This window comes from Streptomyces sp. NPDC001941 (assembly GCF_040296945.1).
Classification (GTDB): domain Bacteria; phylum Actinomycetota; class Actinomycetes; order Streptomycetales; family Streptomycetaceae; genus Streptomyces.
In genome coordinates this window covers 170,141-211,792 of sequence record NZ_JBEOYE010000006.1, presented here as the reverse complement: position 1 = coordinate 211,792, position 41,652 = coordinate 170,141, and the positions used below count along the sequence as shown (strand labels likewise).

The following is a 41,652-nucleotide window of genomic DNA, read 5'->3' as shown; positions in this document are numbered from 1 at the left end:
CCGGTGCCGGTGGGTGTGGCGGGTGAGTTGTATATCGGTGGGGCTCAGTTGGCTCGTGGGTATGTGGGTCGGGCTGGGTTGACGGCTGAGCGGTTTGTTGCTGATCCGTTTGGTGGTGTGGGTGGTCGGTTGTATCGCTCGGGTGATGTGGTGCGGTGGACTGCTGGTGGTGAGTTGGTGTTCGTGGGGCGCGCGGACGAGCAGGTGAAGATCCGCGGCTTCCGCATCGAACTCGGCGAAGTCCGCTCCGCCGTCGCGGCGGTGGAGGGCGTGGGCCAGGCCGCGGTGGTGGTCCGCGAGGACGTGCCGGGCGAGCCGCGCCTCGTGGCGTACGTCGTCCCCGACGCACCGGTCCCTCAACTCACGTCCCAGGTCCTGGAATTCGTCGCGCGTCGACTGCCGTCGTACATGGTTCCGTCGGCCGTCGTGGTCCTGGACGCCCTGCCCCTGACGGTCAACGGCAAGCTCGACCAGAAGGCACTTCCCGCCCCCGTGCAGGCCAACGGCGCCGGGCGCGCACCCGCCGGGCTCCAGGAGGAGCTCCTGTGCGGCGCGTTCGCCCAGGTCCTCGGCCTCGACGAGGTCGGCGTCGACGACGACTTCTTCGCCCTCGGCGGGCACTCCCTGCTCGCCGTCCGCCTGATCAGCCGCATCCGTACGGTCCTGGGCGCCGAGGTTCCCCTGCGGACCCTCTTCGAGTCCCCGACGGTCTCCGCCCTGGCCCGCCGCCTCACCGGAGCGGGCGCGGCCCGCCCCGCGCTGACGGCCGGCGAGCGCCCCGAGCGGGTGCCGCTGTCCTCCGCCCAGCGCCGCCTGTGGTTCATCGGCCAGCTGGAGGGCCCGAGCGCCACCTACAACGTGCCGGTCTCCCTGCGCCTGTCCGGAGCGGTGGACCGGGATGCGCTCGGCGCGGCCCTGCGGGACGTGATCGGGCGGCACGAGGTGCTGCGGACCGTCTTCGAGGTCGCCGACGGGGAGCCGTACCAGCGCATCCTCGACCTGGAGGACCTGGCCTGGGAGCTGTCCGTGGCCGAGGTCGCGCCGGCGGACCTGGCCGCAGCGGTCCAGGAGGCCGAGCGGTACGCCTTCGACCTCTCGGTCGAGGCCCCCATCCGCACCTGGCTGTTCGACGCGGGCCCCGAGGACCAGGTCCTCGTGGTCGTCGTCCACCACATCGCGGGCGACGGCTGGTCCATGGCGCCGCTGGCCCGTGACGTCTCGGTCGCCTACGCGGCCCGCCGCGAGGGCCGGACGCCCGAGTGGGAGCCGCTGCCGGTGCAGTACGCGGACTACGCGCTCTGGCAGCGCGACCTGCTCGGCGACGAGCACGACCCGAGCAGCCTGGTGTCCCGTCAGATCGCTTACTGGCGGGAGGCGTTGGCCGACTCCCCGGTCGAGCTGGAGCTGCCCTTCGACCGCCCGCGCCCGACCGTGGCGTCCCACCTCGGCCACAGCGTCCCGCTGAACGTCCCGGCCGCCGTCCACGCACGGCTCGTCGAGACCGCCCGGACCGAGGGCGTCACCACCTTCATGGTCCTCCAGGCCGCACTGGCCACCCTGCTCTCCAAGCTCGGTGCCGGTACGGACATCCCGATCGGCTCCGCGAACGCGGGCCGCACGGACGAGGCCCTGGACGACCTGGTCGGCTTCTTCATCAACACCCTGGTGGTCCGCGCGGACCTCTCCGGCGACCCCACGTTCCGCGAAGTCCTGGACCGGGTGCGGGAGAAGAGCCTGGCCGCCATGGCCCACCAGGACGTGCCGTTCGAGAAGCTGGTGGAGGAGCTGGCCCCGGCCCGCTCGATGGCCCGCCACCCGCTCTTCCAGACCGTGCTCACCCTCCAGAACACGATCGACGCCACCCTCGACCTGACCGGCGTGCGCGCCGGAGGGGTTTCGGGAGGCGGAGTTGGGGGTGCGGAGGTTGCTCCGAGTGCTGAGGGTGCTCCGGGTGCTGAGGGCATGGAGACCGCAGAGGGTGCTGGGGCTTCGGGCCGTACGGCCGTGAAGTTCGACCTGGACGTGATGGTGGCCGAGGCGTACGACGCCGACGGCGCCCCCGCCGGTCTCGGTGGCTCCGTCACCGTGGCCGCCGACCTCTTCGAACCCGGATGGGCCGCACGGATCGCGACCGCTTGGACCACGCTCCTCGACCAGCTCGCGCAGGACCCGGGCCGCCGACTGAGCTCGCTCGACGTCCTGGACGCGCAGGAGCGGGAGCGTGTCCTCGTCGAGTGGAACGACACTGCTTCGGATGCCGAACCCGCCCTGGTGCATGAGCTGTTCGAGGCCCAGGCGCGGCGGATCGCAGATGCCTCGGCTCTGGTGGCTGATGGTTCGTCGGTCTCGTACGGGGAGTTGGAGGCGCGGGCGAACCGGATTGCGCATTATCTGATCGGTCAGGGGATCGGTGCGGAGTCGGTGGTGGGTCTGTGCCTGCCGCGTGGCGCGGAGATGATTGCCGGGATCCTGGGTGTGTGGAAGGCGGGTGCGGGTTATCTGCCGATCGATCCGGGGCAGCCGACGGATCGTATTGCGTTCATGCTGCGGGACAGTGGTGCGGCGCTGGCGCTGACGACTGAGGAGATCCTGGACGAGCTGCCGGCGGGGCGGTCGCGTCTGGTGGCGCTGGATGACACGTTCGTGGAGATGCAGCTCGCGGCGGCGTCGGTGGAGGCGCCCGGTCGCGGGGTCGATCCGGCCTCGCTCGCGTACGTGATCTATACGTCGGGGTCGACGGGTCAGCCCAAGGGCGTGGCGGTGACCCATGGCGGGCTGGCGAACTATGTGGCTTCGGTTCCGGAGCGCGTGGGCTTCGGTGGCGTAGGCGCGCGGTATGCGCTGCTTCAGGCGCAGGCGACGGACCTGGGCAACACGGTGGTGTTCGCGAGCCTGGTCAGTGGCGGTGAGCTGCACATCCTGGATGAGGGTGCGGTGACGGATCCGGTCGCGGTGGCCGCGTACCTGGCGGAGTATCAGATCGATCACTTCAAGGCGGTTCCCTCGCACCTGGCGGCGCTCGCGTCGGCCGGTGGCGTGGCGGGTGTGCTGCCGACGCAGTCGCTCGTCCTGGGTGGTGAGGCTGCTTCTCCGGCATTCATAGGGGAGTTGGTGGCTGTTGCTGGTGAGCGGGGTGTGCACAACCATTACGGTCCGACGGAGACGACGATCGGTGTCGCCACGACTCGCCTGACGGCATCCAGCACGTCCGATGGCGTGGTGCCGGTCGGTACCCCGGTGGCGAATACGCGGTTCTACGTGCTGGACGGCTGCCTGCGCCCCGTGGCTCCCGGTGTGGCCGGTGAGCTGTACGTGTCCGGTGCGCAGCTGGCGCGGGGGTATGTCAAGCGTCCCGGGCTGACGGGCGAGCGGTTCGTCGCGAACCCCTTCGCTGTCGGGGAGCGGATGTACCGCACCGGCGACCGGGCGAAGTGGACGGCGGACGGTCAGGTGGTCTTCCTGGGTCGTGCTGACGACCAGGTGAAGATCCGCGGTTACCGCATCGAGCCCGGCGAGGTCCAAGGCATCCTCACCGCCCACCGGGAAGTGGCGCAGGCCGCGGTCATCGCACGCGAGGACGCCCAGGGCGACCGCAGGCTCGTCGCCTACGTCGTCCCGACCGACCCGGATGACGTCGAACCGAACCTCACTGCCGACATAAGGCAGTTCGTGGCGCAGAGGTTGCCGGAGCACATGGTGCCGTCGGCGGTGGTGGTGCTTGACGCGCTGCCGCTGGCGGGGAACGGCAAGCTGGACCGGCGGGCGTTGCCGGCTCCGGACTACGCGTCGTCGCTCGCGGCGGGTGGTCGTCGGGCGGCGACGCTGCGGGAGGAGATCCTGTGCCTGGCCTTTGCCGAGGTGCTGGGTCTGTCCGAGGTCGGTGTGGACGACGACTTCTTCGAGCTGGGCGGCCACTCGCTGCTCGCGGTGCGGCTGGTGAGCCGGATCCGTGCGGTGCTCGGCGTCGAGGTCGAGATCCGCGAGCTGTTCGAGGCCCCGACCGTCGCGGCCCTCGCCGAGCGGCTCGACGGGGCGGGAGCGGCGCGCAAGGCCCTGACGGCCTCGGTCCGCCCGGAACGGGTCCCGCTGTCCTTCGCCCAGCGCCGCCTGTGGTTCATCGGCCAGCTGGAGGGCCCGAACGCGGCCTACAACGTCCCTGTGGCGCTGCGGCTCGCGGGAGACGTGGACCGGGACGCCCTGGAGGCGGCCCTGCGGGACGTGATCGGCCGGCACGAGGTGCTCCGTACCGTCTTCGAGATCGCCGACGGGGAGCCGTACCAGCGGATCCTCGCTCCGCAGGAGCTGGACTGGAGCCTGCCGCTGATCGAGGTGGCCGCGCACGAACTGGACCGCGCGGTGGCCGAGGCCGGAGGGTACGCCTTCGACCTCGCGGCCGAACCGCCCTTCCGCGCTTCCCTGTTCACGACCGGTGCGGAGGAGCAGGTGCTGGTCGTGGTCATGCACCACATCGCGAGCGACGGCTGGTCGAAGCGTCCGCTGGCGCGTGACCTGTCCGAGGCGTACGCGGCGCGCTGCGCCGGGCGGGCCCCCGCGTGGGAGCCGTTGCCGGTGCAGTACGCGGACTACGCGCTCTGGCAGCGGGACCTCCTCGGCGACGAGAACGACCCCGACAGCCTGATGAACCGTCAAGTGGCCTACTGGCGCGCCAATCTGGCCGGTGCGCCGGAGGAGCTTCAGCTTCCCGCCGACCACGTGCGACCCGCTGTTGCCTCGCACCAGGGGCACGACGTGCCGCTGACGGTGCCGGCCGGGGCGCACCACCGCCTGGTCGAGGTGGCCCGGGCCGAGGGCGTCACGACGTTCATGGTCCTCCAGGCCGCCCTGGCGATGGTCCTCTCCAAGCTCGGCGCCGGTACGGACGTCCCGATCGGCTCCGCCAACGCGGGCCGCACGGACGAAGCCCTGGACGACCTGGTCGGCTTCTTCGTCAACTCGCTCGTCCTGCGTACGGACCTCTCGGGCGACCCGACGTTCCGCGAAGTCCTGGCCCGGGTCCGCGAGACGAGTCTGTCGGCCTTCGCCCACCAGGACGTGCCCTTCGAGCGACTGGTGGAGGAACTGGCGCCGACCCGCTCCATGGCCCGCCACCCGCTCTTCCAGGTGATGCTCCAGGTGCAGAACAACGCCGAGGCCGTCCTCGATCTGGAGGGCCTGGACACCGGAGGCGCCGCGAGCGAGGCGCGTGGTGTCAGCGGTGAGGGCAGTGAGGGCGGTGTGAGCGCCACGAGCGGCGCGAGTGCTGCGACCGTTGCGAAGTTCGACCTGGACGCGGCGGTGTCCGAGGTCTTCGACGAGGACGGTGCTCCGGCGGGCCTGCGCGGCTCGGTGGTGGCCGCCGCCGACCTCTTCGAGGCCGCGACGGCCGAGCGCCTGGTGGCCCGCTGGGTGCGGGCCGTCGAACGCCTCACGGCTGACCCCGAGGTGCGCCTGAGCACCTTGGACGTCCTGGACGCGGACGAGCGTCACCGGGTGCTGGTGGAGTGGAACGACACGGCCGTGGAGACGGTGGCCGGCTCTCTGCCGGAGTTGTTCGAGGCTCAGGTGGCGCGGTCGCCGCAGGCGCTGGCGGTGGTGTCGGGTGGTGTGGAGCTCTCGTACGGTGAACTCGACGCCCGTGCGAACCAGTTGGCGCGTCATCTGCAGGGTGTGGGTGTGGGTCCGGATGCGCTGGTGGGTGTGTGTCTGGAGCGTGGGGTCGAGAGCGTTGTCGCGCTGTTGGCGGTGGTGAAGGCCGGGGGTGCGTACCTTCCCGTTGATCCGTCGTATCCGGCGGACCGTGTGGCGTACATGCTGGATGATGCGCGTCCGGTCGCGGTGATCGCTTCGACGGACACCGTCGGTGTCGTGTCGGTTTCGGACACCAGGCTCGTCGTGATCGACGACGAGCGGACCGTGGCGGCGATTGCCGAGCATGACGGTGGCGCGCTCGGGGTGGCGATCGAGCTGGAGCACCCGGCGTACGTGATCTACACGTCGGGTTCGACGGGTCGTCCGAAGGGTGTGGTGGTCGAGCACCGTTCGGTGGCCGCTCTGCTGGGCTGGGCTGCGGCCGAGTTCAGTGGTGAGGACTTCCGCCGGGTCCTGGTCTCGACGTCGTTCAACTTCGACGTGTCGGTGTTTGAGCTGTTCGGTCCGCTGGTGTGCGGCGGCAGTGTGGAAGTGGTCGGCGATCTGCTGGCTCTGGCTGATTCGGCGTCCGGGATCGGTGATGTGAGTCTGGTCAGTGGTGTGCCGTCGGCGTTCGCGCAGATGGTGGCCGCAGGCGACATCCAGGCCCGTCCTCGCACCGTCGTGCTGGCCGGTGAGGCTCTGACGGCGGATGCGGTGGCGGGGATTCGTACGGCGATCCCGGGTGCCCGGGTCGCGAACATCTACGGCCCGACCGAGGCCACGGTCTACGCGACGGCCTGGTACGCAGGCAGCGAGGTTGAGGGTCTGGTGCCGATTGGCCGACCCATTGCCAATGCTCGTGCGTACGTCCTCGACGGGGGCCTGTCACCGGTGCCGGCCGGTGTCCCCGGTGAGCTGTACCTGGCGGGTGCGGGCCTGGCCCGTGGCTACCTGAACCGTCCCGAGCTGACGGGTGAGCGCTTCGTCGCCGACCCCTTCTCCTCCTCCGGTGGGCGTCTGTACCGCACGGGAGATGTGGTCCGCTGGAACCAGGATGGTGAGATCGAGTACCTGGGCCGTGCGGATGAGCAGGTCAAGGTCCGTGGCTTCCGGATCGAACTCGGTGAAGTGCAGGCGGCGTTTGCCGCGCACCCCGAGGTCGCCCAGGCCGTCGTCGTGGCACGCGAGGACGTGCCGGGAGACAAGCGCCTGGTTGCGTACGTCGTCCCGGGCGCCGGAGACGGGAGCGCCGGCCTGGCGGCCCGTGTCGTGGACTTCGCCGCTGAGCGTCTTCCGTCGTACATGGTTCCGTCGGCGGTCGTCGTCCTGGACGTGCTGCCGCTGAATGCGAACGGCAAGCTCGATCGCAAGGCGCTCCCTGCGCCCGAGTACGTGACCGGCTCCGGTCGTGGTCCGTCGGATCTGCGGGAGGAGCTGCTGTGTGGGGTGTTCGCGGAGGTTCTGGGGCTTCCTGAGGTGGGGGTGGAGGACGATTTCTTCGCTCTGGGTGGTCACTCTCTGCTGGCGGTGCGGCTGATCAGCCGTGTGCGGACGGTGCTGGGTGTGGAGGTGGCGCTGCGTGCGCTGTTCGATGCGCCGACCGTTGCGGGTCTTGCGGCCGCACTGGGTGGTGCCGGCCAAGCGCGCCTCGCGCTGACCGCCGGGCAGCGCCCCGAGCGCATCTCGCTGTCCTTCGCCCAGCAACGCCTCTGGTTCATCGGTCAGTTGGAAGGCCCGAGCGCCACGTACAACATCCCCTTCGCCCTGCGCATGGGCAGGGACGTCGACAGCGAGGCGCTCGCCCTGGCCTTCCGCGACGTGATCGGCCGGCACGAGGTGCTGCGGACGGTGTTCCCCACCGCCGCGAACGGCGAGCCGTACCAGAAGGTGATCCCCGTCGCCGAGCTCGACTGGGAGCTGGCGCGTGTCGAGGTCACCCCGGAGGGACTGGAGGCCGCGGTGGCCGCCGCCGAGGGTCACGCCTTCGATCTGGTGCGTGAAGTGCCACTCAAGGCGACGCTGCTCGAAAGCAGTGATGGCGAGGAGCGGGTCTTGGTGGTGGCGCTCCACCACATCGCGGGCGACGGCTGGTCGACGGCCCCGCTGGCGCGTGACCTCTCGGAGGCGTACGCGGCACGACGCGCGGGCCACGAGCCGGACTGGGCGCCGCTGTCGGTGCAGTACGCGGACTATGCGCTGTGGCAGCGTGAGCTGCTGGGTGATGAGGCTGATCCAGAGAGTGTGATGTCTCGTCAGATGGCTTACTGGCGTGAGGCATTGCAGGGGGTGCCGGAGGAGCTTGCGCTTCCGTTCGACCGGTCGCGTCCGGTGGTGGCCTCGCATGTGGGTCATCGGGTTGCGGTGGAGATTCCGGCTGCCGCGCACGCCCGACTGGTCGAGGTGGCCCGTGGCGAAGGCGTGACGCCGTTCATGGTCCTCCAGGCGGCGCTGGCGATGCTCCTGTCTCGTCTGGGTGCTGGTGTGGACGTTCCGATTGGTACGGCGAACGCGGGTCGTACGGATGAGGCGCTGGATGATCTGGTCGGGTTCTTCATCAATACGTTGGTGATCCGTACGGATCTGGCGGGTGACCCGACGTTCCGTGAGGTGCTGGGCCGGGTGCGTGAGGCGAGTCTGTCGGCTCTGGCGCATCAGGAGGTGCCGTTCGAGCGGTTGGTGGAGGAGCTGGCGCCGAGTCGTTCGATGTCCCGGCACCCGCTGTTCCAGGTGCAGTTGGACCTGCAGAACAACGCCAAGGCGATCCTCGACCTCCCCGGTGCCCAGGCAGGCGGCGTCGCGTCGGACACGGCGGTGGCCAAGTTCGACGTCGAGGTCCGGCTGACCGAGACGTACGACGAGAACGGCCTCCCGGCCGGAGTGCGTGGCCAGGTGGTCGCCGCGTCCGACCTCTTCGACCACGAATCGGTGACCGGACTGGGCGAACGCTTCGTCCGAACCCTGGACCTCCTGGTCGAGGACCCGCAGGTCCGGCTCAGTGCGATGGACGTGCTGGTTGCGGGGGAGCGGTCCCGGGTGGTCAGCGAGTGGAACGCCACGGACGCGGACCTGGGTTCGCTGCTGGTGCCGCAGCTCTTCGCCGAACAGGTGATGGCGACGCCGGACGCGCCGGCGGTGCTGGGCGACGACGGTGACACCGTGTCGTACGCGGAGCTGGATGCTCGGGCGAATCGTCTGGCGTCCTACCTGGTGGGTCAGGGGATTGGTGCGGAGTCGCTGGTGGGTCTGTGCCTGCCGCGTGGTGTTGATGCCGTGGTGAGCATGCTCGCGGTGTGGAAGGCGGGGGCGGGTTACCTGCCGATCGATCCGGAGTATCCGGCCGAGCGCATCAACTTCATGCTGGGTGATTCGGGTGCGGCGCTGACGCTGACGACCGAGGAGATCCTGGACGACCTCCCGGCCGGGCGTAATCGGTACGTGGCCGTGGACAGTGCTCTCGTTCGGATGCAGCTCGCGGCCGCCTCAGTCGAGGCCCCGGAGCTTCACACCGACCGGAGCTCGCTCGCGTACGTGATCTACACGTCGGGGTCGACGGGTCGTCCGAAGGGTGTGGCGATCACCCATGAGGGCCTTGCGAACTATGTGTCGTGGGCTGTGGGCGCGTACGGAGATGGTGGTGGCAGTGCGCCGCTGCACTCCTCGCTCGCCTTCGACCTGACCGTGACCAGTGTCCTGGTGCCGCTGGCGTCCGGGGCGACGGTCATCGCCAGCGAGGCCGGCGGGGCCGAGGGCCTGGCGGAGCTGATCCGGGAGCCGGGTGGCTTCGGTCTGGTGAAGGCGGTTCCCGCGCACCTGCCGCTGCTGAGCGAGATGCTCTCGGACGCGCAGGTGGCGCAGTCGGCTCGTACGTGGGTCGTGGGTGGTGAGGCACTGCCCCCCGCGGTGGTCCGCGACTGGCTGGCACTGGCTCCCGGCTCGGTGGTCGTCAATGAGTACGGTCCCACCGAGACCGTGGTGGGCTGCTGTGTCTTCGAGATCGTGGCTGGTCAGGAGCTGGGTGAGTCGGTGCCGATCGGTCGTCCGATCGCGAACACCCGCCTGTACGTCCTTGACGAGCGGCTTCAGCCGGTCGCTCCGGGTGTCGCCGGTGAGCTGTACATCGCGGGCATCCAGCTCGCCCGCGGTTACGTCAAGCGTCCCGGCCTGACGGCCGAGCGCTTCACCGCGAACCCCTTCGAGCCGGGTCAGCGCATGTACCGCACGGGCGATGTCGCCCGCTGGAGCCGTGACGGCGTCCTCGAATACCTCGGTCGCTCCGACGAGCAGGTCAAGGTCCGTGGCTTCCGGATCGAGCCGGGTGAGGTACAGGCGGTCGTGGCCGCGCACCGCGAGGTGGCCCAGGCCGCCGTCATCGCCCGCGAGGACGTGCCCGGCGACACCCGACTCGTCGCCTACGTCGTCCCGAGCGATCCAGACGAACCGGACGAGGGACTGCCGGACGGCGTCAGGCAGTTGGCGGCACAGCGGCTGCCCGAGCACATGGTCCCCGCGGCCGTCGTCGTCCTCGACGCGCTGCCGCTGACCGCGAACGGCAAGCTGGACCGCAAGGCGCTCCCCGCCCCCGAATACGCCGGGGGAACGGGCTCCGGGAGGGGCCCCGAGAGCCGGGAGGAAGAAGTGCTGTGCGAGGCGTTCGCACAGGTCCTCGGGGTGGAGTCGGTCGGCGTCGACGACGACTTCTTCGCCCTCGGCGGCCACTCGCTCCTGGCCGTCCGTGTGGTCAACCGCATCCGGACGGTGCTCGGAGCGGAGCTGGAGATCGCGGCGCTGTTCGACGCGCCGACGGTGGCGGGCCTGGCCCGCCGGCTCGGAAACGTGAAGACCACCCGCCCGGCGCTGAAGCCGATGCGCAACCAGGAGGAGTCCTGATGATCCCGTTGTCCTTCGCGCAGCGGCGGCTGTGGTTCATCAGCCGCCTGGAAGGCCCGAGTTCGACGTACAACGTGCCGGTCGTGCTGCCCCTGCCCGGGGACGTGGACCGCGACGCGCTCACCGCCGCCCTGCGGGACGTGGTCGGGCGGCACGAGGTGCTGCGGACCGTGTTCGAGGTCGTGGACGGCGAGCCGTACCAGCGGATCCTGCCGGTCGACGAGCTGGAGTGGGAGCCGACGGTCGTCGAGGTCGCCCCAGGCGACCTGGCCGGGGCGGTCGAGGAGGCCGGACGGTACGCCTTCGACCTGGCCGCCGAGATCCCCGTACGCGCCACGCTGGTCGAGGCCGGTGACGGCGAGCGGGTGCTCGTCGTGGTCATGCACCACATCGCGAGCGACGGCTGGTCGGAGGGCCCGCTCGCCCGTGACCTGACGCTGGCGTACGAGGCGCGTGCCGCCGGGCGGGCCCCGCGGTGGGAGCCGCTTCCCGTGCAGTACGCGGACTACGCGCTCTGGCAGCGGCAGCTCCTCGGCGACGAGAACGACGCCGACAGTCTGATGAGTCGTCAAATCGCTTACTGGCGAGAGGCCCTGGCTGACGTTCCCGAGGAGCTCGACCTGCCGACGGACCGCCCGCGGCCGGCGGTCGCCTCCCACGAGGGCCACATCGTCCCGCTGTCCGTCTCCGCCCGGACCCACGCGCGCCTCGCGGCGCTGGCACGGAGCGAGGGCGTCACCACCTTCATGCTGGTGCAGGCCGCCCTCGCGACGCTGCTGCACCGTCTCGGCGCGGGGACCGACATCCCGGTCGGGACGGCCGTGGCGGGGCGCACGGACGAGGCCCTTGACGAGCTGGTCGGGTTCTTCGTCAACACGCTGGTCATGCGCACCGACCTCTCGGGCGACCCGTCCTTCCGCGACGTTCTCGCCCAGGTCCGCGCCCACGGACTCGCGGCGCTCAAGCACCAGGACGTGCCGTTCGAGAAGCTGGTGGAGGAGCTGGCCCCGGCCCGTTCCCTGGCCCGCCACCCGCTGATCCAGGTCATGCTGACCGTGCAGAACAACCGGCGCACCGTCGTCGACCCCGCCGACCTGCGTGCGGACGCCGGGGCGGTCGGCACCCGCGCCGCCAAGTTCGACCTGGACGTCTCGGTGCGCGAGCTGTTCGACGCGCAGGGCAACCCGCTGGGGCTGCGCGGCTCGGTGACGGCCGCCGCGGACCTGTTCGACGTGACGTCCGTGGAGCGGATCGCGGCACGCCTGGCGCTGGTCCTCGACCAGGTCACGGCCGACCCCGGCCGCCCGGTCGGCTCCGTGCGCGTCGATGACGACGACGAGCGCCGCCGCGTCCTCGTCGACTGGAACGACACCGCGTCCGATGCGGAACTCGGTCTGGTACACGAGCAGTTCGAGCAGCGCGTCGCCCTCGCCCCGGACGCGGTGGCACTCGTCGCCGATGGTGGGTCGCTGTCGTACGGGGAGCTGGACGCCCGTGCCAACCGCATCGCGCACTACCTCATCGGCCAGGGCATCGGGGCCGAGGCGGTGGTGGGTCTGTGCCTGCCGCGTGGCGCGGAGATGATCGCCGGGATCCTGGGCGCGTGGAAGGCGGGCGCCGCCTATCTGCCGGTGGACCCGGAGCAGCCGACCGACCGGATCGCGTACATCCTGCGCGACAGCCGTGCGGCCCTGGCGCTGACGACTGAGGAGATCCTGGACGAGCTTCCGGCGGGGCGGTCGCGTCTGGTGGCGCTGGATGACACGTTCGTGGAGATGCAGCTCGCGGCGGCTTCAACGGAGGCGCCCGGTCGCGGGGTGGATCCGGCTTCGCTCGCGTATGTGATCTATACGTCGGGGTCGACGGGTCAGCCCAAGGGTGTGGCGGTGACCCATGGCGGGCTGGCGAACTACGTGGGTTCGGTTCCGGAGCACGTCGGCTTGGGTGGTGTGGGTTCGCGGTATGCGCTGCTGCAGGCGCAGGCGACGGACCTGGGCAACACGGTCGTGTTCGCGAGCCTGGTCAGTGGCGGCGAGCTGCACATCCTGGATGAGGGTGCGGTGACGGATCCGGTCGCGGTGGCCGCGTACCTGGCCGAGTACCAGATCGATCACTTCAAGGCGGTTCCCTCGCACCTGGCGGCGCTCGCGTCGGCGGGAGGTATCGCGGGTGTCCTGCCGGGGCGGTCGTTGGTCCTGGGTGGTGAGGCGGCTCCGGTGGCGTTCGTGCGGGAGCTGATCGCGGCTGCTGATGAGCGTGGTGTGGAGGTTCACAACCACTACGGGCCGACGGAGACGACCATCGGTGTCGCCACGACCCGGCTGACGGCCGAGCGCACCGCTCGCGGTGTCGTGCCGATCGGCACCCCGATCGCCAACACCCGCTTCCACCTCCTCGACGCCCGCCTCCAGCCGGTCCCGCCGGGTGTGGCCGCAGACCTCTACGTGGCCGGCGCGGGTGTGGCCCGGGGCTATGTGGGGCGCCCCGGACTCACCAGCGAGCGGTTCGTCGCCAGCCCGTTCGTCGCCGGGGAGCGGATGTACCGCACCGGTGACCGGGCGAAGTGGACGGCGGACGGCCAGGTGGTCTTCCTTGGCCGCGCCGACGACCAGGTCAAGGTGCGGGGCTTCCGCATCGAGCTGGGCGAGGTGCAGGGAGCCGTGGCCGCGCACCCGCTGGTGGGGCAGGCCGCGGTCGTCGCCCGGGAGGACGTGCCCGGCGACACCCGTCTGGTGGCGTACGTCGTGCCCGCCGATCCGGACGAGGACGCCACGGAGCTGCCGCGCCAGGTCCTGCGCTTCAGCGAGCAGCGGCTGCCCGGGCACATGGTCCCGTCGGCGGTGGTGGTCCTGGACGTGCTGCCGCTGACCGGCAACGGCAAGCTCGACCGCAAGGCCCTCCCCGCCCCCGCGTACGTCACCGGCTCGGGACGCGGTCCGTCCAATGCCCGGGAAGAGATCCTGTGCGGGGCGTTCGCCGAGGTGCTGGGCCTGGAGAGCGTCGGCGTGGACGACGACTTCTTCCGGCTCGGCGGCCACTCGCTCCTGGCCATCCGCCTGGTCGAGAACCTGCGCGGACACGGGGTCACCGTCTCGGTGCGGGCCCTGTTCCAGACGCCCACCCCGGCCGGGCTCGCCCTGGCTGCGGGCGACGTGCAGGTTTCCGTACCGGACAACCTGATTCCCGACGGGGCCACGTCGCTCACGCCAGCGATGCTGCCGCTCGTGGACCTGACGGCCGAGGAGCTGGACGGGATCGTCGCCACGGTCGACGGCGGCGCGGCCAACGTCGCCGATATCTACCCGCTGGCCCCGCTCCAGGAGGGGCTGCTCTTCCACCACCTGCTCGCCGACGGCGGGGACGACGCGTACGTCCTTCCCACGGTCGTCGAGTTCGACAGCCGCGCCCGCCTCGATGCCTTCACCAGCGCCCTCCAGAACGTCCTGGACCGCCACGACATCTTCCGTACCTCCTTCGTGTGGGACGGGCTGCGCGAACCGGTCCAGGTGGTGTGGCGCCACGCCACACTTCCCGTCACCGAGATCAGCCTCCCCGCCGACACCACCGACCCCGTCGCCGACCTCGTCGCCGCCGGGGGCACGGCGATGGACCTGGGCACGGCCCCCCTGCTCCGCGTACACGCGGCCCAGGACGGGGAGAGGTGGCTCGCCCTGGTGTGCATCCACCACATGGTGCGCGACCACACAGCCCTGGAAGTGCTGCTCGCCGAGGTGCGCGCGTTCCTCGACGGCCGGGGCGACCGCCTGCCCGCGCCGCTCCCGTTCCGCACCTTCGTCGCCCAGGCACTCGGCGGAGTGGACCGGGCCGCGCACGAGCGCTACTTCGCGGAACTGCTCGGCGACGTCACCGAACCCACCGCGGCCTTCGGCATCGCCGACGTACGCGGCGACGGCGCGGGTACGGTCCGCCGCGTCACGCCCTTCGACGCCGACGTCACGGCCCGGTTGCGGGAGGTCTCGCGCCGCCTGGGCGCCAGCCCGGCGACCCTGCTCCACCTGGCGTGGGCCCGGGTGCTCGCGGCGGTGAGCGGTCGCGAGGACGTGGTCTTCGGCACGATCCTGTTCGGCCGCATGAACGCCGGCGAAGGCGCCGACCGCGTTCCCGGCCCCTTCCTCAACACCCTGCCCGTCCGCGTCCGCACCGAGCGCTTCGGCGTCCTCGCCTCGGTCAAGGCCCTGCGCGCCCAGCTCGCGGAACTCCTGGAGCACGAGCACGCGCCGCTCACGATCGCCCAGCGCGCCAGCGGGATGACGGGTGACGCGCCCCTGTTCACAGCCCTCTTCAACTACCGCCACAACACGGGTGGTTCGGATCGGCCGGCGGATCGGACCCCGGGCGCGAACGACGAGCTTGCGGGCATCCGCACCGTGTTCTCGCACGAGCGCACCAACTACCCGCTGCTCGTCTCGATCGACGACGACGGCCAGGGCCTGTGGGTCGCGGTGGACGCGGTGGACCCGATCGATCCGGGTGTGGTCGGGGAGTTCGTGCGTACGGCTGCCGGGAATCTGGTGGCGGCGCTGGAGACGGCGCTTGAGGATGAGGAGGATGTGCCGCTGAGTGCGGTGCAGGTGCTTGACGAGGCGGGTCTGCGTCAGGTGCTGGTGGAGTGGAACGACACGGCCGTGGAGACGGCGACCGGCTCTCTGCCGGAGCTGTTCGAGGCTCAGGTGGCGCGGTCGCCGCAGGCGCTGGCGGTGGTGTCGGGTGGTGTCGAGGTTTCGTACGCGGAGCTGGATGCGCGGGCGAATCGTCTGGCGCGTCATCTGCAGGGTGTGGGTGTGGGTCCGGATGCGCTGGTGGGTGTGTGTCTGGAGCGTGGGGTCGAGAGCGTTGTCGCGCTGTTGGCGGTGGTGAAGGCCGGGGGTGCGTACCTTCCCGTTGATCCGTCGTATCCGGCGGACCGTGTGGCGTACATGCTGGATGATGCGCGTCCGGTCGCGGTGATCGCTTCGACGGACACCGTCGGTGTCGTGTCGGTATCGGACACCAGGCTCGTCGTGATCGACGACGAGCGGACCGTGGCGGCGATTGCCGAGCATGACGGTGGCGCGCTCGGGGTGGCGATCGAGCTGGAGCACCCGGCGTACGTGATCTATACATCGGGTTCGACGGGTCGTCCGAAGGGTGTGGTGGTCGAGCACCGTTCGGTGGCGGCTCTGCTGGGCTGGGCTGCGGCCGAGTTCAGTGGTGAGGACTTCCGGCGAGTGCTGGTGTCGACGTCGTTCAACTTCGACGTGTCGGTGTTCGAGCTGTTCGGTCCGCTGGTGTGCGGCGGCAGTGTGGAAGTGGTCGGCGACCTGCTGGCTCTGGCTGATTCGGCGTCCGGGATCGGTGATGTGAGTCTGGTCAGTGGTGTGCCGTCGGCGTTCGCGCAGATGGTGGCCGCGGGGGCCATTGAGGCTTGTCCTCGTACGGTGGTGCTGGCCGGTGAGGCGCTGACGGCGGATGCGGTGGCGGGGATTCGTACGGCGATCCCGGGTGCCCGGGTCGCGAACATCTACGGCCCGACCGAGGCCACGGTCTACGCGACGGCTTGGTATGCCGACAGCGAGGTCGACGGGCTGGTGCCGATCGGCCGACCCATTGCCAATGCTCGTGCGTACGTCCTCGACGGGGGCCTGTCACCGGTGCCGGCCGGCGTCCCCGGTGAGCTGTACCTGGCGGGTGCGGGCCTGGCCCGGGGCTACCTGAACCGCCCGGAGCTGACCGGCGAGCGCTTCGTCGCCGACCCGTTCTCCTCCTCAGGTGGTCGTCTGTACCGCACGGGTGACGTGGTCCGTTGGAACCAGGACGGTGAGATCGAGTACCTGGGCCGTGCGGACGAGCAGGTGAAGGTCCGCGGCTTCCGCATCGAGCTGGGCGAGGTCCAGTCGGTACTGGCGGGACACGCCCTTGTCGCCCAGGCCGTGGTCGTGGCGCGAGAGGACGTGCCCGGCGATAAGCGCCTGGTCGCCTACGTCGTCCCGGCCGAGGAAGGCGTCGCCGATGAACTCCCGCGCATTCTCGGTGGTTTCGCCGCTGAGCGTCTTCCGTCGTACATGGTTCCGTCGGCGGTCGTGGTCCTGGACATGCTGCCGCTGAATGCGAACGGCAAGCTCGATCGCAAGGCGCTCCCCGCTCCTGACTTCGTGGTCGGGGCTGGTCGTGGTCCGTCGGATCTGCGGGAGGAGCTGCTGTGTGGGGTGTTCGCGGAGGTTCTGGGGCTTCCTGAGGTGGGGGCGGAGGACGACTTCTTCGCTCTGGGTGGTCACTCTCTGCTGGCGGTGCGGCTGATCAGTCGGGTGCGGACGGTGCTGGGTGTGGAGGTGGCGCTGCGTGCGCTGTTCGACGCGCCGACCGTCGCCGGTCTCGCGGCCGCACTGGGCGGTGCCGGCCAGGCACGCCTCGCGCTGACCGCCGGGCAGCGCCCCGAGCGCATGCCGCTGTCCTTCGCACAGCAACGCCTCTGGTTCATCAGCCAGTTGGAGGGCGCCGGATCCACGTACAACATCCCCTTCGCCCTGCGCCTCTCGGGCGATGTGGACGAAACCGCGCTCGCCCTGGCCTTCCGTGACCTGATCGGTCGGCACGAGGTGCTGCGGACGGTCTTCCCGACCGCCGAGAACGGGGAGCCCTACCAGTCCATCCTCGACGCCCCGGACTGGCGGCTCGACACCCGGCAGGTGCGGCCTGATCAGCTTGAACAGGCCGTGACGCAAGCGGTCGGGCGCGTGTTCGACCTCGCGACTGAAGTGCCTCTGAAGGCAACGCTGTTGGACTCCGGCGCCGAAGAGCGAGTGCTTGTCGTCGTGCTCCACCACATCGCGGGCGACGGCTGGTCGATCGCTCCGCTGGCCCGCGACCTGTCCGTGGCCTACGGGGCGCGCTCCGCGGGGCGCGCCCCCGCGTGGAAGCCGCTGCCGGTGCAGTACGCGGACTATGCACTGTGGCAGCGTGAGCTGCTGGGTGATAAGGCCGATCCCGAGAGTGTGATGTCTCGTCAGATCGCGTACTGGCGTGGTGTGTTGGAGGGGGTGCCGGAGGAGCTTGCGCTTCCGTTCGACCGGTCGCGTCCGGTGGTGGCCTCGCATGTGGGTCATCGGGTTGCGGTGGAGATTCCGGCGGCCGCGCACGCCCGGCTGGTCGAGGTGGCCCGTTCCGAGGGCGTCACGACGTTCATGGTCCTCCAGGCGGCGCTTGCCACTCTGCTCTCTCGTCTGGGTGCTGGTGTGGATGTTCCGATCGGTACGGCGAACGCGGGGCGTACGGATGAGGCGCTGGATGATCTGGTCGGGTTCTTCATCAATACGTTGGTGATCCGTACGGATCTGGCGGGTGACCCGACGTTCCGTGAGGTGTTGGGCCGGGTGCGTGAGGCGAGTCTGTCGGCTCTGGCGCATCAGGAGGTGCCGTTCGAGCGGTTGGTGGAGGAGCTGGCGCCGAGCCGTTCGATGTCCCGGCACCCGCTGTTCCAGGTGCAGTTGGACCTGCAGAACAACGCCGAAGCGGTCCTCGACCTCCCCGGCGTGCGCTCGGGAGGCGTGCCGGTCGCGAAGTCCGGTGCGAAGTTCGACCTTGAGGTACGCGTCTCCGAGGCCGTTGACGAGCAGGGCGCCCCGGCCGGCGTACACGGCTCAATGGTCGCAGCCGCCGACCTCTTCGACCCGGAGACGGTCGAGGACCTGGCGGCCCGCCTGGCGCGTGTGGTCGCTGCCCTGGTCGAGGACCCGCAGGTCCGGCTCAGCGCGGTGGACGTGCTGGGTGCGGGGGAGCGGGACCGGGTGGTGGAGGAGTGGAACGCCACGGACGCGGATCTTGGTTCGCTCCTTGTGCCGGGACTGTTGGCGGCGCAGGTGGCGCGGGTGCCCGAGGCCGTTGCGGTGGTGGCGGGCGCGGAGTCGCTGACGTATGCGGAGCTGGATGCTCGGGCGAATCGTCTGGCGTCCTACCTGGCGAGTCAGGGGATCGGCGCGGAATCGCTGGTGGGCCTGTGCCTGCCGCGTGGTGTCGATGCCGTGGTGAGCATGCTCGCGGTGTGGAAGGCGGGTGCGGGTTACCTGCCGATCGATCCGGACTATCCGGCGGAACGCATCAACTTCATGCTGGGTGATTCGGGTGCGGCGCTGACGCTGACGACCGAGGAGATCCTGGACGACCTTCCGGCCGGGCGTAACCGGTACGTCGCGGTGGACAGTGCCCTTGTTCGGATGCAGCTTGCGTCCGCGTCCGATGAGGCCCCGGGGCTGCACACCGACCGGCGCTCGCTCGCGTACGTGATCTACACCTCCGGTTCCACGGGGCGCCCGAAGGGTGTGGCGATCACCCATGAGGGCCTTGCGAACTATGTGTCGTGGGCTGTGGGTGCGTACGGAGTCGGCAGTGGCAGTGCGCCGCTGCACTCCTCGCTCGCTTTCGATCTGACCGTGACGAGTGTCCTGGTGCCGCTGGCGTCCGGGGCGACGGTCATCGCGAGCGAGGCCGGCGGGGCCGAGGGCCTGGCAGAGCTGATCCGGGAGCCGGGTGGCTTCGGCCTGGTGAAGGCCGTGCCCGCGCACCTGCCGCTGCTGAGCGAGATGCTCTCGGACACGCAGGTGGCGCAGTCGGCCCGTACCTGGGTCGTGGGTGGCGAGGCACTGCCCCCGGCGGTGGTCCGCGACTGGCTGGCACTGGCTCCCGGCTCGGTGGTGGTGAACGAGTACGGTCCCACGGAGACCGTGGTGGGGTGCTGTGTCTTTGAGATCGTGGCTGGTCAGGAGTTGGGTGAGTCGGTGCCGATCGGTCGTCCGATCGCGAACACCCGCCTGTACGTCCTTGACTCCCGTCTCCAGCCGGTCGCTCCGGGTGTCGCCGGTGAGCTCTACATCGCGGGCATCCAGCTCGCTCGGGGCTACGTGAAGCGTCCGGGCCTGACGGCCGAGCGCTTCACCGCGAACCCCTTCGAGCCGGGCCAGCGGATGTACCGCACGGGCGATGTGGCCCGCTGGAGCCGTGACGGTGTCCTGGAATACCTGGGCCGTTCCGATGAGCAGGTCAAGGTGCGTGGTTTCCGGATCGAGCCGGGTGAGGTGCAGGCGGTCGTGGCCGCGCACCGTGAGGTGGCCCAGGCCGCCGTGATCGCCCGCGAGGACGTGCCCGGCGACACCCGACTCGTCGCCTACGTCGTCCCGAGCGACGTACACGAGACATCTGACGAACTGAACGTCCATATAAGGGAGTTCGTCACCCAACGACTGCCCGAGCACATGGTTCCCGCGGCCGTCGTCGTCCTCGACGCGCTGCCGCTGACCGCGAACGGCAAGCTCGACCGCAAGGCGCTCCCCGCCCCCGAATACGCCGCGAGCGCCGGGCGGGGACCGGCCAACCGCCAGGAAGAGGTCCTCTGCGCGGCCTTCGCCGAACTGCTCGGCCTCCCCGAAGTCGGCGTCGACGACGACTTCTTCGCCCTCGGCGGGCACTCCCTGCTCGCCGTCCGCCTCACCAGCACGATCCGCGCCGAGCTCGGCGTGGAGGTCCCGCTCCGGGTGCTCCTGGAGGCATCGACCGTCGCAGCACTCGCACAACAACTCGCCCACCAGAAGACAGCAAGGCCGGCGTTGCGGCCGATGCGTAACCAGGAGGAGTCCTGATGATTCCGTTGTCATTCGCGCAGCGCCGGTTGTGGTTCCTCAACCAGTCCGAGGGCCCCAGCTCGACGTACAACATCCCGGTCGTACTGCGTCTTTCGGGCGAGGTCGACGCTGATGCCCTCGGTGCGGCCCTGCGGGACGTGATCGGGCGGCACGAGGTCCTGAGGACGCTCTTCAGAGCCGCGGACGGCGAGCCGTACCAGCACATCGTGAAGACCGCCGACCTCGACTGGTCGCTGACCGTCGCCGAGGTCGCGCCGGCCGAGCTCGACGCCGCCGTGTCCGAAGTCCTGGGCCACACCTTCGACTTGGCCGACGAGATACCGATCCGTGCGTCCCTGCTGTCCACCGGCTCCGACGAGCAGGTGCTCGTCATGGTCATGCACCACATCGCGAGCGACGGCTGGTCCAAGCGCCCGCTGGCCCGGGACCTGTCGGTCGCGTACGCCGCCCGGCGCGCGGGCGCCGCCCCCGAGTGGGAGGCGCTGCCCGTCCAGTACGCCGACTTCACGCTCTGGCAGCGCGAGATGCTGGGCGACCAGAACGACCCCGGCAGCGTCCTCGCCACCCAGATCGACTACTGGCGCGGGGTGCTGGCGGAGTCGCCGGAGGAGCTGGAGCTCCCCACCGACCGCTCCCGCCCGGCCGTGCCCTCGCACCGGGGCCACAAGGTTCCGCTGGCCGTCTCCGCCGCGACGCACGCCCGCCTGGCCGAGCTGGCCAGGGCCGAGGGCGTCACCCCGTTCATGGTCCTCCAGGCTGCCCTCGCGGGGGTCCTGTCGCGCCTCGGCGCGGGTACCGACGTGCCGATCGGCACCACCGTCGCCGGGCGCACGGACGTCGCCCTGGACGACCTGGTCGGGTTCTTCATCAACTCCCTCGTCCTGCGTACGGACGTGTCGGGCGACCCGACCTTCACCGAACTCCTCGCCCGCGTGCGGGCCGCGGACTGGGCCGCCTTCGAGCACCAGGAAGTCCCGTTCGACAAGCTGGTGGAGGAGCTGGCCCCGGCCCGCTCGCTCTCCCGGCACCCGCTGTTCCAGGTGATGCTGAAGGTCCAGAACACCGGCGAGGCCGTCCTCGACCTGCCCGGCGCGGGTGGAGCGGGTGGCGGTACTCCGTCGCCGCGTAAGGCGTCCGAGGGCACGGTCTCGGCCGCCGCCCAGCGCGGCCCGGCCACCAGCGAGTCCGCCGCGAAGTTCGACCTCGACGCCACGGTGTCGGAGGTCTTCGACGGCGACGGCGCCCCGGCCGGCCTGCGCGGCTCGGTGGTGGCTTCCGCCGACCTCTTCGACGTGACGACCGCAGAGCGCATCGTGGGCCACTGGGCCCGCGCCATCGAGCTCCTGGTCGCACGGCCCGACACCCGCATCAGTGACGTTCCGGTCCTGGACGAGGTCGAGCGTGGTCGGCTGTTGGGGGAGTGGGGTGGGTCGGCTGCTGAGGTGGTGGCCGGTTCGCTGGTGGAGCTGTTCGAGGGTCAGGTGGTGCGGTCGCCGGGTGCGGTGGCTGTGGTGTCTGGTGGTGAGGAGTTGTCGTTCGCCGAGGTGGATGTGCGGGCGAATCGTCTGGCGCGTCATCTGGTGGGTCTGGGTGTGGGTCCGGATGTGCTGGTGGGTGTGTGTCTGGAGCGTGGTGCGTCGTTGGTGGTGGGTCTGCTGGCGGTGTTGAAGGCGGGGGGTGCGTATCTGGCGCTGGATCCGGAGTATCCGGGGGAGCGGCTGGCGTACATGGTGGGCGACGCGAAGCCCGCCGTGGTGATCGCGTCCGCTGCTACGGCATCCGTGGTGTCCTCTGCTTCGGTGGATGTGCTGGTGGTGGACGAGCCGGCGACGGCCGCGGCTGTCGAGGCACAGTCGTCCGAGGCCCTTGGCCTGGACATCCGTCCGGATTCTGCGGCGTATGTGATCTATACGTCGGGGTCGACGGGTCGTCCGAAGGGTGTGGTGGTTGCGCATCGGGGTGTGGTGTCTCTGTGTGAGGCGCATGCGCGGTCGGTGTTTGCTTCTGCGGTGCCGTTGCGGGTGGCGTTGACGACGTCGGTGTCCTTCGATGCGTCGTGGAATCAGTTGTCGGCTCTGTTTGCTGGTCATGCGTTGCATGTGGTGGATGGGGAGACGTGGCTGGATGCGGGGCGTCTGGTGGCGTGGGTGCGGGCGTCGCGGATCGATTTTGCTGAGGTGACGCCGTCGTATCTGCAGGTCCTGGTGGATGAGGGTCTGTTCGATGGGGAGTGGCGTCCGGGTCGGATTGGTGTGGGTGGTGAGGCGGTTCCGGCTGGGTTGTGGGAGTCGTTGCGGGGTCTGGATGGTGTGGAGGGGTTCAACTTCTACGGTCCGACCGAGGCCACCGTGGACACGGCGATCGCGCGGCTCGCGGACTCTGCGTCGGTGGTCGTGGGCCGTCCGGTGCCCAACGCCCGGGTGTTCGTTCTTGATGAGTGGCTGCGTCCGGTGCCGGTGGGTGTGGCGGGTGAGCTGTATGTGTCGGGTGCGGGTGTGGCCCGGGGCTATGTGGGTCGTGCTGACCTGACGGCTGAGCGGTTCGTGGCGTCGCCGTTCGAGGCGGGTGTACGGATGTATCGCTCGGGTGACCGCGTGAAGTGGTCGGCCGATGGTCAGCTGGTGTTCCTGGGGCGTGTCGATGATCAGGTGAAGGTGCGGGGTTTCCGTATCGAGCTGGGTGAGGTGCAGGCGGCCGTGGCCGCGCACCCGCAGGTCACCCGTGCCGCCGTCGTGGTCCGCGAGGACCGTCCCGGTGACCGTCGCCTCGTCGCGTACGTCGTCCAGGACGCGCAGCCGACCACCCCGATTGCCGAGTTCGTGGGGCAGAGTCTTCCGGAGTACATGGTTCCGTCGGCGGTGGTGGTGCTGGACGCGCTGCCGCTGACGGCGAACGGCAAGCTGGACCGCAAGGCCCTTCCCGCCCCCGAGCACGTCGCTTCGGTGGGGGGTCGTGGTCCGTCGAATGCGCGTGAGGAGATCGTCTGCGCGGCGTTCGCCGAGGTCCTGGGCGTGGACAGCGTGGGCGTGGACGAGGACTTCTTCGAGCTGGGGGGCCAGTCCCTGTTGGCCATCCGCCTGGTCGCCCTCCTCCAGAAGCGCGGGGTCTCCGTCTCCGTACGCGCCTTCTTCCAGGCCCCCACGCCGGCCGGCCTCGCGGCCTCCGCCGGGGCGGTCCAGGTCACGGTTCCGGGGAACCTCATCCCGGACGGCGCCACCGCCCTCACCCCCGCGATGCTCCCCCTGGCCGACCTGACGGCCGAGGAGCTGGACCGGGTGGTCGCCACCGTCGACGGTGGCGCGGCCAACATCGCGGACGTCTACCCGCTGGCCCCGCTCCAGGAGGGGCTGCTCTTCCACCACCTGCTCGCCGACGGCGGCGACGACGCCTACGTCATGCCGACCGTGCTGGAGTTCGACGCACGCGACCGCCTCGACGCGTTCACGGACGCGCTCCAGCAGGTGGTGGACCGCCACGACATCTACCGCACCTCGATCGTGTGGGAGGGTCTGCGCGAGCCGGTCCAGGTGGTGTGGCGCAACGCCACGCTTCCGGTCACCGAAGTGGTGCTCGACGCCGACGGGGGCGACCCCGTCGAGCAGATCCTCGCCGCCGGCGGCCTGCGCATGGACCTCGGCGAGGCCCCGCTCATCCGCATGCACGCCGCTCAGGTCCCCGGCACCGGTCGCTGGCTCGGGCTGCTGCGCGCCCACCACGTGGTGCGCGACCACACCGCCCTGGAGATCGTCTTCCACGAGGTCCAGTCGATCCTGGCCGGACGCGGCCGTGAGCTGGCCCGGCCGCTGCCCTTCCGCAACTTCGTCGCCCAGACGCGGGGTGCGGTCGAGCGTTCCGAGCACGAGCGGTACTTCACCGAGCTGCTCGGCGACGTGACCGAGCCGACCGCCCCGTTCGGCATCGCGGACGTACGTGGCGATGGAGCCGACGCCGTACGCGAAGTGGTCCCGTTCGACGAGGACTTGACGGTACGGCTCCGTGACGTCTCCCGCCGGCTGGGCGCCAGCCCGGCCACGGTCATGCACGTCGCCTGGGCCCGGGTGCTCGCGACGGTGAGCGGCCGCGAGGACGTGGTCTTCGGCACCGTCCTGTTCGGCCGCATGAACGCCGGCGAAGGCGCCGACCAGGTCCCTGGCCCGTACATGAACACCCTGCCGGTCCGGGTCCGCACCGACGCCTCCGGCGTCCGTGCCGCCGTCGCGGCGATGCGCGGCCAGCTCGCGGAGCTCCTGGAGCACGAGCACGCCCCGCTCGTCGTCGCCCAGCGCGCCTCCGGGGTCACCGGCGACAGCCCGCTGTTCACCGCCCTCTTCAACTTCCGGCACAACCCCGGCCGCAGCGCCGAGGAACGCGCCGACGAGCGGCGCCACGAGGGCATGGAGGGCATGCGCGCCGTCTTCACGAAGGAGCGCACCAACTTCCCGCTCATGGTCTCCGTCAACGACAACGGCGACCTGTTCACCCTGGCCGTCGACGCCGTCGCACCCATCGATCCGGGTGTGGTGGGCGAGTTCGTGCGTACGGCTGCCGGGAATCTGGTGGCGGCGCTGGAGACGGCGCTTGAGGGTGAGGAGGATGTGCCGCTGAGTGCGGTGCAGGTGCTTGACGAGGCGGGTCTGCGTCAGGTGCTGGTGGAGTGGAACGACACGGCTGTGGAGACGGCGACCGGCTCTCTGCCGGAGTTGTTCGAGGCTCAGGTGGCGCGGTCGCCGGAGGCGGTGGCTGTGGTGTCGGGTGGTGTGGGGCTCTCGTACGGTGAACTCGAGGCCCGGGCGAATCGTCTGGCGCGTCATCTGCAGGGTGTGGGTGTGGGTCCGGATGCGCTGGTGGGTGTGTGTCTGGAGCGTGGGGTCGAGAGCGTTGTCGCGCTGTTGGCGGTGGTGAAGGCCGGGGGTGCGTACCTTCCCGTTGATCCGTCGTATCCGGCGGACCGTGTGGCGTACATGCTGGATGATGCGCGTCCGGTCGCGGTGATTGCCTCTACGGCGACCGTGGCTGCGGTGCCTGCCTCGGATACCACCCTCGTCGTCATCGACGAGGAGCGGACCTCCGCGCAGATCAACGGGTTTGAGGCTACGGCTCCGTCGAGAGAGCTCCGCCTGGAGCACCCGGCGTACGTGATCTACACGTCGGGTTCGACGGGTCGTCCGAAGGGTGTGGTGGTCGAGCACCGCTCCGTGGCGGCTCTGCTGGGATGGGCCGCGGCCGAGTTCAGTGGTGAGGACTTCCGCAGGGTTCTGGTCTCGACGTCGTTCAACTTCGACGTGTCGGTGTTCGAGCTGTTCGGTCCGCTGGTCTGCGGCGGCAGCGTGGAGGTGGTCGGCGATCTGCTGGCCCTGGCCGATTCCGGATCCGGGATCGGTGACGTCAGCCTCGTCAGCGGTGTGCCGTCGGCGTTCGCGCAGATGGTGGCCGCGGGGGCCATTGAGGCTCGTCCTCGTACGGTGGTGCTGGCCGGTGAGGCTCTGACCGCGGATGCGGTAGCGGGGATCCGTACGGCGATCCCGGGTGCCCGGGTCGCGAACATCTACGGTCCGACCGAGGCGACCGTCTACGCGACGGCCTGGTACGCGGACAGCGAGGTCGAGGGCCTGGTGCCGATCGGCCGGCCGATCTCCAACGCCCGTGCGTACGTCCTCGACGGCACTCTCTCCCCCGTTCCGGTCGGTGTCCCCGGTGAGCTGTACCTGGCCGGTGGCGGCCTGGCCCGTGGCTACCTGAACCGCCCCGAACTGACCGGCGAGCGCTTCGTCGCCGACCCGTTCTCCTCCTCCGGCGGTCGTCTGTACCGCACGGGTGATGTGGTCCGCTGGAACCAGGATGGCGAGATCGAGTACCTGGGCCGTGCGGATGAGCAGGTCAAGGTGAGGGGCTTCCGCATCGAGCTGGGTGAGGTGCAGTCGGCGTTCGCCGCGCACCCCGAGGTCGCCCAGGCCGTGGTCGTGGCACGCGAGGACGTGCCCGGCGACAAGCGCCTGGTCGCCTACATCGTCCCGGAGCAGTCCACGGACGACAGGACCGAGCTGGCTTCCCGTACCACCGTCTTCGCGTCCGACCGGTTGCCGTCGTACATGGTTCCGTCGGCGGTCGTCGTCCTGGACTCCCTCCCGCTGAATGCGAACGGCAAGCTGGACCGCAAGGCCCTCCCGGCCCCCGAGTACGTGACCGGCTCAGGGCGCGGTCCGTCCAACGCACGCGAAGAGATCCTGTGCGGGGCGTTCGCCGAGGTGCTGGGCCTGGAGAGCGTCGGCGTGGACGACGACTTCTTCCGGCTCGGCGGGCACTCGCTCCTCGCCATCCGCCTCGTCGCACTGCTCCGTACACGAGGCGTGTCCGTCTCCGTCCGGGCCCTGTTCGACGCCCCGACGCCCGCGGGTCTCGCGGCCACGGCGGGCGCGGAGCAGGTCGAGGTCCCGGCCAACCTCATCCCGGCGGGGGCCACCGCGATCACGCCCGAGATGCTGCCGCTCGTCGACCTCACCGGGGCCGAGATCGAGCGGATCGCGGCCACCGTCGAGGGCGGCGCGGCCAACATCGCGGACGTCTATCCGCTGGCCCCGCTCCAGGAGGGCCTGCTCTTCCACCACCTCCTCGCGGAGGGCGGCGAGGACACCTATGTGATGCCGACGGTCGTGGAGTTCGACTCCCGTGACCTGCTGGACGCCTTCCTCGACGCCGTTCAGCGCGTGGTGGACCGCCACGACATCTACCGCACCTCGATCGTGTGGGAGGGCCTGCGCGAGCCGGTCCAGGTCGTGCGGCGGCGCGCCGCGCTCCCCGTCGAGCACGTCACCCTGGCGCCCGGCGCGGGCGACCCCGTCGAGCGGCTGCTCGCGGCCGGCGGCGGTTCGATGGACCTCGGTACGGCCCCCCTCATCCGGGTCCACATGGCTGCCGTTCCGGACAGTGACGGTGACCAGTGGCTCGCCCTGGTGCGCATCCACCACATGGTGCAGGACCACACAGCCCTGGAAGTCATGATGGGGGAGGTCAACGCCTTCCTCGGCGGACAGCAGGCCGGGCTCGCCGAGCCCCTGCCGTTCCGCGACTTCGTCGCCCAGGCGCGTGCCGGGGTCGACGCGGGCGAGCACGAGCGGTACTTCGCCGAGCTCCTCGGCGACGTCACCGAGCCGACGGCGCCGTTCGGCCTGGTCGACGTCCACGGTGACGGCTCCGGCACCACGCGGTCCCGCGTGGTCTTCGGCGACGAGCTGCACACCCGGTTGCGGGAGGTCTCGCGCCGCCTGGGCGCGAGCCCGGCGACCCTGCTCCACCTGGCGTGGGCCCGGGTGCTGGCGGCGGTGAGCGGTCGTGAGGACGTGGTCTTCGGCACCGTCCTGTTCGGCCGCATGAACGCCGGTACGGGCTCCGACCGGGTTCCCGGTCCCTTCCTCAACACCCTTCCCGTGCGGGTCCGCACCGACGAGCTCGGCGTCCTGACCGCCGTGTCCGCGATGCGCGGCCAGCTCGCGGAACTGCTCGAACACGAGCACGCGCCGCTGACGGTGGCCCAGCAGGCGAGCGGCGTCACCGGGGACGCCCCCCTGTTCACGGCGCTCTTCAACTACCGCCACAACAGCGGCGGTGCGGAGCCGGCCGCCGAGCCGTCCACGCCGCGCGACGAGCGCCTTTCGGGCATCCGCCGCGTCTACTTCGAGGAGCGCACCAACTACCCGCTGATGGTCTCGGTCGACGACAACGGCGACCGCATCTCCCTCGCGGTGCACGCGGTCGCGCCCATCGACCCGGAGACGGTCGGCCAGTTCGTGCGCACGGCGGCCGACAACCTGGTGGCCGCCCTCGACATCGCCCTGACCGACGGCCTGGACGTGCCGCTGAGCGCGGTGCAGGTCCTGGACGCCGACGAGCGCCACAAGGTGCTCGTCGAGTGGAACGACACGGCTGTGGAGACGGCGACCGGCTCGTTGCCGGAGTTGTTCGAGGCTCAGGTGGCGCGGTCACCGGAGGCGCTGGCGGTGGTGTCGGGTGGTGTGGGGCTCTCGTACGGTGAACTCGACTGCCGCGCGAACCAGTTGGCGCGTCATCTGCAGGGTGTGGGTGTGGGGCCGGATGCGCTGGTGGGTGTGTGTCTGGAGCGTGGGGTCGAGGCTGTCGTCGCTCTGCTGGCGGTGGTGAAGGCCGGAGGCGCGTACCTGCCTGTCGACCCGTCGTATCCGGCGGACCGTGTGGCGTACATGCTGAACGACGCCCGACCGGTCGCGGTGATCGCCTCTACGGCGACGGCGGCTGCGGTGCCTGCCTCGGATGCCACCCTCGTCGTCATCGACGAGGAGCGGACTGCCGTACAGATCAGTGCACTTGAGCCCACCACGCCCTTGAGGGATCTCCGTCCGGAGCACCCGGCGTACGTGATTTACACGTCGGGTTCGACGGGTCGTCCGAAGGGTGTGGTGGTCGAGCACCGTTCCGTCGCGGCCCTGCTGGGCTGGGCCGCGGCCGAGTTCAGCGGTGAGGACTTCCGACGGGTCCTGGTCTCGACGTCGTTCAACTTCGACGTCTCGGTCTTCGAGCTGTTCGGTCCGCTGGTCTGCGGCGGCAGCGTCGAGGTGGTCGGCGACCTGCTCGCTCTGGCCGATTCCGGATCCGGGATCGGTGACGTGAGTCTGGTCAGCGGTGTGCCGTCGGCGTTCGCGCAGATGGTGGCCGCAGGCGACATCCAGGCCCGTCCTCGCACCGTCGTGCTGGCCGGTGAAGCCCTGACGGCGGACGCGGTCGCGGGGATCCGTATGGCGATCCCGGGTGCCCGGGTCGCGAACATCTACGGTCCGACCGAGGCCACGGTCTACGCGACGGCCTGGTACGCCGACAGCGAGGTCGAGGGCCTGGTGCCGATTGGCCGGCCGATCTCCAACGCCCGCGCTTACGTCCTCGACGGCTCCCTCTCTCCCGTCCCCACCGGGGTAGCGGGCGAGCTCTACCTCGCGGGTGCGGGCCTGGCCCGGGGCTACCTGAACCGTCCCGAGCTGACGGGTGAGCGCTTCGTCGCCGACCCCTTCTCCTCCTCCGGCGGTCGTCTGTACCGCACGGGTGATGTGGTCCGCTGGAACCAGGACGGTGAGATCGAGTACCTGGGCCGTGCGGACGAGCAGGTCAAGGTGCGCGGTTTCCGGATCGAGCTGGGTGAGGTGCAGTCGGCGTTCGCCGCGCACCCCGAGGTCGCCCAGGCCGTGGTCGTGGCGCGCGAGGACGTGCCGGGAGACAAGCGCCTCGTCGCGTACGTCGTCCCGGAGGAGTCCGCGGACGACGACCAGGCCGAACTCGCCACCCGTACCACCGTCTTCGCATCGGACCGGCTGCCGTCGTACATGGTTCCGTCGGCGGTCGTCGTCCTGGACGGCCTCCCGCTGAACGCCAACGGCAAGCTGGACCGCAAGGCCCTGCCCGCCCCCGAGTACGCCGCGCGCGGAGGCCGAGGACCGGCCACGCTCCGGGAGGAGCTGCTCTGCTCGGTGTTCGCGCAGGTCCTGGGTCTGGAGAGCGTCGGCGTTGACGACGACTTCTTTGACCTGGGAGGTCACTCCCTCCTGGCGGTGCGGCTGATCAGCCGGGTGCGGACGGTGCTGGGCGTCGAGGTTCCGCTGCGTGCGCTGTTCGACGCGCCGACCGTCGCCGGTCTCGCGGCCGCACTGGGCGGTGCCGGCCAGGCGCGCCTCGCGCTGACCGCCGGACAGCGCCCCGAGCGCATCCCGCTCTCCTTCGCCCAGCAACGCCTCTGGTTCATCGGCCAGTTGGAGGGCCCGAGCGCCACCTACAACAGCCCGATCGCCGTACGTCTCTCCGGTGACGTGGACAAGGTCGCCCTGAACGCGGCCCTGCGCGACCTGCTGGGCCGCCACGAGGTGCTGCGTACGGTCTTCGAGGTCGCGGACGGCCAGCCGTACCAGCGGATCCTCGAACCGGACACCCTCGAATGGGACGTGCAGGTCGTCCAGGTGGAGCCGGAAGGGCTCGAGGCGGCCGTCGCCGAAGCGGCGCGGTACGCCTTCGACCTGGCTGCCGAAGTTCCTGTCCGCGCCACCCTCTTCGAGACGACCAAGGCGGCCGACACCACCACGACCACCGACAACACCACGACCACCGACAACACCGAACGCGTCCTCGTCGTCCTCGTCCACCACATCGCCAGTGACGGCTGGTCGCGCGCCCCGCTCGCCCGGGACTTCGCGACCGCCTACGCCGCGCGGGTGTCCGGTGCCGCCCCGCAGTGGTCGCCGCTGCCGGTGCAGTACACCGACTACGCGCTCTGGCAGCGCGAGCTGCTCGGCGAGGAGGGCGACCCCGAGAGTGTGATCTCCCGTCAGCTCGACTACTGGCGCGAGGTGCTGGACGGATCGCCCGAAGAGCTGGACCTGCCGTTCGACCGGCCCCGCCCGGCGGCGGCCTCCCACCTCGGGCACAGCGTGCCGCTGGACGTCCCGGCCGCCGTGCACGCACGCGTGGTGGAACTGGCCAGGAACGAGGGCGTCACCGTCTTCATGGTCCTCCAGGCGGCCCTGGCGACCCTGCTCTCCAAGCTGGGCGCCGGTGTCGACATCCCGATCGGCTCGGCGCACGCCGGCCGCGGCGACGAGGCGCTGGACGACCTGGTCGGCTGCTTCGTCAACACGCAGGTGCTGCGCACGGACCTGTCCGGCGACCCGGCGTTCGGCGAGCTGCTCGCCCGGGTGCGGGAGGCGGGCCTCGCGGGCTTCGCCCACCAGGACGTGCCGTTCGAGCGGCTGGTGGAGGAGCTGGCCCCGGCCCGCTCGATGGCCCGCCACCCGCTCTTCCAGGTCGTCCTGACCAAGCAGAACACGGTCAGCGCCGGGCTCGACGCTCTGGACGCGCCCGTGGTGTGGACCGGCGGCATGTCCACCGGCACCCGCGCCGCCAAGTTCGACCTCGACGTGATGGTCGGCGAGGCGTACGACGGCGAAGGGGCCCCGGCCGGGCTGCGCGGTTCGGTGACGGTCGCGGCCGACCTGTTCGACGCGGAGTGGGCCGAGCGCATCGCCACGGCCTGGGTGCGGGTCCTCGACCTGCTGTCCGACGCCCCGGAGACGCGCCTCGGCGCGGTCCCGGCGATGGACGAGGTGGAGCGGCTGCGCGTCCTGTCCGGCTGGAACGACACGTCCACGGATGTCGAACTCCCGCTGGTTCACGAGCTGTTCGAGGCACAGGTCGCGCGGATCGCGGACGCCCCGGCGCTGGTCGCCGATGGTGGGTCGCTCTCGTACGGGGAGCTGGACGCCCGTGCCAACCGCATCGCGCACTACCTCATCGGCCAGGGCATCGGGGCCGAGACCGTGGTCGGCCTGTGCCTGCCGCGCGGTGCCGAGATGATCGCCGGGATCCTGGGCGTGTGGAAGGCGGGCGCGGGCTACCTGCCCATCGACCCGGAGCAGCCGACGGACCGGATCGCGTACATGCTGCGCGACAGCCGTGCGGCGCTGGCGCTGACGACCGAGGACATCCTGGACGAGCTGCCCGCCGGGCGGTCGCGTCTGGTGGCCCTCGACGACACGTTCGTGGAGATGCAGCTCGCGGCGGCCTCCACCGAGGCGCCGGGTCGCACGGTGGACCCGACCTCGCTCGCGTACGTGATCTACACGTCGGGGTCGACGGGTCAGCCCAAGGGCGTGGCGGTGACCCATGGCGGGTTGGCCAACTACACGGCCTCCGTGCCCGCCCGCGTCGGCTTCGGTGGTGTGGGTGCGCGGTACGCATTGCTCCAGGCGCAGGCGACGGACCTGGGCAACACGGTCGTGTTCGCGAGCCTGGTCAGTGGCGGTGAGCTGCACATCCTGGATGAGGGTGCGGTGACGGATCCGGTCGCGGTGGCCGCGTACCTGGCCGAGCACCGGATCGATCATTTCAAGGCGGTTCCCTCGCATCTGGCGGCGCTGGCGTCGGCGGGAGGCATCGCGGGTGTCCTGCCGGGGCGGTCGCTGGTCCTGGGTGGTGAGTCGGCTCCGGTCGCGTTCGTGCGGGAGCTGATCGCGGCTGCTGATGAGCGCGGTGTGGAGGTCCACAACCACTACGGGCCGACCGAGACGACCATCGGTGTCGCCACGACCCGACTGACCGCCGAGCGCACCGCTCGCGGTGTCGTGCCGATCGGCACCCCGATCGCCAACACCCGCTTCTACGTCCTGGACGAGCACCTGGCCCCGGTGGCGCCCGGGGTGGCCGGTGAGCTGTACGTGGCCGGTGCCGGTGTGGCCCGCGGTTACGTGGGGCGCGCGGCCCTGGCGGGCGAGCGGTTCGTCGCCAGCCCGTTCGTCGCCGGGGAGCGGATGTACCGCACTGGTGACCGGGCGAAGTGGACGGCGGACGGTCAGGTGGTCTTCCTGGGTCGTGCTGACGACCAGGTGAAGATCCGCGGTTACCGCATCGAGCCCGGCGAGGTCCAGGGCGTCCTGACCGCGCACCCGCTGGTGGACGGCGCGGCGGTGATCGCCCGTGAGGACGTGCCCGGTGACCGGCGTCTGGTCGCCTACGTCGTGGCCGATGACCTGGAGGAGAACGAGAAGATCCAACTGGTTCCCGCCCTCCGTGAGTTCGTGGCGCAGAGGTTGCCGGAGCATATGGTGCCGTCGGCGGTGGTGGTGCTTGACGCGCTGCCGCTGGCGGGGAACGGCAAGCTGGACCGGCGGGCGTTGCCGGCTCCGGATTACGCGTCGTCGCTTGCGGCGGGTGGTCGTCGGGCGGCGACGCTGCGGGAGGAGATCCTGTGCCTGGCCTTTGCCGAGGTGCTGGGTCTGTCCGAGGTCGGTGTGGACGACGACTTCTTCGAGCTGGGTGGTCACTCGCTGCTCGCGGTGCGGCTGGTGAGCCGGATCCGTGCGGTGCTCGGCGTCGAGGTCGAGATCCGCGCCCTGTTCGAGGCGCCCACGGTCGCCGGGCTCGCCGAGCGGCTGCCCGGCGCCCGGACGGCGCGGGCCGCGCTGACGGCACGCCAGCGGCCCGAGCGGCTCCCGCTCTCGTACGGACAGCGCCGGCTGTGGATCATCAACCAGATGGACGGGCCCAGCGCCACCTACAACATCCCCGTCGCCTCCCGGCTCGCCGGTGCGGTGGACGCGGACGCGATGGGCGCGGCCTTCCGCGACCTGCTGGGCCGACACGAGGTGCTCCGTACCGTCTTCGAGGTCGCCGACGGCGAGCCGTACCAGCGGATCGTCCCGGCCGAGGACCTCGCCTGGGAGCTGTCCGTCGTCGACGTGACGGCGGACGAACTGCCCGGGGCGGTCGCGGCGGCGAAGGCGTACACCTTCGACCTCGCAAGCGAAGTCCCCGTCCGGGCCTGGCTGTTCAGGGCTGGGACCGAAGAGCACGTGCTGGTCGTCGTGGTCCACCACATCGCCGGTGACGGCTGGTCGTGGGCGCCGCTGGCGCGGGACGTGTCCGCGGCCTACGAGGCCCGCTCGCGCGGCGCGGCGCCGGACTGGGAGCCGCTGCCCGTGCAGTACGCGGACTACGCGCTGTGGCAGCGCGAGGTCCTGGGCGACAGCGAGGACCCGGAGAGCCTGATTAGCCGTCAGGTGGCGTACTGGCGCGAGGCGTTGGGAGGGGTGCCCGAGGAGCTGGAGCTGCCCTTCGACCGCACGCGGCCCGCGACCGCCTCGCACCGGGGCCACCGGGTGCCGCTGGAGGTCCCGGCGGAGGTCCACGCGAAGCTGGCCGAACTGGCCCGCGCCGAGGGCGTGACCATGTTCATGGTGCTGCACGGCGCGCTGTCGGTCCTGCTCTCGCGGATCGGCGCGGGCACCGACATCCCGATCGGCTCGGCCATCGCGGGCCGTACCGACGAGGCGCTCGACGACCTGGTCGGCTACTTCGTCAACACCTTCGTCCTGCGCACCGACCTGGCGGGCGACCCGACGTTCCAGGAGGTGCTCGACCGGGTGCGCGAGGCGGGGCTCGGCGCGTTCGCCCACCCCGACGTGCCCTTCGAGCGGCTCGTGGAGGAGCTCGCCCCGGCCCGCTCGATGGCCCGCCACCCCCTCTTCCAGGTCATGCTGCTGCTCCAGAACAACGAGCAGGCCGTCCTCGACCTGGACGGCGTACGGGCCCGGCGCGGCGCGCCGGCGGCGGGCACCGGGACCACCGTGTCCGAGGCGGTCGTCAAGTTCGACCTGGACGTCAGCGTCGCCGAGCTGTACGACGCCGACGGGGCGCCCGCGGGCCTGCGCGGCTCGCTCGTCGCCGCCGCCGACCTGTTCGACCCCGCGTCGGTCGGGCTGATCGCCGAGCGCCTGAACCGGGTGCTCGCGCAGCTCGCCGCCGACCCGGCCCTCCGCCTCGCCCAGGTGGACGTGCTCGGCGAGGACGAGCGGCCCCGGCTGCTCACCGAGTGGAACGCGACCGCCGCCGAGGTGCCGGACGCCACCGTCGTGGAGCTGTTCGAGGCCCAGGTGGCCCGCACGCCCGACGCGGTCGCCCTGGTCCACGGCGACGTGGAGCTGACCTACGCGGAGCTGGACGCGCGGGCCAACCGGCTCGCCCGCCTCCTCGCGGGGCGCGGCATCGGCCCCGAGACGGTCGTCGCGGCGGTGTTCGAGCGCACGGTGGACCTGGTCGTGGCGCTGCTCGGCGTGGTGAAGTCGGGTGCGGCGTACCTGCCGATCGACCCGGCCTACCCGGCCGACCGCATCGCGTACGTCATCGAGGACTCCCGCGCGGCCTGCGTGCTCACCGCCGCCGACCTGGACGCCCGCCCGGCCGCCCCCGAGCACCGGCCCAAGGTGCCCGTACTGCTGCTCGACGGCGCGGACACGGTCCGCGACCTGGCCGCCCTCGCGGACGGCACGGTCACCGACGCCGAGCGCACGGCCGCGCTGCGGCCCGAGCACCCGATGTGGGTCATCTACACCTCCGGCTCCACCGGGCGGCCCAAGGGCGTCCTCGTCGAGCACCGGGCCATCGTCAACTTCCTGTCGGCGATGCAGGACCGCTTCGCCCTCGGCGCGGACGACCGGCTGCTCGCGGTCAGCACCCACGGCTGCGACATGGCGGGCTTCGAGTTCTACCTCCCCTTCCTCAACGGGGCGCGCATGGTCCTCGCCTCGCAGGAGCAGGTCCTCGACCCGTGGGCGCTGCGCGCGCTGATCCGCTCCACCGGCGCGAACGTCGTGCACGCGACGCCCAGCCTGTGGCGCGGCCTGATCGCCGACGCCGAGGACCCGGTGGACTGGACGCGGGTGCGCGCCATGATCGGCGCCGAGGCCCTGCCCAGCGACCTGGCCCGCACGCTGCTGTCCCGTACGCCCACCCTCACCAACCTCTACGGCCCGACCGAGACCACGGTCTGGTCGACGGCCAAGGAGCTGGCGGGGGAGGACGCCGACTGGACCAGCATCGGCGGCCCGATCGGCAACACCCAGGTGTACGTGCTCGACGCGGCGCTCTCCCCGGTGCCGCCGGGCGTGGCCGGCGAGCTCTACATCGGCGGGCACAGCGTGGCGCGCGGCTACCTGGGCCGCCCGGACCTGACGGCAGGCCGCTTCGTGGCAAGCCCGTTCGGGGCGCCGGGCGCGCGGATCTACCGCACCGGTGACGTGGTGCGCTGGACGGCCGGGGGCGACCTGCAGTACGTGGGGCGCTCCGACGACCAGGTCAAGATCCGCGGCTTCCGGGTCGAGCTCGGGGAGATCGAGGCGGCCCTCGCCTCGCACTCCGGGGTCGGCCAGGCGGTGGCCCTGGTCCGCGAGGACACCCCGGGCGACCAGCGCCTGGTGGCGTACGCGGTGCCCGTGACGGGCGGCGCGGACCTCGGCGACGAGGACCGCGAGCGGCTGGCGCGGGAGGCCCGCACCACGGCCCAGGACCGGCTGCCCGGCTACATGGTCCCCGCGGCCGTGGTGGTCCTGGACCGGCTGCCGCTGATGCCCAACGGGAAGCTGGACCGCAAGGCCCTGCCCGTCCCGGACGGCGCGGCGGGCACGGAGGAGGCCAACTGGGCGGTCACGTCGTTCGAGGACAACATGTGCGCGGCGTTCGCCGAGGTCCTCGGCGTCGACACGGTCGGCGTGGACGACGACTTCTTCGCCCTGGGCGGCCACTCGCTGCTCGCGGTGCGCCTGGTCGAGGCGCTGCGCGAGCGCGGCGTGTCGATCGCGGTGCGCGACCTGTTCGCCGCACCGACCGTCACCGAGCTGATGAAGCGGATGAGCCTGTCCTCCATCCGCGACGCCCTGGGGGTGCTGCTGCCGATCCGGGAGCAGGGCGACCAGGCGCCGTTCTTCCTGGTCCACCCGGCGGGCGGCCTCAGCTGGTGCTACATGCCGATGGCGCGCCACGTCGAGGCGGACGTCCCGCTGTACGGACTCCAGGCGCGCGGACTCGACGGGACCTCCGAACCGGCGGGCTCCGTCACGGAGATGGCCGCGGACTACGTCGCGCAGCTCCGCACCGTCCAGGCGAGCGGCCCCTACCGGCTGCTCGGCTGGTCCTACGGAGGGGCGGTCGCCCACGAGATGGCCGTCCAGCTGCAGGAGGCGGGCGAGGAGGTCTCGGCCCTGGTCGTCCTCGACCAGTACCCGTGGCAGCGGGACGGGGCCGCCGACCAGGCCGACGAGGTCGAGGTCGACCTGGACGCCAAGGTCGACCAGCTGATCGAGGTCGTCCGCCGGGAGGCGGGCGGCGCGCTCGGCGCGGCCACCGAGGAGGAGTACCGGAGGTTCGCCCGCATCCTGCAGAACCACCGGACGATCCGGGCCCGCCACGAGCACGGGCGCTTCGACGGCGACGCGCTGCTGATCGTGGCCGAGCGGAGCAGGCCCGGGGACGGGCCCTCCGGAAGCGAACTGTGGGCGCCCCACATCACGGGCGAGATCACGGAGGCCGGTGTTCCGTGCACCCACTACGAGATGGCCAAGCCCGAGACGCTGGCCGAGGTGTGGACGGCAGTGAAGTCCTGGCTGGCGGAGCGGGACTGACGGTCCGTCGGGCGCCCGCGCCCGCGATCGCGATCGCGGACACCCGGTACCGGTGTACGAGGCCGGTGTACGAGATCGACGAACGACCGCGGGCGCGACACAGCGGCCGCATGACGGCGGACACCTGACGCAGGGCGGCGTCGGCCGGTGGCGACACCGGCCGGCGGGCCCCGGCCCCCTCCCTGCCTGACCGCCGACCATCCCCAGGCGCACAAGGCCCCAGGCACGCACAGCCCCAGGCGCACAAGGCCCCGGTACACGCGGCCCCCAGGCGCACAAGGCCCCAGGCACACGAAGCCACGGCTCCCGGCACACGGAACAGACATTCACCACCCCGCGCGGACCCCGTGGTCCCGGCGCGGGCACGGCACCACTGCCCGTCCCGGCGCGCACCGCCGCCCGGCGGCAGACATCCCCTTCCCTGACAGAAAGCGCAGACACCTCATGTCCATCGTGACCCCCTCCTCGACCGCGTCGGCCTCCGAGCCCGAGGGCAACTCCCGTACGGCGCTGGCCCCGGGATCCGCGCCCGCCCCGGCGATCACCCCCGCCGACACCCACGCGACCACCTCCAGCCCCGCCCCCGCCCCCGCCCCGTCGGCGGCGTCCCGGGCGGCCGTGTCGCTGCCGCTCACCAACCCGGGCGTGGACGTCATCGAGGTCGCCGAGATCCGGCGCAAGGCGATGCTCGACGCCCTCGACCCGGGCCCGCGCCCCGGTTCTGCCGCCCGTCCGAGCCGCCGGAGCCTGCTCTCCAAGCTCAAGGGCTTCTACGCCCAGGAGCTCACCCACGACGTCCGGAAGCCGGAGCACAACGGCTGATGGCTCCGCAGTCCGCCGCCCGGTCCCGGGCGGCCAGCCACGACGGGGGAAGCGCGCTTCCCCCGGCCACAGAAAGCGCAGATCCCACATGCCCATCGTGAACACGGCCCGCATGCTGATGGCCTTCGAGCCGGACTACGAGCAGATCGCCTCCGGCGGCCGGGGCGGCCCCGCCCCGTTCGCCCGCGTCCCGCACGCGGCGGCCCTCGCGGCCGCCGCGGGCGCGGCCCCAGTACGCCCCGAGGCGCGGGGTGCCGTCGGCCAACCCGGGTCCCACGCAGCCCTGTTGGCGTTCCCGTACGACCGCGTCCGGGACGCACAGACGGCACCGCAGCCGCGGACCGGCCGGGCCGGAGTACCCGACGCGTCCGTACCGGTTGCCCAACTCCACTGCCGCAGACCCCAACTGACGGGTCTTCAGGCAACGGCTCCGCAATGGAGATGGGCCAGGCCCTATCCGGTGGGCCCGCTGCTACCGCCCGGCCGTCGGCGCCACCGGCCCCGACCAGGGGGAGTGGGCGCGGCCCCCACCCGGAATCCCATCCCACTCAGCGGACTGAAAGGTCTCTTTCACCCACAGGCGAGGAGTATTCTCTATGGCCCTCATAGGTGGCCCCAACTTGTCGACAGGGAACAACCTGGACGACGGCGGGGTGACCCGCCAGAAGATCAAGGCGGGCACCCTGCGCCGGATCCTGCCGTACGCGGTGCGCTACCGCGGACAGCTGACGATCCTGGTCCTGGCGAGCCTGGCGTGCGGAGCGATCACCGCCGCGAGTCCCCTGCTGCTGAAGTTCATGATCGACGACGGGATCGTGCCCAAGCGGTTCGAGATCGTCCTGATGCTGGCGTTCGGGATCGTGCTGCTGGCACTGATGGAGTCGTTCGTCCTCTACATCGAGGCCCGCTGCTCGGGCCGGATCGGCGAGGGACTCGTCTACGACCTGCGGACGGAAGTCTTCGAGCACGTCCAGCGCCAGCCCCTGGCGTTCTTCTCCCGGGTCCAGACCGGAGCGCTCGTCAGCCGGTTGAACACGGACATCGCCGGCACCCGGCAGGCGATCACCTCACTGCTCACCCAGGCGGTGTCGGCGCTGCTGACGCTCGCCATCGTGGTCAGCACGATGATCTACCTCTCCTGGGAGATCACGCTGGTCGCCCTGGCGATGGTGCCGCTGTTCCTCTTCCCCGCCCGGATCATCGGGCGCAAGCTCCAGCGCATCACCCGCGAGCGGATGAACCTCGACGGCGAGATGGGCTCGATGATGAGCGAGCGCTTCAACGTCTCGGGCGCGGAACTGGCCAAGCTGTACGGCCGGCCGGCCTCGGAGGCGGCGCTCTTCGAGGAGAAGGCGGGCCGGGTCCGCGACATCACCGCGCTGAACGTGGTGCACGGCCGGATGTTCTTCATCGTCATCACGGTCCTCACCTCGATGACGACGGCGATCGTGTACGGCTTCGGCGGCAACCTGGTGATCGGCGGCGCGCTCCAGATCGGCACCCTGGTGGCGATGGTGACCCTGCTCTTCCGGATGTACGGGCCGATCAACCAGCTCTCCAGCCTGCAGATCCAGGTGCTCACCGTCCTCGTCAGCTTCGACCGGATCTTCGAGATCCTGGACCTGAAGCCGCTCGTCGACGAGAAGCCCGATGCGCGTGACCTCACCCGGCCCGGCCGCGCGGGCGACCCGGGGGAGGGCGGCCTGGACGTCGAGTTCGACCACGTGTCGTTCCGGTACCCGACCGCCGAGGAGGTCTCCCTGGCCTCGCTGGAACCCCTCGCCCTGCGCGAGAAGGACCGCGGGGACAGCGCCTGGATCCTCAAGGAGCTGAGCTTCACGGCACCCGCCGGGAAGCTCACGGCCCTGGTCGGCCCGTCCGGCGCGGGCAAGACCACCATCACCCAGCTCGTGCCGCGGCTGTACGAGGCGACCTCGGGCTCCGTCCGGGTCGGCGGTCACGACGTCAAGGACGTGACGCTGCAGTCGCTGAGCGACATGGTGGGCGTGGTCAGCCAGGAGACCCACATGTTCCACGACACGATCCGCGCCAACCTGCTGTACGCCCGCCCCGAGGCGAGCGAGGAGGAGCTGGTCGCGGCCTGCCGGGCGGCGCTGATCTGGGACTCCATCGACGCGCTCCCCAACGGTCTCGACACCGTCGTCGGAGACCGCGGCCACCGGCTCTCCGGTGGTGAGAAGCAGCGGATCGCCCTGGTGCGGCTGCTGCTGAAGTCGCCCCCGATCGTGGTGCTCGACGAGGCGACGGCGCACCTGGACTCCGAGTCGGAGGCGTCGATCCAGCGGGCGTTGAAGACGGCCCTCGCGGGGCGCACCTCGCTGGTGATCGCCCACCGCCTCTCCACCATCAGGGAGGCCGACCAGATCCTGGTCGTCGAGGCGGGCCGGATCCGCGAACGGGGCACGCACGAGGAGCTGTTGGCCCACGGCGGGACGTACGCCTCGCTGTACCACACGCAGTTCTCCGAGGAGGTGACGGAAGTGGACCGCCGGCGCCCGGCCTGAGACGGGATCCGCGCATGACGAGGAACCCGAGACGGAGTCCGCGCATGACGACGAGACCGCCGGCGCGGCGAGCGGTGGAGCGGGAGTCCCTCGCGGACGACCGGTTCCACCGCCCGCGGGGGCGCGTCCGACAGGACGCGGCCACTGTGGCACCGGGCCCGGCGGGCGGGCAACGCGTCCGCCCCGCACGCTCCCCGTACCAGGAAGCGCACCGCCCGGCCAGGGGTGCACGGGGGTGTTCGACCGCCGCGCGTACGCGGTTGAACACCCCCGCGCACCCGCTCCCGGCCGGGCTGTTCGACCGTCGGAGCGCCCCGTCGGACGGGCGTTGGCGGACCGGTCGGCGCCGGGTCATAGTGGATCGCCGCCGACCCGAGGAGCCCAGCGGGGCGGGAACGGCGGAGCGCGTACGCGTGACTTGTCCGCACCCCTTTCCCCGGGGTGGGCACCTACGTGATCAGAGTTGTTCGCCTGAGAAAGGACAGTGTGGTGACGAATCCCTTCGACGACCCCAATGCCAGCTACCTGGTCCTCGTCAACGACGAGGGACAGCACTCCCTGTGGCCCGTCTTCGTCGACGTGCCCGAGGGTTGGAACTCCGTGTACGGCGAGGCGAGCCGCGAGGACTGCCTGGCCTACATCGAGAAGTCCTGGACCGACATGCGCCCCAAGAGCCTCATCGAGGCCATGGCCGGGAAGTAGCCCAGGCAGCAGGCACGCACACCTCGGCCCGAAGACGGTGGGAACCGTACTTCGGGCCGAGGTGTGTTCGCGTGCGTACGGGGGTGTGGTGGCGCTCTGAAGGGATACGGGCGACCCACGCGCGCCGTCGCGCCCGGCCGGAAGCGTCCACCGGCCGGGCGCGCGCCCGCTCTCAGCTCGCCACCGCCACGCGCGGCGCCTCCACCGCCCCGGCCAGCAGGGTGGCGACCAGGGCCGGTTCGACGTTGCCGCCGGAGAGCAGCACCCCGATGTCCGTGCCCCGGCCGGCACCCGCGGCATGGGCCAGCGCGCCCGCCAGCGCGGTCGCGGCGGCCGGTTCCACCAGGAGCCGCGCGGTGAGCAGCGCGGTGCGCAGCGCGTCGGCGATGTCCTCCTCGGACACGGTGAGCACGCGCGCCACCGGGGACGCGAGGGAGTAGGGCAGGTCGCCGATCCGGTCCGGGCGCAGCCCGTCGGCCAGGGTGTGGCGCGCCG

General features: G+C 71.1%; 7 protein-coding genes (1 of these 7 running past the window's edge). 6 read left to right on the top strand and 1 reads right to left on the bottom strand.

Going from position 1 to position 41,652, the window contains the following annotated elements; all coding sequences use genetic code 11:
- The 6 genes from ABT160_RS08165 to ABT160_RS08140 all read left to right on the top strand — a co-directional run.
- The coding region (locus tag ABT160_RS08165) for a non-ribosomal peptide synthetase (RefSeq protein ID WP_502984180.1) at positions 1-10,518 on the top strand (10,518 nt) is incomplete at its 5' end.
- Positions 10,518-20,147, top strand: coding sequence for a non-ribosomal peptide synthetase (locus ABT160_RS08160; protein WP_351645061.1), 9,630 nt, complete (start codon positions 10,518-10,520; stop codon positions 20,145-20,147). The genes ABT160_RS08165 and ABT160_RS08160, both read left to right, overlap by 1 nt.
- On the top strand, positions 20,147-37,108 hold the full coding sequence (locus ABT160_RS08155; RefSeq protein ID WP_351645060.1) for a non-ribosomal peptide synthetase: 16,962 nt from the start codon (positions 20,147-20,149) through the stop codon (positions 37,106-37,108). Before ABT160_RS08160 ends, ABT160_RS08155 begins: the two co-directional genes overlap by 1 nt.
- A gap of 444 nt (positions 37,109-37,552) precedes the next feature.
- Positions 37,553-37,930 (top strand): hypothetical protein, encoded by a 378-nt coding sequence (locus ABT160_RS08150; RefSeq protein WP_351645059.1) that lies wholly within the window; start codon positions 37,553-37,555, stop codon positions 37,928-37,930.
- Positions 37,931-38,550: 620 nt separating this feature from the next.
- Positions 38,551-40,455 carry an ABC transporter ATP-binding protein gene (locus ABT160_RS08145; RefSeq protein WP_351645057.1) on the top strand — a complete coding sequence of 635 codons (1,905 nt, stop codon included), beginning with the start codon at positions 38,551-38,553 and terminating at the stop codon, positions 40,453-40,455.
- 489 nt (positions 40,456-40,944) lie between these two features.
- On the top strand, positions 40,945-41,157 hold the full coding sequence (locus tag ABT160_RS08140; RefSeq protein ID WP_351645054.1) for an MbtH family protein: 213 nt from the start codon (positions 40,945-40,947) through the stop codon (positions 41,155-41,157).
- A 172-nt stretch (positions 41,158-41,329) separates the two neighbouring features.
- Here the strand turns inward: ABT160_RS08140 and ABT160_RS08135 are convergent, their stop codons facing one another.
- Positions 41,330-41,652, bottom strand: partial view of a pyridoxal-phosphate dependent enzyme gene (locus ABT160_RS08135; RefSeq protein ID WP_351645053.1) — the end only. It continues 712 nt past the right edge of the window; only the last 323 of its 1,035 coding nucleotides appear in the window; its start codon lies beyond the right edge, outside the window; it ends in the stop codon at positions 41,330-41,332.

What these genes read in the sequence shown, in the direction of transcription:
- ABT160_RS08160 (WP_351645061.1), top strand. Translation starts at nt 10,518, where the DNA reads ATGATCCCGTTGTCCTTCGCGCAGCGGCGGCTGTGGTTCATCAGCCGC.
- ABT160_RS08155 (WP_351645060.1), top strand. Translation starts at nt 20,147, where the DNA reads ATGATTCCGTTGTCATTCGCGCAGCGCCGGTTGTGGTTCCTCAACCAG.
- ABT160_RS08150 (WP_351645059.1), top strand. Translation starts at nt 37,553, where the DNA reads ATGTCCATCGTGACCCCCTCCTCGACCGCGTCGGCCTCCGAGCCCGAG.